45 protein-coding genes (1 of these 45 only partly in view) are annotated in these 57,671 nt (G+C 34.5%); 30 read left to right on the forward strand and 15 right to left on the reverse strand.

Annotation, left to right across the window (positions count from 1 at the left end; translation table 11 throughout):
* The 3 genes in view from BKH42_RS00260 to BKH42_RS00270 are tightly spaced (each overlapping or abutting the next) and all read left to right on the forward strand, a layout consistent with a single transcriptional unit that may run on beyond the window.
* Positions 1-2,607: the 3' portion of a molybdopterin-dependent oxidoreductase gene (locus BKH42_RS00260; protein WP_095293606.1), read on the forward strand. The gene continues 414 nt to the left of window position 1, outside the view; 2,607 of the gene's 3,021 nt are visible here — the last part of the coding sequence; the start codon falls outside the window, past its left edge; the stop codon is at positions 2,605-2,607.
* Positions 2,607-3,290, forward strand: coding sequence for a response regulator transcription factor (locus BKH42_RS00265; protein ID WP_095293607.1), 684 nt, complete (start codon positions 2,607-2,609; stop codon positions 3,288-3,290). Before BKH42_RS00260 ends, BKH42_RS00265 begins: the two co-directional genes overlap by 1 nt.
* Positions 3,271-5,088 carry a cache domain-containing protein gene (locus BKH42_RS00270; RefSeq protein ID WP_180673851.1) on the forward strand — a complete coding sequence of 606 codons (1,818 nt, stop codon included), beginning with the start codon at positions 3,271-3,273 and terminating at the stop codon, positions 5,086-5,088. Before BKH42_RS00265 ends, BKH42_RS00270 begins: the two co-directional genes overlap by 20 nt.
* Positions 5,089-5,183: 95 nt before the next feature.
* On the opposite strand, the gene BKH42_RS00275 is transcribed toward BKH42_RS00270, so the two are convergent.
* From BKH42_RS00275 to fliI, 3 genes are all read right to left on the reverse strand, one after another.
* Complete coding sequence (locus BKH42_RS00275) at positions 5,184-6,164, reverse strand: iron-sulfur cluster assembly scaffold protein (protein WP_095293609.1); 981 nt, start codon at positions 6,162-6,164, stop codon at positions 5,184-5,186.
* Positions 6,165-6,203: 39 nt separating this feature from the next.
* The gene (locus tag BKH42_RS00280) at positions 6,204-7,370 is read right to left on the reverse strand and encodes a NifS family cysteine desulfurase (protein ID WP_095293610.1); all 1,167 of its coding nucleotides are present in this window, start codon (positions 7,368-7,370) and stop codon (positions 6,204-6,206) included.
* Positions 7,371-7,492: 122 nt separating this feature from the next.
* Entirely contained in the window at positions 7,493-8,806 is a 1,314-nt protein-coding gene (gene fliI, locus BKH42_RS00285) for a flagellar protein export ATPase FliI (protein WP_095293611.1), read from the reverse strand.
* A gap of 82 nt (positions 8,807-8,888) precedes the next feature.
* On the opposite strand from fliI, the gene tig reads away from it, so the two are divergent.
* From tig to BKH42_RS00390, 20 genes are all read left to right on the forward strand, one after another.
* Entirely contained in the window at positions 8,889-10,250 is a 1,362-nt protein-coding gene (gene tig / locus BKH42_RS00290) for a trigger factor (RefSeq protein WP_095293612.1), read from the forward strand.
* Entirely contained in the window at positions 10,250-10,837 is a 588-nt protein-coding gene (gene clpP, locus BKH42_RS00295; protein WP_095293613.1) for an ATP-dependent Clp endopeptidase proteolytic subunit ClpP, read from the forward strand. Before tig ends, clpP begins: the two co-directional genes overlap by 1 nt.
* A gap of 15 nt (positions 10,838-10,852) precedes the next feature.
* On the forward strand, positions 10,853-11,923 hold the full coding sequence (locus BKH42_RS00300; protein WP_095293614.1) for a diguanylate cyclase: 1,071 nt from the start codon (positions 10,853-10,855) through the stop codon (positions 11,921-11,923).
* Positions 11,923-12,444 carry a peptide deformylase gene (gene def, locus BKH42_RS00305; RefSeq protein WP_095293616.1) on the forward strand — a complete coding sequence of 174 codons (522 nt, stop codon included), beginning with the start codon at positions 11,923-11,925 and terminating at the stop codon, positions 12,442-12,444. The genes BKH42_RS00300 and def overlap by 1 nt, the downstream gene beginning before the upstream one ends.
* 22 nt (positions 12,445-12,466) lie before the next feature.
* A complete protein-coding gene (locus BKH42_RS00310) occupies positions 12,467-13,978 on the forward strand; it encodes a YifB family Mg chelatase-like AAA ATPase (RefSeq protein WP_095293619.1) in 1,512 nt (503 codons plus the stop codon).
* Between the two features lie 57 nt (positions 13,979-14,035).
* On the forward strand, positions 14,036-16,087 hold the full coding sequence (locus BKH42_RS00315; protein WP_095293621.1) for a heavy metal translocating P-type ATPase: 2,052 nt from the start codon (positions 14,036-14,038) through the stop codon (positions 16,085-16,087).
* Between the two features lie 138 nt (positions 16,088-16,225).
* Positions 16,226-17,824, forward strand: coding sequence for a 4Fe-4S binding protein (locus BKH42_RS00320; protein ID WP_095293623.1), 1,599 nt, complete (start codon positions 16,226-16,228; stop codon positions 17,822-17,824).
* Positions 17,821-18,438, forward strand: a complete 618-nt coding sequence (locus BKH42_RS00325; RefSeq protein WP_095293625.1) for a molecular chaperone TorD family protein — start codon at positions 17,821-17,823, stop codon at positions 18,436-18,438. Before BKH42_RS00320 ends, BKH42_RS00325 begins: the two co-directional genes overlap by 4 nt.
* Positions 18,439-18,503: 65 nt before the next feature.
* The gene (locus BKH42_RS00330) at positions 18,504-18,707 is read left to right on the forward strand and encodes a twin-arginine translocation signal domain-containing protein (protein ID WP_095293627.1); all 204 of its coding nucleotides are present in this window, start codon (positions 18,504-18,506) and stop codon (positions 18,705-18,707) included.
* A 16-nt stretch (positions 18,708-18,723) separates the two neighbouring features.
* On the forward strand, positions 18,724-21,543 hold the full coding sequence (locus tag BKH42_RS00340) for a molybdopterin-dependent oxidoreductase (RefSeq protein WP_257874206.1): 2,820 nt from the start codon (positions 18,724-18,726) through the stop codon (positions 21,541-21,543).
* Positions 21,544-21,552: 9 nt separating this feature from the next.
* Entirely contained in the window at positions 21,553-22,206 is a 654-nt protein-coding gene (gene fdh3B, locus BKH42_RS00345) for a formate dehydrogenase FDH3 subunit beta (protein WP_095293633.1), read from the forward strand.
* A gap of 1 nt (position 22,207) precedes the next feature.
* On the forward strand, positions 22,208-23,263 hold the full coding sequence (locus tag BKH42_RS00350) for a formate dehydrogenase subunit gamma (RefSeq protein WP_095293635.1): 1,056 nt from the start codon (positions 22,208-22,210) through the stop codon (positions 23,261-23,263).
* Complete coding sequence (gene fdhD / locus BKH42_RS00355) at positions 23,260-24,054, forward strand: formate dehydrogenase accessory sulfurtransferase FdhD (RefSeq protein ID WP_343286862.1); 795 nt, start codon at positions 23,260-23,262, stop codon at positions 24,052-24,054. Before BKH42_RS00350 ends, fdhD begins: the two co-directional genes overlap by 4 nt.
* A gap of 3 nt (positions 24,055-24,057) precedes the next feature.
* Positions 24,058-24,954, forward strand: coding sequence for a tRNA (adenosine(37)-N6)-dimethylallyltransferase MiaA (gene miaA, locus BKH42_RS00360; protein ID WP_095293637.1), 897 nt, complete (start codon positions 24,058-24,060; stop codon positions 24,952-24,954).
* Positions 24,955-24,992: 38 nt separating this feature from the next.
* On the forward strand, positions 24,993-26,261 hold the full coding sequence (locus tag BKH42_RS00365; protein ID WP_095293639.1) for a hypothetical protein: 1,269 nt from the start codon (positions 24,993-24,995) through the stop codon (positions 26,259-26,261).
* A 302-nt stretch (positions 26,262-26,563) separates the two neighbouring features.
* Positions 26,564-28,096 (forward strand): bifunctional phosphoribosylaminoimidazolecarboxamide formyltransferase/IMP cyclohydrolase, encoded by a 1,533-nt coding sequence (purH, locus tag BKH42_RS00370; protein ID WP_095293641.1) that lies wholly within the window; start codon positions 26,564-26,566, stop codon positions 28,094-28,096.
* Between the two features lie 80 nt (positions 28,097-28,176).
* Positions 28,177-28,737: a YceI family protein gene (locus tag BKH42_RS00375; RefSeq protein ID WP_095293643.1), complete on the forward strand. Its 561-nt coding sequence runs from the start codon at positions 28,177-28,179 to the stop codon at positions 28,735-28,737.
* Positions 28,738-28,845: 108 nt separating this feature from the next.
* On the forward strand, positions 28,846-30,141 hold the full coding sequence (gene hemL, locus BKH42_RS00380; protein ID WP_095293645.1) for a glutamate-1-semialdehyde 2,1-aminomutase: 1,296 nt from the start codon (positions 28,846-28,848) through the stop codon (positions 30,139-30,141).
* Positions 30,141-30,422 carry an AtpZ/AtpI family protein gene (locus BKH42_RS00385; protein WP_095293647.1) on the forward strand — a complete coding sequence of 94 codons (282 nt, stop codon included), beginning with the start codon at positions 30,141-30,143 and terminating at the stop codon, positions 30,420-30,422. Before hemL ends, BKH42_RS00385 begins: the two co-directional genes overlap by 1 nt.
* Positions 30,419-30,886, forward strand: coding sequence for a hypothetical protein (locus BKH42_RS00390; RefSeq protein WP_095293649.1), 468 nt, complete (start codon positions 30,419-30,421; stop codon positions 30,884-30,886). The genes BKH42_RS00385 and BKH42_RS00390 overlap by 4 nt, the downstream gene beginning before the upstream one ends.
* On the opposite strand, the gene BKH42_RS00395 is transcribed toward BKH42_RS00390, so the two are convergent.
* From BKH42_RS00395 to htpG, 9 genes are all read right to left on the reverse strand, one after another.
* Positions 30,875-33,454, reverse strand: coding sequence for a DEAD/DEAH box helicase family protein (locus tag BKH42_RS00395; protein WP_095293651.1), 2,580 nt, complete (start codon positions 33,452-33,454; stop codon positions 30,875-30,877). The genes BKH42_RS00390 and BKH42_RS00395 overlap by 12 nt on opposite strands.
* Complete coding sequence (locus BKH42_RS09835; protein ID WP_095293653.1) at positions 33,451-34,905, reverse strand: site-specific DNA-methyltransferase; 1,455 nt, start codon at positions 34,903-34,905, stop codon at positions 33,451-33,453. Before BKH42_RS09835 ends, BKH42_RS00395 begins: the two co-directional genes overlap by 4 nt.
* Complete coding sequence (locus BKH42_RS00405) at positions 34,838-35,410, reverse strand: site-specific DNA-methyltransferase (protein ID WP_095293655.1); 573 nt, start codon at positions 35,408-35,410, stop codon at positions 34,838-34,840. Before BKH42_RS00405 ends, BKH42_RS09835 begins: the two co-directional genes overlap by 68 nt.
* Positions 35,411-36,682 (reverse strand): exodeoxyribonuclease VII large subunit, encoded by a 1,272-nt coding sequence (gene xseA, locus BKH42_RS00410; protein WP_095293657.1) that lies wholly within the window; start codon positions 36,680-36,682, stop codon positions 35,411-35,413.
* Between the two features lie 2 nt (positions 36,683-36,684).
* Positions 36,685-37,746: an RIP metalloprotease RseP gene (gene rseP, locus BKH42_RS00415; RefSeq protein ID WP_343286863.1), complete on the reverse strand. Its 1,062-nt coding sequence runs from the start codon at positions 37,744-37,746 to the stop codon at positions 36,685-36,687.
* Positions 37,743-38,285, reverse strand: a complete 543-nt coding sequence (pgsA, locus tag BKH42_RS00420; RefSeq protein WP_095293982.1) for a CDP-diacylglycerol--glycerol-3-phosphate 3-phosphatidyltransferase — start codon at positions 38,283-38,285, stop codon at positions 37,743-37,745. The genes rseP and pgsA overlap by 4 nt, the downstream gene beginning before the upstream one ends.
* A gap of 47 nt (positions 38,286-38,332) precedes the next feature.
* Positions 38,333-38,917 (reverse strand): hypothetical protein, encoded by a 585-nt coding sequence (locus BKH42_RS00425; RefSeq protein WP_095293659.1) that lies wholly within the window; start codon positions 38,915-38,917, stop codon positions 38,333-38,335.
* Positions 38,918-39,009: 92 nt separating this feature from the next.
* Positions 39,010-39,990, reverse strand: coding sequence for an asparaginase (locus tag BKH42_RS00430; RefSeq protein WP_095293661.1), 981 nt, complete (start codon positions 39,988-39,990; stop codon positions 39,010-39,012).
* Positions 39,991-40,434: 444 nt separating this feature from the next.
* A complete protein-coding gene (gene htpG, locus BKH42_RS00435) occupies positions 40,435-42,297 on the reverse strand; it encodes a molecular chaperone HtpG (RefSeq protein WP_095293663.1) in 1,863 nt (620 codons plus the stop codon).
* Positions 42,298-42,620: 323 nt separating this feature from the next.
* Between htpG and ureA the strand changes: the two genes are divergently transcribed.
* The 7 genes from ureA to BKH42_RS00470 are packed head-to-tail and all read left to right on the forward strand — an operon-like array spanning position 42,621 to position 48,205.
* Positions 42,621-43,298 carry an urease subunit alpha gene (gene ureA / locus BKH42_RS00440; protein WP_095293665.1) on the forward strand — a complete coding sequence of 226 codons (678 nt, stop codon included), beginning with the start codon at positions 42,621-42,623 and terminating at the stop codon, positions 43,296-43,298.
* A 10-nt stretch (positions 43,299-43,308) separates the two neighbouring features.
* Positions 43,309-45,018 (forward strand): urease subunit beta, encoded by a 1,710-nt coding sequence (gene ureB, locus BKH42_RS00445; RefSeq protein WP_095293667.1) that lies wholly within the window; start codon positions 43,309-43,311, stop codon positions 45,016-45,018.
* A 52-nt stretch (positions 45,019-45,070) separates the two neighbouring features.
* On the forward strand, positions 45,071-45,583 hold the full coding sequence (locus BKH42_RS00450; protein WP_095293669.1) for an AmiS/UreI family transporter: 513 nt from the start codon (positions 45,071-45,073) through the stop codon (positions 45,581-45,583).
* A gap of 19 nt (positions 45,584-45,602) precedes the next feature.
* A complete protein-coding gene (gene ureE / locus BKH42_RS00455; protein ID WP_095293671.1) occupies positions 45,603-46,136 on the forward strand; it encodes an urease accessory protein UreE in 534 nt (177 codons plus the stop codon).
* Complete coding sequence (locus BKH42_RS00460) at positions 46,123-46,806, forward strand: urease accessory protein UreF (protein WP_095293673.1); 684 nt, start codon at positions 46,123-46,125, stop codon at positions 46,804-46,806. Before ureE ends, BKH42_RS00460 begins: the two co-directional genes overlap by 14 nt.
* Before the next feature lie 21 nt (positions 46,807-46,827).
* A complete protein-coding gene (gene ureG / locus BKH42_RS00465; protein WP_095293675.1) occupies positions 46,828-47,427 on the forward strand; it encodes an urease accessory protein UreG in 600 nt (199 codons plus the stop codon).
* 1 nt (position 47,428) lies between these two features.
* Entirely contained in the window at positions 47,429-48,205 is a 777-nt protein-coding gene (locus BKH42_RS00470; RefSeq protein WP_095293677.1) for an urease accessory protein UreD, read from the forward strand.
* 24 nt (positions 48,206-48,229) lie between these two features.
* Here the strand turns inward: BKH42_RS00470 and BKH42_RS00475 are convergent, their stop codons facing one another.
* From BKH42_RS00475 to BKH42_RS00485, 3 genes are all read right to left on the reverse strand, one after another.
* Positions 48,230-54,580: an autotransporter outer membrane beta-barrel domain-containing protein gene (locus tag BKH42_RS00475; RefSeq protein WP_095293679.1), complete on the reverse strand. Its 6,351-nt coding sequence runs from the start codon at positions 54,578-54,580 to the stop codon at positions 48,230-48,232.
* Positions 54,581-54,921: 341 nt separating this feature from the next.
* Positions 54,922-56,040, reverse strand: coding sequence for an alanine dehydrogenase (locus BKH42_RS00480; RefSeq protein WP_095293681.1), 1,119 nt, complete (start codon positions 56,038-56,040; stop codon positions 54,922-54,924).
* Positions 56,041-56,064: 24 nt separating this feature from the next.
* Positions 56,065-57,399, reverse strand: a complete 1,335-nt coding sequence (locus tag BKH42_RS00485) for an amidohydrolase family protein (RefSeq protein ID WP_095293683.1) — start codon at positions 57,397-57,399, stop codon at positions 56,065-56,067.
* Positions 57,400-57,671: the final 272 nt, after the last annotated feature.

The following is a 57,671-nucleotide window of genomic DNA, read 5'->3' on the forward strand; positions in this document are numbered from 1 at the left end:
TGTGCAAGAGGAAACATCATATATGACAAAATCAATAGCGATTTTAGAATCACAAAACCTCTCAAAAGAGTTGGGAAAAGAGGCGAAAATAAATGGGTAGAAATATCCATAGAAGATCTCATCAAAGAAATTATAGAAGGTGGGGATCTTTTTGGGGAGGGCAAAGTAAAAGGTCTTAAAGATATTAGAAATTTGCAAACTCCTATTGATAAAGATAATCCAGAGTATGGATCAATGGCAAACAAACTTTGCGTTGTAGGGACCACTGATGAAGGCAGACAAAAGGCAATGATGCAAAGATTCACTAAAAGCTTTGGAACAGTTAATTTTATGGGACATACTGGAACTTGTGGGCTTTCAATGAGATCTGGAGAAGCTGCATATTTAGGAGATTTTAAGGCTTATCCGCATCTAAAACCTGATTTTGAAAATACAAAATTTCTCTTAAACATTGGGACAGCACCAGCACAAGCAGGAAATCCATTTAAAAGACAGGCCAAACTTCTAGCTAAAGCTAGAACTGATGGCGAATGTAAGTATGTGACTATTACACCTATCCTTACAAATAGCGATACAATTTCTGCTGGAGATAGATCTAAATGGTTACCAATAAAACCTGGTGGGGATCTAGCTTTTGTGATGGCGATGCTACGTGTGATCATGCAAGAGAATTTATACAATGAATCCTATCTATCTATCCCAAGCGAAGAATCTAAAAATACTCTCAAAGAAGTAAGCTATACCAATGCTTCACATCTAGTAATAGTAGATGGAAAGCAATCAGGTCATATACTATCTGATGAAAATGGAAACTACGTTATAGATAAAAAAGATGGGAAACTCAAAAATGCAAAAAATGTCCTAGAAGCAAATATTGATTTTGATGGACAAATAAGCTTTCAAGGCAAAAAAATACGAGTTAAAACAGCTTTTAAACTATTAAAAGAAAGTGCATTTTTATATTCTATTGAGGAATATTCAAATCTTAGTGGAGTGAGTGTAAAAGATATAGAAAATCTAGCAAAGGAATGGACAAGCTATGGAAGAGAAGTCGCTGTAGATTGTCACGGTGGCACAATGCAGACAAATGGATTTTATACTACTTATGCCATTATGATGCTAGGTGCGATGGTTGGAAATCTTAACCACAAAGGAGGTATGAGTATTGGAGGAGGCAGATACCCTGATTTTGATGGGATAAAATACAATCTTTTTGCAATCCCTAATAAACCAGAGGCAAAAGGAGTGAGGATTGATAGAGCTAAGATGAAATATGAGAATACTACCGAGTACAAAAATAAGGTAGCAAATGGAAAGAATCCTTACCCTTCAAAATATATGTGGTACCCCCTCAGCAACGCTCTTGAAAATGAAGTTATCAGCAATAGTGCTTTGAGTTATCCTTACAAGCTTGATGTGCTCATCACTTGGGCAGCAAATCTTATTTATGAACAACCTGGATCGCCTTTCATTGAAGATCTTTTAAAAGATCCTAAGAAAGCTATCCCTCTTTATATAGCCATTGATCCATTTATCAATGATACAAGTAAATATGCAGATTATGTAGTACCTGATAGTGTGATGTATGAAACTTGGGGGATTGTATCGCCTTGGGCAGCCACACAAACCAAAGCAAATCATCTGCGTTTCCCTATCATTAAAAGCAAAAATGCAACCTTCAAAAATGGTGAACCTATCACGATGGATAGTTTTGTTATTGAACTTGCTAAGGCAATGAATTTACCAGGTTTTGGGAAAAATGCTCTTGTTGGAAAAGATGGTTCAAAATATGACCTGAACAAACCTGCTGATTTGTATTTGCGTTCTTTTGAGAATCTTGCATTGCTTGATGAAAATCCGCCTGAAGCAACTCAAGAAGAAATGACAATCAGTGGAGTAGATGAATATGAAGATGAACTCAAGAGGGTTTGCGGGGCAAATTGGAAAAAAACTGCCTATGTGATGTGTCGTGGAGGAAAATTTGCTTCCAAAGAAGAATCTTATAGTGACAATCAGATAAAAAAATCCTATAGCAAACCCATTCAGATTTATAATGAAATTTTAGCAACAACAAAACATTCCATCACAGGAGAAAAGCTAAGTGGTGTGCCAAAATACTATCCTCAACGATTCAATAATGGCAAAGAACTATATAATAATCAAAACAAAGAGTATCCTCTTTTAGTCTTTGGTTATAAATCTAATGTATTATCACCGCTTAGTGGGGCTAGTAATGCACTTAGAGACATACGTTATAGCACCTATTTTGATATGAATTTAAAAACCGCTCAGCATTATGGAATCAAACACGGAGATATCATTCGTGTCATCTCTCCTAGTGGAGAAGCTGAGGGGATGTGTCGCATCAAAGAAGGGATTATGCCATTTAGCATTGGTATTGAACATGGCGGAAGCAGAAGAGGTGAGGGAGGTGTTGATATTATCATCGGAGAAAAAATGATAAAAGCAAACCCTGCTATCAAAACTGGAGTTAATATTAATTTGATAGGATTAGTCGATAAAGACAGAGGAGGAACATTGAGCGATTTCGTGATCGGATCTTGTGCTAGAAATGCCCTACCTGTAAAAGTGCAAAAGGTTCTTTGATGGGATTTGAGATACAGATTTTTAAAACCAAAAGTATCTTGTATGTCGAAGATGAAAAAGGTCTTCGTGAGAATATTGGAGAAATATTAAATCTGTATTTTGAAGAAGTTTTTTTAGCAAGTGATGGAGAAGAAGCACTCGATCTTTTCTATCAACATCATATTGATGTTCTGATGGTGGATGTCTGTATGCCAAAAATGGATGGCCTAACCCTTATTAAAACCATCAGAGAAACCAATAAAAAAATCCCTGTTATAGTTCTCACAGCTCATAATGAGCAAGAATATCTCAAACGTGCAGTAGAGTTAAATATCACGCGTTATCTTTCTAAGCCATTTTCCAAATCCTCTTTGCAAGATGCACTGATATCTTGCTCTGATTGGATAACTTGTATATTGGGTGGGCTTGTGGTGAATGCAGGAAAAGGAGTGGCCTATGACACACTCAATAAAGCTTTTGTGATTGAAGATAAAAAAGTTTATCTGAGCAAAAAAGAATACCAACTTTTAGAGTTTTTTCTCATCAATCGTGAAAGAGTTTTTGAATTTAATGATATTCTTAATGAAGTCTATGATAAAGATGTGAGCAAAGAAGCCTTAAAATCAACTATTAAAACTCTACGCAAAAAAGCACCTGGCCTTAAAATCCAAAATGTATTTGGCAATGGCTATATTTTCCACTGATTCTTCTATCTCAACAAAAACCAAAACGATGGTCTTGGTATTAGGGCTTTTTGTATTTATTCTTGGCATCTTTTTTTATTTTCGCTATCAAGACATTCAGACAGAAGATCAAAAAAATCAACGTATTTATAAAAAACAGATCCAAAATATTTTTAATATTTCCCTTAGAGACATCACTTCTTTTTTTATCAATCGAGCATTTGGAAACATAGATTCTTATGGTATTACAAATGCCTTGAAAACAAAAAATGTTGCTTTATTGAAATCTTTATCTTTGAATAGATTTGAGGTGTTAAAAAATGAAAATCCTTATCTTAAAGATATGATTTTTTATGATAGTAAACTAAATAGACTTGTTAAAATGGGGGATTCAAACTTAAGAAATAAAAAAATCAAATTTCTAGATTTCAAAGACAAAAAACCAAAATATGGTTTTTTTATCAATGATAATTGTGTCACCTATAATGTTTTGGTTCCTATTTATGAAAGTGAATTTTTAGGAGTATTGGAATTTGTATTTTCGATAGAATTTTTTTCTAAAAAAATTTCTGAATATGGATATGGAAAAGGATTTACATTCATATTAAAAGAAAAAATTCCTCAAAATAGCAAAATAATAAATAAAAATTATATTTTACAATCAAATGAAAAATTCACTCCATCCCAACAAAGATTTCTAAAAACTGCTCCTTTAGAAGAAAATAAAAAATATATTTTTGATAATCATCTCTTTATCTCCCATTCATTTGATCTACGCTCATATGATGGTAAAAATATCGGGAAGTTTGTTCTTTATCAAGATATTAGTTCTTCTTACAACAAGATCAAGTACACTTTTTATCAAACTATATTTTTTGCGGTTATTACTTTTATATTGCTTTTTTTTATTCTCAATTATGGTTTTGATGTTCTCTTTGATCGTTTAGAAAAATCCAATCGAGAGCTCAAACTCAAACAAGAAGAACTTAAAAATTTCAATGCAAACCTAGAAACTAGAGTCTCTGAAGAAATAAGACGCAGAATGCACAAAGAAGAAGAAGTAAGGCTTAAAGAGGGAATTTTATTGCATCAAAGCAAAATGGCCTCTATGGGCGAAATGATTGGAAACATAGCCCATCAATGGAGACAACCTCTATCTGAACTTGGATCCATCCTTGCAAATATAGGCTTATATCAAGAAATGGGCAAACTTGATGAAAAAAAACTTGTCCAAAAAATTTCTGAAGGAGAAAATCTTATTTTGCATATGAGTAACACGATTGATGATTTTAGAAATTTTTTTAGTGCCGATAAACAAAGGAGTGTCTATAGTGTGAATCAAATGTGTCATAACACATTAGCACTGATTGATTCTGCACTCAAAAACCACTTTATACAACTAGAAATAATAGCTGAGCGAGAAATTTTTACCGATGGTTACCCTCAAGAATTCTCTCAAGCTCTTTTGAATATCTTAGGAAATGCAAAAGATGTATTACTAGAAAAAGGAGTGAAGAAGCCCAAAATAACCCTTCAGATTGAGGCCATAGAAGATAAAATAAAAATATCTATCAAAGACAATGGAGGAGGAATCAAACTATCCCCGATTGAAAAAATCTTTGAACCCTATATATCGACCAAACAGGGAATGAATGGCACAGGAATTGGTCTATATATGAGTAAGATTATTATAGAGAAAAATGTGAATGGAAAATTGATCGCATACAATGACAAGTCTGGTGCGATATTTGAAATTTGGCTAAAACTTGCCAATCATATAAATGAAACAAAACAAGATCAATCTCTTAAAAACTTATAAAGCAAATGATATACAAAAATTCTTCATATAAAGAGGAGATTAATTATATTTGATATAAAAACACTCTTTAACCAAAGAGTGTTTTTTAGAAAAAATTAAATAGGCATCACACGGATATTTTTATCAAGATTTTGTTGCAAGACATCCTCTATAGCAAAAAGAGTTCCTGTAGTAGCACTACTGCAACCATTACAATTGCCCATATAACGAATGTAAATATCAATATATCCATCACTAGTGTCTTTGATATCAATGATCTCCATGTCGCCTCCATCCATCATCAACATAGGCCGAACGGTATCATCAATTGTTTTTTCTACCGCCCTCACTTTTTGCACAGTTGTCATATCCTTGAAAGATAATTGTCCATTTGCAGACTTCTGCAGACTTTCTTTAAGTTTTTCAGCCTCCATCTCAGCCCTGACGCCCTCTAAAATATCTACGAGATAATATTTTCTCTCTTCATGGCCACCAGGCTTGATACAACTCTTGCAAAAAGCTCCTGCCTTTGTATAATTAGTGATCTCTTCAACGCTCTTAAGATCATTAATTTGAATTACCTCCCTGATGGTGCTAAGACTCACTCTAGCACACTCACAAACAATAATTTCATCTTCAAAGTCTTCTGCATTTTTACCCAAATAAATCCCTGCAGCTTTCTTGATAACATCATATGCCATCACCGAACAGTGCATCTTTTGACCAGGCACAGCAGGAGTATCAGGATCGTCCCTAAGTGCTCTTTCAACATCAATATTTGTGATTTTTACAGCTTCTTGTACGGTTTTTCCAAGACAAAGCTCAACCATCATATCAGAACTAGCAATAGCAGTTCCGCAACCAAAACTCTTGAATCTAGCATCAACAATAACATCATTTTTATCCACAAGCCAATAAAGCCTAACTGCATCTCCACAAGCCTCAGCTCCATAATCAGCGACTACAAGCTTAGCTTCTTTGGTTTTAGCATCATCTTCTGTAAGAACCCCTAAATGTGTAGGGTTATCCATCCTATCGCTAACATTTTTTGAATATGCATCCCAAAGGGCGCCTCCTATCAAATCATTTTTTGCCATTTTTCTTCCTTAATTTGTATCTATTTTGTTGTTCGATTATCATCTATAAGAACTAGAAATTTTTCTCAAACGTTCAATCGCTTTCTTAAACACCTCAATAGTGTAATCAATCTCTTCCTCAGTATTAAAGCGACTCAAAGAAAGCCTTATTGCGGTATGTGCAAGTTCTTTATCTGCCCCTATAGCTACCATCACAGGATTGGCCTCAAGATCTTCACTTGCACAAGCACTTCCTGTTGAGGCAGCTATACCTGCTTTGTTTAAATCCCAAAGCATCGCTTCTCCTTCAATCCCTCTAACGCTTATAAGAGTAGTGTTTGGAACTCTGTGAGATCTATCCCCAATAATAAATACATCATCAATCTTGATCAATGCATCTTCTAGCTTATCGCGTAATTTTGCTACAACCCTGTATTCATAATCCAATCCTTGCACAGCCAGTTTCATCGCTTCGCCCATTCCTATGATATAAGGGACATTAAGCGTACCACTACGCCGTCCACGCATATGTTCTCCTCCGTGCAATAGGGGTGTTAGTTCAACATCTTTTTTGATATACAATCCCCCTATTCCTTTAGGTCCATGAAATTTATGAGCAGAAAAAGACAGAAAGTCTATATTTGCCTTCAGAACATCTATAGGAATCTTACCAATTGCCTGTACTGCATCTGTGTGGAACAAAACTCCAGCTTCTTTACAAATAGCCCCAATTTCTTCAATAGGGAAAATGAGACCCGTTTCATTGTTTGCCCACATAATGCTAACTAGTGCAGTTTTTGATGTGATGGCCTCTCTTACTTGTTGAGATGAAATAGTGCCTTCTTTGTTGATGGGAAGATAAGTTACCTTAACTCCTAAAGTTTCCAAAAATTTACAAGTTGCTCTAACTGCAGGATGTTCAACCTCTGTAGTAATAATATGATCTTTTTGGCCAGTGTAGATCTTGTCAAAATACACACCCTTTAAAACCCAATTATTGCTTTCAGTAGCACAAGAAGTAATAATAATATCATCTTCATTTTGTGCGTTAATCCCCTCATAGAGCTTATTAAAAGCATCGCTTATAGCGGGGTGAATTTCTGTGCCAAATTTGTGCAATGAATTTGGATTTCCGTAATGATCACAAAAAAATGGTTGCATTAATTCTTTTACTTTGGGATCAACCATAGTTGTTGCGTTGTTGTCTAGATATATTCGTTTTTGCATTTCTTCTCCTAATTAAAACAATTTTCATTTGACAAAACTAAAATATTTGTAAAGTGTTAATAGTGGTGTTTTGTCAAGCGAAATGTACAATAAAAAACTTATAAAAGGTTTAAATTTTAAAATTAGAAGGAATTGTACATCACATTTATTAATCTTTCCACACTCTCCTTATATGGAAACTTTTCGTCCTCGCCTTGCTTAAGAAATTCTTCCATAGCAGATTTTTTTTCAATTGCTTCATCAAGCTCACTGTCATTTCCTTTCTGATATGAGCCAATCCTTATTAATATTTCATTTTCTTTGAGTAATGCATAAAGTCTTCGGAACTTTCTTGCAGCTTCTTTGTGCTCAGGAGTGATGATTTCATTGCTAAGCCTAGAAGCGGAGTTTAATATCCCAACAGGGGGGAAAATCCCATAATCAGTCATCTCACGATTAAGAACAATATGCCCATCAAGTATACTACGAGTCTGATCAGCAATAGGATCTGAAAGATCGTCGCCTTCAACCAATACAGTAAAAAAAGCTGTGATTGAACCCTTTCCATCCTCTTTCCCAGCCCTTTCCATTAGTTGGGGCAACAAAGATAATACTGATGGTGGATAACCTTTACTTGTTGGTGGCTCTCCAAGCGCTAGACCAATTTCTCTTTGTGCCATTGCAAAACGTGTCACAGAATCCATCATAAATAGAACATCTTTACCTTGATTTTTAAAATACTCTGCCACCGCCATAGCTGAAAACGCTCCATATTTTCTCATCAATGCAGAATCATCGCTTGTAGCTACAATCAAAACAGTATCACTCAAATCTCCATTGAGATTTTTCTGAATAAATTCAGGAACCTCTCTGCCACGTTCCCCAATAAGTGCAATCACCTTTATGGGTGCTGAACACCCCTTCACAATCATTCCCATTAATGTCGATTTACCCACTCCACTCCCAGCAAAAATACCCATCTTTTGACCCTTGCCACAAGTAAGAAGCCCATCGATGCTCTTCACGCCAACACTAAAAACCTCATCGATAATTCCCCTTCTCATTGCTTTAATCGGAGGTGTGATGGTAGGGGCAAAGGATATATTTTCTAAAGCCCCTTTCTCATCCATAGGGTTACCCAAAGGATCAAGCACTCTACCTAAAACTCCCTCACCCACGGGAAACATCAAACCACTTGTTTCTAGCAAAACCTTATCTCCAGTTTTGTAGCCTTCTATAAAAGAAAATGGACTGAAAGCAAACTTATCATCTTCGCTTACTGTGACCATCCCTAAAGATTCAAAATCATCTGCCCGTCTTATTCTGACAATATCTCCAACTGAAGGAGTGATACCATCTGCATATACAATATTTGAAGAGATTTTTCTTATTGTTCCATATTGAGGCGAAAGATTGATATTTTGTTGGAGTTTGACCTTAAGCTCTTTAAGCGACATTAGGTAACCTTGTAATTTTGCTTTTATTAAAGATTTTTTTGTTAGAATACGAAATTATACTTTAATATTGCTAAGGAATTCTATGAATTTACAGACAAAAAGAATCAATAGTGCAAATGCATCCGTGAGTGGGGAAATCCTCCTTAAAGATCTCGAAAATAAACTAAATAAGATAGCTACCAAGATAAGCAAAACCGTAAAAATGGATGGTTTTAGAAAAGGGAAAGTTCCTCTAAATGTCGTAAAATCTAGATATAAAGAGAATATTGAACAGGACGCACAAAAAGAAGCGGTTGAAGAAATGTTACAACTTGGATTAAAAGAACTCCAAATTGAACCCAAAGATGTGATTGGAGATCCCATCATCACACAATTTGACAAAAAAGACGACTTCATTTTAACCACAATTAAAATCAGCCTAAAACCAAGCTTTAAACTTGAAGATGTGAATGCTTATGTTCCAGATGTAAAGCTCAAGCAAATCACAGATAAAGAAATTGAAAATAGACTCAATGATATTGCTAAAAATAAGGCTCCTTTGATTGAAGCAAAAAAAGATAAAAAACTCGCCAAAGGAGATGTTGCGAATATAGACTTTGAAGGCTTCATAAATGACAAATCATTTGAAGGTGGGAAGGCTGAAGGTTTTGATCTAACTATCGGAAGTGGTCAGTTTATACCAGGGTTTGAAGATGCTCTTATTGGACTAAAAATAGGAGAAAGCAAAGACATCAATGTGAATTTTCCAGAAAACTATCAAGCCTCAGATCTTGCTGGTAAGGATGCTGTTTTTAAAGTCAAATTGAATAAAATTCAAATCAAAGATGAACCAAAGGTTGATGATGAACTAGCAAAATCTCTCCTACCTGAAGAAAAAACTCCCTCTTTGGCTACATTAAAGGAAAAAATAAAAGAACAACTTGAACTTGAAGCCAAAACAAAACTCTACAACGAAGAATTAAAAGAAAAACTGATTGAGAATTTCAACCAAAAAATTGATTTTGATCTTCCTGATCTCATTGTAGAACAAGAGATGGACTTGCTTTTTAGAAATTCTTTAAATACGCTTGATCCCAAAGAACTAAAAGAACTTCAATCTGATCCAAAAAAAGCTCAAGAAAAACGCAATAGTTTCAAAGAGGAAGCACAAAAAAGTGTGAAAATAACTTTCATCGTAGATTTTTTATCCAAGCAAGAAAACATATCTGTAGAGGATAATGAAGTCCTTCAAACTGTGTATTATGAATCAATGATGAGTGGTCAAAATCCAAAAGATATGATTGATTATTACAAAAAAAATAATCTCTTCCCCGCTCTTAAAATGGCGATGATAGAAGATAAAATCCTAGCGTATTTATTGGATAAAAAACTTGCCAAAGAGCCAAAATCCCTGAAATCAAAAGAAGAAAAACCCACTAAAAAATCAAAAACTGAGGCAAAATAATGAATTACATTCCCTATGTCATAGAAAAGACAGGAAGAGGTGAGCGAAGTTATGATATTTATTCTAGGTTGCTTAAAGATCGCATTATCCTTTTAAGTGGTGAGATTAACGACTCTGTTGCTTCTTCTATCGTTGCACAGTTATTATTTTTGGAAGCTGAAGATCCCGAAAAAGATATCAATCTTTATATCAACTCTCCTGGGGGGGTTATCACTAGTGCTTTTAGTATTTATGACACAATGAATTATATCCGTCCTGATATCTGCACTATTTGTATCGGACAGGCTGCTTCAGCTGGAGCATTTTTGCTTAGCTGTGGAACCAAAGGAAAGAGATACTCTCTTCCAAACTCTAGAATCATGATCCATCAACCACTTGGAGGTGCTCAAGGACAAGCCACTGATATTGAAATCCAAGCTAAAGAAATACTCCGTCTTAAGAGTATTTTAAATGCCATTATGGCAAAAAATACCTCTCAAACACTCAAAAAAATATCTCAAGATACAGAAAGAGATTTTTTTATGAGTGCAAAAGAAGCTAAAGATTATGGTATCATTGATAAAATACTCGAAAGAAGTTTAAAGTAGCAAAAAGGCACTAAGATGGGAAACAAAGAAGAAGAAATATCTGATTTTGGTAGTAATATATTTTTTGGGAAATTAGATCCAGAAATCCCTAATCCTGACAAGAATGATGAATTCATTTTAGAAGATCAGGTTGCAGGCAAAATCAGCACGGTTGCACAAAATACAGTAAAAAAACTTGAAGAAGAAGGTCTTCCTGCATTTCCTGCAAACTATCAGCTTTATTTTGAAAGACTTCTTGAACAAGAAGAAACTTCATTTAAACAAAAGATTCAGAGTGTTATGGATCTCCAATCTATGGGAGAAGACAGAGCTGTGGCTTTTGAAAAAAGTGTTAAAGAGGGATTTAAGAATATCAAGCAAATCTTAGATTTTATAGCCGTACTTTACAAAAATCTTCAACTCGTGCAATCAGTTACAGAAAAGCACATGAAAAGTATGGAAAAAATCGATAACAAGATCGTATTATCAAATGCAATTTCTGTATTTTTAAAAGATATTGACAAAGTCAATGATGTAACTTCAGCTCAGCTCAATCAAATCAAAGAACTCTATCAAAAAACCGCTCAAGTCATCTCTGATATCAATAAAAATACTATTTATGATTCTCGCTTTGGAATCTACAATAAGCGTTATTTTATGACTTTGCTTGAAAAAGAAAATAAACTGATGGAAGAATTCACACATTCATCAAGTATTCTCACTATGCAATTAACTAAAGATATTCAAGATAGCATTCAGGACAAATCAACTTTGATGGTTTTACTCAAGAACATTGCCAAGCTTTTACTAAAAACTTCTAGGAGAAGTGATATCATAGGATATATAGGCGATGGCGTGTTTGGAATTGGACTCAAGTATTCTGATATACCCAGTGCAACAAAAGCCGCAGAGAGATTTGTTCATTCTGTCAAAACAACCAATATCTTCTTGGGAGAACGAGATATTTCGCTCAATGTTTCTGTAGGTATCGCAAAAATAATTCCCGAAAGAACCGCCGAAGATTCTTTGGAAGCAGCACTTTCTGCCTTACAGGTAGCACTTAAAGAAGGTTTAGAACTCAATATTTATGCACAAGATCAATCATAATGGCTATCTTAGAGATTTTAAAATATCCTAACAAGGCACTTAGAAAAATCTCAAAAGATGTCCAAGCTTTTGATGAGGCTCTTCATAAGCTTTTAGATGACATGTATGAGACAATGTCAGAGAGACAAGGTGTCGGGATTGCTGCTATTCAGGTAGGTATTGATCAACGTATTGTGCTTGTAAATGTCCCTTCAGAAGAAGACAATGAACAACATAGAGAAAATTTGCTAGAAATCATCAATCCCGTTTTTTTGAAAAAAGAAGGCAACATCAAATGGAATGAAGGCTGTTTGTCTGTACCTGAGTTTTACGAAGAAGTTGATCGATTTGAACAGGTCACAATTGCTTATTGCGATCGCTTTGGTGAGAAAAAAATCCTTCAGGCAAATGGACTTCTAGCCATTGCAATCCAGCACGAAATTGATCATCTCAATGGTATTTTATTTGTAGATAAACTTCCGATCTTAAAACGTAAAAAATTTGAAAAAGAACTCAAAAGAAATCAAAAACAAAATATTTAAAACTTAGGAGATGTTTTAAACAATGGTGAATAAGATATTTTGTGCAACCAGATCGGGAACCTCTGCAAAAATCGTTGAAGTAGAAGTCACCTTCGCCCGTGCCCTACCCGCATTTATTATCTCAGGACTTGCAAATAACTCCATACAAGAAGCCAAGCAAAGGGTACATTCCGCACTCCAAAATAATAATTTCACTTTTCCTCCACTAAAGATCGTAGTCAATCTATCTCCATCAGATCTTCCAAAAAGCGGAAGTCATTTCGACTTGCCTATCGCCCTTTTAATCGCACTACAAAAAGAAAATTTTATTCCTCAAAAATGGTTTGCGTTTGGAGAACTTGGTCTTGATGGCAAAATACGCCACAATGATAAAATATATCCATTATTATTAGATGTAGCACTACTTTGCCCCCAAGCAAATATTATTGTTCCCAAAGGAGGAAAAGAACTCTTTAGTCTGATTCCAAATCTAAATTTTTTTTATGCTGATCACATCAATGAAGCTTTAGAATTCATTAAACAAGAATCTCCTGTCCCTGAAAACTGTGCCAAAGAACTCGGATTTCCCTGTTTTAAGATTAACGATGAAACCTATTATTATCATAATAGTTTTGAACTTGATTTTTCTGAGGTCAAAGGTCAAAGTATTGCCAAACGTGCCGCTCTAATCGCTGCAAGTGGATTTCATAATCTCATTCTTGAAGGAAGCCCAGGTTGTGGAAAAACTATGATTGCCAAACGGCTTAAATACATCTTGCCACCTTTAAGTTTAAAAGAAATGATAGAAACTGTAAAGATCCAAACACTTGGAAGCCATAATGCATTTTATACGCCATTAAGAAGCTTTAGAAATCCTCATCAAAGTGCCTCAAAAGCAAGTATTTTAGGCTCTGTTTCGCAAAATGAGGCTAAACCTGGTGAGATCGCCCTAGCACATAATGGTATTTTGTTTTTTGATGAATTGCCACTTTTTAAAAAAGATATTTTGGAATCTTTGCGCGAACCATTAGAAAATAATCAATTAGTAGTCTCAAGAGTTCAGAGTAAAATAGAATACGATACTTCTTTTTTATTTGTTGGAGCACAAAATCCTTGTCCTTGTGGGAATCTTCTGAGTGTGAGTAAAACTTGCCGTTGTCAAGATAAAGAAATAGCGACTTACAAAAATAAACTTAGTGAGCCTTTTATGGATAGAATCGATCTTTTTGTGCAAATGAACGAAACCAAAGAAGATTCAAAATCAGATATAAGTTCAAAACAAATGCAAGAAGAGGTTTTCAAGGCCTTTAGAATGCAAATCTTAAGGGGTCAAACCCACCTGAATGGAAAATTAACCGAAAAAGAAATTGATCAGTTTTGCATCCTAGATGAAGATACCCAAAAATTATTACTTCAAGCTACTAGTAGATTTTCCCTCTCAGAACGCTCCATCAACAAAATCAAAAAAATTTCACGCACAATTGCTGATCTACAAGAAAGTGAATGCATTAAAAAATCACATTTGTTGGAAGCTTTAAACTATCGCAAAATCTAAGCTTATTTTTATAGTATAGTATTATAATAACCACTATCATCATAAAAGAGTCAAAAGATGCAGAAGTATAATATCCAAAACTTAGAATGTGCCGACTGTGCCAATAAACTACAAGAAGCCCTTTGTCAAATTGATGGTTTCGCTGAATGTAAAGTCTCTTTTGCAACCAACACTCTCTATGCTACAAATGCTGATATTGAAAAACTCCAAGAAATTATTAAAGGTATAAATCCTAGAATTAAAATCAGCAAAGATTTTGAAAATCAAGAAAAAAAACCTAGATGGTTTATCATCGCTGGCCTGATTATAATCTTTTTTATTTCTTTATTGTTATTGCATTTTTTTGAATCTCAATACACAAAAATCATCAGTTATATTTTATTGGGATTGGTTTATTTTATATCTGGTAAAAATGTTTTTTTAGGAGCTTATGAGAATTTTAAAAAGAAGCAATTTTTTGATGAAAATGTCTTGATGCTCACTGCTACCATCGCTGCAGTTTTTATAGGAGCATATGAAGAAGCTGTCTCTGTAATGCTATTTTTTGCAACTGGAGAATTTCTGCAAGAATTAGCCGTATCTAAATCCAAATCTTCTATCAAGTCACTTTTTGATCTCACGCCCAATATAGCCTATATTAAAAAAAATAATCAAATCATTAAGACCACTCCTCAAGAACTATGTATGGGTGATATTATGATCATAAAACCAGGTGAAAAAATCCCCACTGATGGCACCATTATGAAAGGTGAGAGTAGCATTGATCAAAGAGCACTCACAGGTGAATCTATCCCTATTAGCGTAAAAATTGGGAAAAAAGTACTTGGAGGGAGCATCAATCTAGAAGGTGCTTTAGAGGTGCAAGTTGATAAACTTTATGAAGACTCTTCTGTTGCCAAAATCATTGACTTAGTCCAAAATGCAACAAACAACAAATCAAAAACTGAAAAATTCATCACTGTATTTGCTAAATATTATACGCCTATTGTGTTTTTTATCGCTCTTTGTGTGGCATTAGTACCTCCAATGATGGGATGGGGAAGTTTTGAGGATTGGATATATAGAGGATTAGTAGCCCTAATGGTGAGTTGTCCTTGTGCACTTGTGATTTCAATCCCACTAGGATATTTTGGAGGGATCGGGGCTGCAAGTAAAAATGGTATTCTTATCAAAGGAGCGAATGATCTTGAAACCTTAAGTCTTGTAAAAAATATTGCTTTTGATAAAACTGGCACACTCACAAAAGGTGTTTTTAAGGTAACTGAAGTAATTGCCTACAATGGTTATAGCAAAAACGATGTCCTCAAATACGCTTGTTGTGCTCAAAACCTTTCCAATCATCCAATAGCAATCTCTATCAAACAAGCTTATAGTGATAAAAACCATGAGCATCAAATTGATGAGTTTGAAGAGATTAGTGGGTATGGCGTACGGGTGGTTTGTGATTCAAATCTCATACTCGCAGGGAATGATAAGATTCTACACAAATATAATATCCCTCACGATAATTGCAACATAAAGGGTACAGTTGCACACATCGCAAAAAATGGAGAGTATATCGGTTATATCATAATATCTGATGAACTCAAAACTGATACAAAAGATGGAATCAAAGAACTCAGATCCTTAGGCATAGAAAACATTACTATTTTAAGTGGGGATAATACATATGCCACACAACAAGTGGCAGATATTTTGGAATGCAAATATTTTGCAAATCTTTTACCTGAGGAAAAATTAGAAATCTTTGAGGAACTCAAAAGCAATATAAATGCTAAAAGTGCCTTTATCGGGGATGGAATCAATGATGCTCCAACTCTAGCGAGTGCAGATGTTGGGATAAGTATGGGAGGAGCGAGCGATCTGAGTAAAGAAAGCGCTGATATTATCATTACAAATAATTCCATTCTCTCAATCTCCAAAGCCTTTAAGATCGCAAAAAAAACAAAGGTGATTATTTGGCAAAATATTATCTTTGCTCTCCTTGTCAAAGGAGTATTTATTGTGTTAGGATTATTGGGGGTTGCGACCTTATGGGAAGCAGTTTTTGGAGATGTTGGAGTTGCACTTATTGCATTGGCCAATGCAATGCGAACATTACGCACTTAAGGAAAGCTTGAGAAAAATTTTATTACTAAATTACCTATTTCTATTAAAAATCTCAAAAAATACACACTTATTAAGCCTACTTTTTAAGCTTTTAAACTAAAATCCCACTATCAAACAACAATAATTTTAGGAAGAACGATGAGTAGGAATGTGCAAAAAATTTCTGTCACAAAAACACTCTCAACTGAATTTAGGTCACATAACCTTACCAAGGAAGCAAGATCTATCATTTCTCATAGTATTGAAATTTCAAAAGATTATTCAGATTTCTTGAATTATTACTCCGTGCAGGTCTCCCCCACGTTGCTTCTGATTGGAGAAGGGGAAGAGGCTAGAGATTTTCTCAAACTTGTCCAATCATATCCAAAAACTTCCTATCAAGTCGCCCTCTTAAATGCAAAAGATATTATCTCTATTTCAGGTGGTTTGGGAGGATTTGAAGCCAAAATAAAAATTTCTAATTCGGATAAAAATTCAAAGGAAGAAACCCTTAAAGTTGAATTCTCCCAAGCAGTTATTTTTTATGAAGATGACTATCTGACTCGATTTATGGGAATAGAAACAGTAAGCGATTATGATGATGGTTTTGAGTTATTAAAGACGCTAGATTCTCGCATTGGAGAATACGTTTATCAGAGAAAAATCAATTATGATCCTGATCATTGTCAGTACTTCCATAGAAGACCAAACAAAAATCAAGAAGGATACTGTCATAGATGTGCAGATGTATGTCCGACTTTTGGAGTGGGAAAAGATGACTCATTGATGGAGCTTATTTTTTCTAAAATCGACTGCATTGGTTGTGGAAATTGCGTGAATGTTTGCCCAAGTGGCTCACTCCAAAGAGATGGCTATGATAAAGAAGCTATAGTAGAAATAGCTAAACTTTATAAAAATAAAACTCCCGTTGTAATGGACTTTGATACTTTTGAAACTCTTGAGGAGTTTGATTTTTATAGCTGTATTCCATTGTTACTTCCTCAGGTAAATCTTTTGAATGAAATGTATCTGATGACTCTCATTCAAGAAAGCGGTTCAGAAATAATTATTTTTACAAAAAATCCTTCTGAAAATCTACTTGAAAGCATCAAGCTAGTTAATAATATCTATGATTGTATCCATAACATAAAACCCATTCATATTACAGAAGAAATAAAAGCACTGAGTGATCTGTGTGATACCCTTAAGCCCAATAAAAATTTATCCTACACCTATGCACAAAATCAAAGAGAAGCTTTAAGAGATATCTTCGCACAACGCTTAATGTTTTTAATTAAAAATAATGATTATGGAATAGTTAAAAATACTCAAACGAGCCATTATGGAGAAATTATAATCAATCAAAATACTTGCACTTTATGTATGAGCTGTGTTGGTGCTTGTAATGTTAAAAGTTTGAGTAGCAATGCTTCAAATTTTTCCTTGCAATTTAACCCATCTAGTTGCACTACTTGTGGATACTGTGTTGATTCTTGCCCTGAAAATGCAATATCTTTAGACCTTTATGGCATTTCACTAAGTCCAAGTTGGTTTGAAAATAAAACGATGGCACAAGATAAAATGTTTGAATGCATAGAATGCTCTAAACCCTTTGCCACAACCAAATCGATAGAAAAAATCAAATCCATTATGTTGCCCATTTTCAAAGACGATACCGCCAAAATCAGATCTTTAGAGTGCTGTCCTGATTGTAAAGTAAAGGTGATGTTTGAAAAAAATATTGAGGCTTTCATATGATAGAGCACAAAAAAAATATTGGAGAGGAAATCATTCAAGCTAGAGTATTATATTATGATTTTTTTGCTGGTTTGTTCTTATTTGAGCTTTTAAAAAATCGATCTGATGTTTTAAAAAAACAAATCAATATTCTTAAAAATTTTGCCTTTAGTGACATTAATGTTGAGGATTTTGATATTCTTGAAAAAGAACTACACAAAAATGGAATTGGAGCCTTCAAAGAGGAATTCACCGTATTATTTTCACTTCCCTTCACGCCAAATAATATACCATCAGGATCTCCTATTTATCTGTATTTATCATATTATCTAGAAGGCTGTATTGGAGGAAAAAGCTTATCGATGACAAAAGATATTTTTAAATCATCAAATTTTTATTTGGATTATGAGCATATCAAAGAAACTGAAGAAAATTTTGGTGTGCTTTTGCTCACAATGGAATATTTTTTACAAAATCAAAATATGAAGAGTAAAGAACTTTTCAATCAATGTATCAACCCTATGATAACCCCTATCACAGAGGGCATTTCAAAACGAAAGGATTGTTTATTATATGGGCACATCAATAATATATTGATAGAATTTTTAGAGTTAGAGAAAAAAATACTGATGTGATAATCGCATAAAGATGCTAGATGGCATTTTTATGGGATTATCCCAAAAATATTTAAGGAGGCACAATGAAAAAAAACTCTCGTCGTGAATTCCTCAAAAATACCACAAAAGTAGGTGCCATAGCTGCTGTGGGAGGATTGATGATCAATAGCTGTAGCGATAATGAAGTGAAACAAAATGAAGTTGTCGTGGGCAAATCAAATAAGGAAGAGATCCTTTATCAAGGCAATACAAAATACTGGAAAACATACTATTTGGTAGCAAAATAAACAAAAAGGAAGATAGATGAGTGAAATCAACAACAGAACACAATCGCGTCGGACTTTTATGAAAATGTCCGCCTTAGCTGGTGTAGCTGGTTTGTCTCAAGCATTAGGAAATGATACAAAAGACATAATCAAACAAGCTAAGAAACAAGAACTCAAAGAAGCATATCCAGGATCAGTGAAAATAAAAACTATCTGTACGCATTGCTCTGTAGGATGCGGGATTATTGCGGAAGTAAAAGATGGGGTATGGATCAGACAAGAAGTCGCTCAAGATCATCCCATTTCTCAAGGTGGTCACTGCTGCAAAGGTGCGGATATGATAGATCGAGCTAGAAGTGAAACTCGTTTGCGTTACCCTATCGAAAAAGTGAATGGAAAATGGGAAAGAACGACTTGGGATAGTGCAATGGATAAAATCGCTAACAAACTCAGTGATATTAGAGAAAAAAATGGTCCTGATAGCGTTATGTTCATAGGATCTGCAAAAGTTAGCAACGAACAAAGTTATTACATTCGCAAATTTGCTGCATTTTTTGGAACTAACAATATCGATCACCAAGCTAGAATCTGACACAGCCCAACAGTCGCCGGTGTGGCGAATACATTCGGGTATGGTGGGATGACAAATCACTTAGGAGATATGCAATTTTCAAAATTTATCCTAGTTATTGGTGCAAATCCTGCCGTAAATCACCCTGTGGGAATGGTTCATATATTACGAGCAAAAGAAGCGGGAGCACACATCGTATGTGTCGATCCACATTTTAGCAAAACAGCTGCAAAAGCCGATGAATATGTTCGAATAAGAAGTGGTACGGATGTGGCATTTGTATATGGAATGTTAAATCATATTTATACTCAAAAACTCTATGATGAAAAATATCTCAAAGAGCGAGTTTATGGATATGAAGAAATCTTTAAAGAAGCTCAAAAATATCCTTTGGATGAAGTAGCAAATATTACTGGCATACCTGTGGATACTATTAAAAGAGTAGCAACACAAATGGCAAAAGCCAAACCTGCCTCTTTAATATGGAATCAAGGGCTCACACAACACACCGTAGGAACAAACAACACCCGTATAATGCCAATTTTGCAACTGATGTTAGGCAATATTGGCAAAAATGGAGGTGGGGTGAATATTTTAAGAGGACACGATAATGTTCAAGGTGCTTCAGATATGGGAAATTTATCTGATAGTCTTCCAGGTTATTATGGATTAGCACAGGGGTCTTGGAAACATTTCTGTGCCCATTGGGATGTGGATTATGAGTGGATGCAAAAACGATTTGCTTCTAAGGAAATGATGGAAAAAACAGGTTATGCACTATCAACTTGGAGATTTGGAGTCTTAGATGAAGAAAACTTTGCCAACAATAACAATACTCCTATAAAAGCACTCGTGGTTATCGGTAATGGAATTTCAACAACCTCATTACTTGATAAAACAAAAGCCGCACTTGATAAACTCGATCTAGTAGTTTTTATCGATCCTTATGTGAATGATGTGGCGGTCATCACAGATAGAAAAGACAATCTATTTTTGCTCCCTGCAGCATCTCAAATGGAATCAAGTGGATCTGTTGCAGCTACAAATAGAGGATATCAGTGGCGTTATCAAGTGATGAAGCCTATGTTTGAATGCAGAGAAGACCACGAAATTTTATTTGATCTTGCTCAAAGACTTGGATTCAAAGAAGAATTCCAAAAGTCCTTATACAATATCGCAAAAAAAGAAGGACGAAAAGATTTCATATGGCCTGATGATGCAACAACTGAAATGGCACAGAGCATTCGTAGCATAGGATTGCAAGGCATGAGTGCAAAACGCTTGAAAGAACATTGCGATAATTGGCATATGTTTGATAAAGTAACCCTAGCAGGTATGGGACCTATGAAAAATCAATACTATGGATTGCCTTGGCCTTGTTGGAGTGAAAAGCATCCAGGTACTCCTGTGATGTACAATGACTCTATTCCTGTAATGCAAGGAGGAATGGGCTTTAGAGTAAATTGGGGAATCAAAGCCCCTGATGGCACAAATCTCTTAAGTCCTAGAAGGTTACCAGGATCTAAAATCACAGGTCACCCCGCAATAACAGCTGAAAATATAGAAAGTGTTCTGGGTATCAAACTCACAGAAAAAGAAAAAACAAGCGTGAAGGGAACTTCTTTCTCAACTGGAACAACAAATATTCTAGTAGAAAAAGCCCTTCAAGCTGGATTATGCCCTTATGGAAATGGTAAAGCTAGGATGATTGTGTGGGATTGGTATGACAAAATACCTATCCACCGAGAACCATTACACAGCTACCGTCCTGATTTAACACAAAAATATCCAACCTTCCCTGATAAGAAAAATAACTTCAGGGCGAATCTAAAATACATCTCAAGACAAAAAGAAAAGGATTGGAAACAAGAATACCCACTTAATATGCTCACAGGAAGACTTGTAGCACATATGGGAACAGGAACAGAAACAAGAAGTGCAAAATATCTAGCGGAAATCTATAATGAGATGTTTGTAGAGATCCACCCAAATACTGCTCTTAGCCTGAATGTGAATGATGGAGATGATGTCTGGGTATATGGCACAAGTGGCACTAAAATACTAGTAAAGGCAAAATATTCTTACAGAGTGGATGAAGGAAGTGTCTTCTTGCCACAAAATTTCTCTGGTATTTATGAAGGAAAGAATCTTATTGATAGATACCCTCAAGGAACAAAGCCTTATGCAGTAGGTGAGGCCGCTTCTATGGTAACAAGCTATGGTTTTGATTATAACACTGCTTGTCCTGAAACCAAATGCGGTTTATGCCGCATAGAAAAAGCATAAGGAGAGAATATGAGCGTTACGAACACAAACAATCCAAACATAGATTCTGGAGGTTTTAACTTGCAAGATCACTCTAGAATCAAATTTTATTGCGATGATAATCGCTGTATTGATTGTCATGGCTGTGATGTTGCCTGTAAAGAGGCTCATCATCTTCCAGTAGGCGTGAATCGACGAAGAGTAGTCACTATCAATGAAGGCATTGTAGGTAAAGAAAGATCTTTATCTATCGCCTGTATGCATTGTTCAGATGCTCCTTGCGCAAAGGTATGTCCTGTAGATTGTTTTTATATTAGAGCTGATGGAATTGTGTTACACAACAAAGAGACTTGTATTGGTTGTGGATATTGCCTATATGCCTGTCCTTTTGGAGCTCCACAATTCCCTACTAGCGATGTTTTTGGCTCTAGAGGTTCAATGGATAAATGCACCTTTTGTGCTGGAGGTCCTGCACCAACACATAGCGAAAAAGAATACAAGCTATATGGACAAAATAGGATTGCAGAAGGAAAAGTCCCTGCTTGTGCGGCAATGTGTTCTACTAAAGCACTTTTAGCTGGAAGCTCCAAAGAAGTTAGTTCAATTATCAGGACACGAACTTTTGCACGTGGAAATGAAACGGCTCAAGTTCCATATATTTGGAGCAAGGCATATGGAGAATAAAATGATCAAAACACCATCTCCACTAAAAAATACATCTAGTAAATTTTATTGTTTTATCGGTAGCTATCAAAGTATTTTTCTTGCATTAGTGCTTTTATTTTTCCCTATAAAAAACATATTAGCTACCGAAATTTCGCACAATAACGCTGAAAAATCTGTGGATTTTAGTTATAACAAAAAGATTTATGGCACCAACCAAATTGAAGCTATCAAAAATTGGGGACTCCATTCTAGCACAGCTGGAGTTGTGAATGGACCACTCACACAAATGAATGGCACAAATATCAGTGTGCTAAATAATGGAGATAAAATCACAGGAATTCGAGGAATCAAAGGACTTGGTGAAGGTTTTACAATTTTACAACACAAATTTTTTGCCCCGATTTTTTTAGCGGTGATTATTTTGACTATTGCTGTATTTTTTGGACATCACAAAATCATAGGAGCTTTGAAGTTCAACCATCACGCTAGAAAATTCAAAGTCTTCTCAAAATACAACATCATCATACATTGGGGAAGTGCTGTGCCCTTTGTTGTGATTTGTCTCACGGGTCTAGCTATGATTTTTGGAGATAAGCTTGGTGGGGGAATGCCCATAAGAATTGCCAAAAATATTCATTTTTTTGCTACTTTTATTTTTATTGTGTTTGGAATTTTGATGTTTTTAATGTGGGCTAAAGTCTCTATGTTCAAACTCTATGATATACAATGGTTCAAAATCATGGGGGGATATCTATCTAAAGATAGAATTACAATTCCTGCTGGGAAATTTAATGCAGGTCAAAAGATGTGGTTTTGGATAGCCACTATTGGTGGTTTTGTGATGGCAGGAACAGGTCTTATTATGCATTATTTTTATGGTGATATTAATTTTTTGCGTTTGAGTGCTATCATTCATAATGTCCTTGGATTTGGTGTGATTGCGATGCTCATCACTCACATTTATATGTCTGTATTTGCTATTGAGGGAGCTTTGGAATCCATTTTGAATGGAGAAATGGGGGAAGAAGAACTAGCCATAATGCATAGTTTTTATTACAAGGAACTCACCGAGTGAAAGCCAAGACTTTCCTTGCAGAAATTCCGTGTATTGTGGCATATAAAGACTCAAACACATTTGACACAAAAAAAGATATTATCATCACAGAAGAACGCATCGCTTTATATCTTAATGGCACAAAGATAATTTCAACAATGAGTATCCCTATAGATCAGGATGCTCACGCAGTGGGTTTTTTGCTCTCTGAAGGGGTGATTGAAAAAATAGAGGATATCACAAACATTCATGTATCTGATGATGGCTTGAGTGTGTTTATTGATTCAAAAATCAATGAAGATAATATTTCAAATCTCTATCACGAGAAGACTCTAACTTCTGGCTGTTGTGTTGGGGTTACGGGGAATTTTGAAGGCAAAATAACAGAAAAATTTATTTCTTCACAAATGAAAATCTCTATCAATAAAATCTGGAAACTTATTGAAGAGTTTGACTCTAGCAATGAACTTTTTAAGCTTACAGGTTGCGTTCATCAAGCCGTTTTGTGTTTAGAAAATAATAAATACGTAAAATCTGAAGATGTAGGACGACACAATGCTATTGATAAAGTGGTTGGAAAAGCAAAACTAAATAATCTAGATACTTCAAGTGCGATTCTATTAGTAAGTGGGCGTTTATCAATGGAAATGATTATGAAAGCAGGTATGCATGATATTCCTATTATTATCTCACGAGCTGCAACCACGCAACTTGGAATCAAAACTGCCCAGATGCTAGGTATCACCCTGATAGGATTTGCTAGAGATGATAAGCTCAATATCTACACCCATCCTGCTAGAATTGTATTGTGATAAATGAAGAATACCAAACTCATCGCTATTTTAGGCCCTAGTGCTAGTGGGAAATCTGCCCTTGCTATAAAAATAGCTAAAACCATAGATGCGGAGATTTTTTCACTTGATTCTTTGAGTATCTACAAAGAAATAGACATCGCCTCAGCAAAACCAAAAAAAGCAGATCTCGAGGCAATCAGACACTATGCAATCGATGAATTAAACATCACAGAACCCAATAATGCAATCATCTTCAAAAACCTGCTAGAAAATGCCATCAATTTCACAAAAAAACAAACTCTCCTTATAGTGGGGGGCAGTAGCTTTTATCTGAAATCCATATTGGAAGGCTTGAGCCCTATACCTGATATTTCTCCTAAAGAAAAAGAAAAAATCAACACTCAAATCAACTCCATACCAAATCCCTATAGCTTTCTTTTACAAATTGACCCACTCTATTCAAAATCTATCAAGGAAAATGACACTTACCGCATACATAAAGCTTTGGAAATATTTTTTAGCACACAAACCAAACCGAGCGAGTATTTTGTCACTCACCCTAAAACTCCCTTTCCCTGTCCTGTAAAACTCTATGAAATAAAAACCGATAGAGAGAATTTAAGAAGTAAAATCACTCAAAGAACACAACAAATGATAGAAGAAGGGCTCATTGAAGAAATAACCACTCTCTTGCAAAAATACCCTAAAAATTCGCAACCCTTCAAAGCAATTGGGGTCAAAGAATGCATTTCTTATCTAGAAGGTCATATCACTTATGAAGAACTCACTCCCCTTATTTCTACACACACCGCACAATTAGCCAAACGTCAGAGCACCTTTAATAAAACGCAATTCCAAAACATCTCTCAATTACCTCCAGAAGAAATCTATAGCAATATATTGAATTCTTTAAGTTAATAATCATTATAATTGCATTTATTTTTGGAGATAAATAAATGGATGTAAAAGATATTCTTGAGAGTAAAGATAGGCTTATTGCTCAATGTGACTATCATATCGAACTTTTAACAAAAGAATATAGTGATGTAAAATATTGTAATGAATTAAAAAAATTATTGCAATCTAAAAAAAAATTACTCAGTTCCATAAAAACAAAAAACTGTGAATGCAGTATTCATAGAATTGAAAATATTGATAAAAAAATTTATATATGTTATCATATTATTGATAATAATTTAAAATATTATAATAAAATTAAATTTCGTACAAATTTTATTAATATATTAATAAAAAATAATGAGTTTAATTTTTATAATATTATAAAAATTGGAATTAATTATAAATTTATTGCTACTTTAATATTTTTTACTATTGGAATATTCATATTTGGTAAATATTTTATCGAAATAGACTATTTTCCAAATCTAAATAGGGAAAATTTTATATATTATATCATTCTTTTTAGTATAAATATAATTTTATTTAGTATTCTATTTATGATATATCCTATTATTTTATATATAGTAATAGCTCCACTATTTAAAAATAAATGGATAAGCGAAAAAAAAATATTTTCTGTTGCACTAATTTTTATACTTCCATCAATAGTATATCTTTTATCTTTAAAGATTGATAATTGGATTGGAATTTCATTATTTATACTTACAAGCATACTTGCTGGATTATATATATCTACTAATACTTTTAATATTAAAAATATTAAGATTATTATATGTTATATATTTTATATATTTATTATTTTTATTTTAATTATTGTACCTATTTTTTGTATGAATCAAATTTTAATTTTAATTAATATAGAATTTTATAAAATACTTCTACTAAATTTTCTTGTGCTATTGATTTTTTATACTACAATTAGCGCTGCTATTAATTCAATATTGATTGAAAAAGTATTGGTACTTGTATTAATTACAATACCTAGTCTAATTGCAAGTGTGTCATCTTTTCCATTAATCATACACTTACTCCACTTTGGTAACTACACTCCTGATGCTCTTATCTTAGATCCAAAAGCAAAAGCTATCATTCCAGCTAACTTTCTAGATGCAAACAACACACTCAAAAAACCAAAAGTTCTATCGAATATGGGAGATGAATACTATATTGAATTAAAAATCTCAGATAAAAAGACTCTTCACCTCAGCATTCCAAAAAATCTGATCTTGAGCGAACAAACACAAAAAGAGGAAGAATCAGATGAATCAAAAGATATGAAAAACCAAACTGCTGCAATAAAATGATCTCTGAAATCACAAAAGGCAGTCCATTATAGATCGCAATCTAATTCCCAACCAATAACCAAACCACTGAGCCCCATCACATTTCCAAACAAACTCATAGGCACATAACTGAAAATTCCTTTTTGTTGCATCTTATTCTTGATACTTTTAGAATTTGATCATATTTTTAAATGTCATACAGCAAATCCATAACTTTTCAATCAATTCTAATAATTCCAAAATACCACAAGCTAAAAGGATTACAAATTTATATACTGCTTTTGCTATACTTTAACAACTCTTCTAAAACATAAAGGAATACTATGCAAGCATTACTAAGCGTGAGCAACAAAGAAGGTATTGTAGATTTTGCAAAGACACTTCACTCTTTGGGTTATGAAATTTTAAGCACAGGCGGGACGCTTAAAATCTTACGAGCAAACTCTATCCCTGCTATTGATGTGGGTAGCTATACACAAAGTCCTGAGCTTTTTGATGGTAGGGTCAAAACACTTCATCCTAGAATTCACGGCGGCATTTTGCATCGCAGAAACAACTCAAAAGATCTAAATGATGCCAAAATCCACAATATCAAATCAATTGATATTGTGTGTGTAAATCTCTATCCTTTTAAAGCCACAACGCAAAAAACTCAAAATTTTGAAGAAATCATAGAAAACATCGACATCGGAGGCCCATCAATGATAAGAGCGGGGGCAAAAAACTTTCAAGATGTGCTTGTGATAACAGAACCTCAAGATTATCCAATCATAATAGATAAACTAAAAAACAATTCCAACACGCTTGAATTTCGACGTGAAATGATGATAAAAGCATTTGAACACACTGCTGAATATGACTGTTTTATCGCTAATTATATGAATAGAGTTTTTCATAATGGAATGGGAGAGAAGGTTTTCATTTCAGGTGCAAAAGTTTCTCAAACTCGCTATGGCGAAAATCCTCATCAAAAAGGAGCTCTTTATGAGTTTGAAGATTTTTACAAAAATACATTTCAAACAATCAAAGGAGAAGCAAGTTTTAATAATTTCACCGATATGAACGCTGCTATAAAAATCGCTACAAGCTTTAAAAACTCTCCTGCTGTTTGTATCGTTAAACACGGGAATCCTTGTGGATTTGCAATAAAAGAAAATCTACTTGATAGCTACAAAGAGGCACTCAAATGCGATCCTGTGAGTGCCTATGGTGGTGTTTTGGCTGTGAATGGAATCGTTGATGAAGCTCTAGCGATAGAAATCAATCAAACCTTTATTGAGGTTTTAATCGCAGGTAGTTTAACTCCAGATGCTTTAAAAATTTTCTCAAATAAAAAAAGGATGAAAATTTTCAGTTCTGGTGGGATAAAGTTAGATTTTCCTAGAGATAAAATCGATTTTAAACACATAGAAGGTGGATTTGTCTATCAAGAAGCAGATTTCATCACAGAAGAAGAGATTAAAAATGCCAAACTAATGAGTGTGCTAAAAGCAACCCAAAGCCAATATAACGATCTGCATATAGCATATAAAATAGCTGCTCTTACAAAATCAAATTGTGTGACTTATGTCAAAGATTCCACACTCATTGCTATTGGAATGGGGATGACAAGTCGCGTAGATGCCTCAAAAGCGGCCTTAGCAAAAGCAAAAGATATGGGATTATCTACACAAGGAGCCGTTCTAGCTTCTGAAGCATTTTTCCCTTTTAAAGATAGCATTGAGATGGCTGCTAGTGCTGGAATCAAAGCGATTATTCAACCTGGGGGAAGTATCAGAGATGAAGAAGTCATACAAAGTGCAAATAAACACAATATTGCATTATATTTCACAGGCACAAGACATTTTTTGCATTAAAAAATATTAGATAAATTCTTGTTTATTAATTTTAATATAGTACAGTAGTAGTTTAATTCAAATATAAAAAGGAGTTCAGAATGAAAAAGTCAATTGCAGGTATTTTGGCAATCGCTTTATTTGGAATTGTTGCGAACGCAACTACTATTGATACAAGCAAGGCTCAAACCTCTTGGACAGCTTACAAAACCCCTACAAAAGTGGCTGTAGCCGGAACATTTAATGATATTGCTTATAAATTCGGAAAAAAATCTGATAGCATCGCTTCAACCTTAGAAGGTGCAACAGCTAGTATTGATCCGATGAAAGTAGATCTAAAAGATGCCACAAAAAATAAAAATATGAAAAATTTCTTTTTCTCTGGTTTTAAAAAAGGTGGCATTAAAGTTACTTTTAAAAATGTAATGGAAGGAAAAGATCAAGGAACTATCTTGGCGATGGTTAGAATGAATGAAAAAACTGTTAAAGTTCCTATGACTTATACTATCACTGATGGTAAATTTGTTGCAACGGGCTTGATTGATGTTATGGAGTTTGGCCTTAATGATGCTTTCAAAAAACTAGCTACAGGATGCCACGATTTACATGAGGGAATGACCTGGTCTCAAGTAAATATCAGCTTTTCTGCACCAATTAAATAAACTACTCAAGACTACGGATAATCCGTAGTCCTTCTCTTTGCATTTCAAATCAAACTTAACTTAATTCTAGCTATAATACCCCCAAAAACAAAAAGACAGGAGAATATATTGAACCTATTGTGCAGTATCAATGATTTTAATGAGGCCAAACAAGTCATTCCTGGTGGTGTTAATTCACCTGTTAGAGCATTTAAAAGCGTTGCTGGAACACCTCCTTTTATTTCAAAAGGAAAAGGCTGTCATATTTTTGATGTGGATGGGAATACTTACATTGATTTTGTTCAAAGTTGGGGGCCACTTATATTTGGGCATTGCGATAGCGATATCTCAGAAAATGTGAATGAGGCAATCAAAAATGGTTTGAGTTTTGGTGCTCCCACAGAACTAGAAACTTCATTATGTAAAGAAATTATTAGCCTTTATGAAGGAATAGAAAAAATTCGCCTCGTAAATAGTGGCACAGAGGCGACAATGAGTGCTATAAGACTTGCTAGAGGTTATAGCAAAAAAGATGACATCATCAAATTTGAAGGCAACTATCACGGGCATAGTGATTCACTCCTAGTGAGTGCAGGAAGCGGTTGTGCGACTTTTGGATCTCCATCTTCTTGGGGTGTTCCCCAAGATTTTAGCAAACACACTTTAGTAGCTAGATATAATGATATAGAATCTGTAAAGTCTTGTTTTGAAACTAGCAAGAATGTGGGCTGTGTCATCATTGAACCTATTGCGGGGAATATGGGGCTAGTTCCAGCAAGAATAGAATTTCTTAAAGAACTTAGAAAGCTCTGCGATCAATATGAAGCTGTGTTAATATTTGATGAGGTGATGAGTGGTTTTCGTGCCTCCATACGTGGTGTTCAAGGATATTGTGATGTCATTCCTGATATGGTGACATTTGGCAAGGTTATCGGTGGGGGTATGCCATTAGCTGCTTTTAGCGGAAAAGATGAAATAATGAATCTGCTCTCTCCAACAGGAGGAGTATATCAAGCTGGAACTCTTAGTGGTAACCCTATCGCTGTGAGTGCAGGACTAACTTCTATCTGTAAAATCAAAAAAAATCCTCAAATCTATCCTGCCCTTGAAGCTTTGGCAAAAAGATTAATGGAGGGATTTTTAAAAAATGCACAAAAATACTCTATTCCCCTACAGACTTGTGTAAGAGGGAGTATGTTTGGCTTCTTTTTTAACACAAGTGAGGTGCATAATTTTGAAGATGCTCAAAAAAGCGATACGCAAATGTTTGCAAAATTCCACCAAAAAATGCTCTCAAAAGGTGTTTATCTAGCTTGTTCTCAGTTTGAAACAGGCTTTATTTGCACTCCTATGAATGAAAGTATCATTGATGAAGTCATAGAGGCTTGCAGAGTATCCTTTGATGAAATCACAAGAGGCATATAGTGGAGAAAGAACCAAAATTCAAAAAACTCATCATAGGGGCAAATGATCTGAGTTTAGGCATATCTATTGTTGTGGCTATTTTATTAGGCGTGGGACTTGGATGGGTGTTGCAAAAATTCACTAACATCACTTGGCTATTTTGGTTAGGAGTTGCTTGGGGTATAGGGGCAGCTTTGCTCAATATCTACAAAGCTTATAAAAGAGTAAAAAAGGGATTGGATGATTTAACAAAAGATCCAAAATATGCTTACAAATCTGAAACATCTGAAGGCAAAAAATGAACTGTAAATATCGCTGTTTGATTATTTTTATCATTGTCAATATTGCTTTTAGCATTGTTTGCTCTGTTCTATGGAAGGCAAATGGACTGATAAATTTTCAAATTGGATTCTTTAGCTTTTTACTCGTTATCTTCAGCACTTATATCAGTTTGCAAAAAAAACTAAAAAAAGAACTCAAAGAAAATCAGTTGGAGACATCAAGTGATGACACAATCCAAGAAAATGATAATAAAAAAAAACCAAAAACACGCTTTAATTTTTCTACTCTCTTGCTTGGAATGCAACTCTCTATGGGGATTTTCAGGATATTGGCTTATCTCATATTGATTTTTGGAATCACCATGTTAATGAACAAGAATATTTTTCTAGCTATTCCCTATATCATGGGCATTATGATTTCTTTAGTTGGTGTTGTGGGATTAAAACTCCTCTTAGAAAAAACAAAAAACAAATCAAATCTGTAGGATCTTCATAAAACTATCATTGAATTCATTTGATTTGCTTTGATTAAAAAATGGCATTCCCATCACCTTCACTTTTTGCCTAAAATAGCCTTTATCGTCATTTTCTACTAGCATAGGTACTTCAAGGAGCTTTTTTAAGAATTCTTCCTTCCACTTATCAGATTCTTCTAGATGTTGCCCCTTTGGCTCTATGAAGCACTGCAAGATTTCAAAATTATTCTTTTGCTTTGGTTTGCCAAAAAAATAAAAATCTGGCTCAAAACGCTTGGTATTATCCTCATCACTGTTAATATAGATCGCCATTTGTGCATTGCGTTCATTTCTCACAAGCCACCATTGTGAAAATTTCTCATCTAATTTTTTAACATTATTCTCAAGAAAAATAAAATTAATAAATTCGCATTCTGTATCTGTACCTACAAAATTTTTGAATGCAAATGATTTTTTATCGCCCGTATCAATAATATTGACTCCTTTTGTTCTTGTGATATATTTATCCCCTATAAGTCTAAGAGGCGTTAAATGCCATGCTTTCATCTCTAGAGACTGAAGTTTTTTCTGCATTTCATTTTTAAATCTTTCACAAACTAAAATGGCTATTTTTAATTTTATCTCGGGCTTAGAAATGATTTGTTCTTTATGAAGTGAAAGTTTAATAGGACTAAAGTATTTTTTGATGAAATCTCGCCTAGTGCTAATACCGCCAAATAAAAGCTTTAGATTTTCAAATGTATAAAATTCCCCACTTTTATTCATCGCTTTTAAAATAATCACTTCTTCCAAGCTTAAAACAAATTCAAGCATTTTTCGATCTTGCAATGTTTGCATTTCTGAGGCCTGATCTAAAGCTTCAAGCATATTTTCTTCTTCAATATTGGTTCCACCAATGAGTTTTATTTTAATAAGTTCTTGAGAAATAGGAAGTTTTTTAATGCTATCAAGCTCAAAATAGCCACTCTTAGAATTTTTAACCTCGTCTTTGACTCTCATCACGCTATTAGTAGCAAAATAAGCATTTTGATAAATATCGCTATTTTTAAATTCATCTTTAAGGCTAAGAAGTATGCTCTCTTTATCATCATCTTTTAGGCCAATAGCTACAAGCTCTTTTTGAAGTCTTGTGATAAACTCATTTTCACTTGCACTATGATAAGTAAGTGTCTCTAGTGCTTTTAAAGGCTCTTTTGGATTGTCAAATTTTCGCTTATTTCTCTCTCCTGCAACGCTATTTTCCACCACTACTTCAAAAGGAAAATATCTCGCTCCTCTCCCAATGAGTTGTGCTTCTTTTGGAGTGTCATTGATCGCTCCTTCAATTAAACGCACAATATCAAAGAGATTAAGCACATCCCAACCTTCATTGAGTTTATCAACTGCAAAAACAACACGGATTTTATTGTTATACTCTTCTAGGGTATTGATAAGGATTTGATTATTTTTCAATTCATTTTCATCATTGATGTTGATGATGAAATCCTTATGAAACTCTCTTTTAATCTCATCTAATAAATCACTTTTAATCCTAGTTTGAAAATGCATCTTAGCATCATATAAAATCCCTGAATCTTCTTTGATATTTTCAAAAAACCCTTCTAATTTTTCTATCCTAAGATCATGCAGCCATTTCAAAAAAAGCTTTTCATTTTCCTTGCTCTCTTTGATGGTCTTGCTTTTATACAAAATCACTGGTTTTAGATAAATATTATTTTTTGCCGCTAGATTCTGGCGATATAATGAACAGATCACCGATCCAAATATTCGCTCAACTCGCTCCAATCCTTCATATTTTAATAATTTAATATCTTTAGAATATTTATCATCTTTGAAATTTTTGAGTGTGTATTTGAAGATAATTTTGTCTTCATATTTTTGCTCCACATTTTTATCTTTTGGCAATGTCGCACTGAATTCAAACATCAAATTATCTTTATTGGCTCTATAGATAGCTTTAACCACTCCTTCCCAGCTTCTAAGATCTTGATCTTCTGATTTGGTTTTAGATTTTTTGGTTTCAGCGTTGATATGATGAGCTTCATCAGCCAACATCACGATTTTTTTACCTTCAAAGTCCGCTATCGTGAGGGCGTTTTCACGCTCTAAATTTAGCAAAGAAAATAGACTCTGAACAGTAGTGAAAATGATATTTATCTGACCTTTTTTACAAGTATTGAGATTTTCACAAATATTGATAGAAATATTTTTAGAATCTATCACGATGTTTTGAGCAAACAGATATTTGGAACTTTTAGGATTAGAGAAATTTTGCCTCGTTTTCTCTACTATCGCAGTAGAATTAACAAAAAATATAAAATTCTCATACCCCCTAGCAAAACAATCTAATATCAAAGATGCCATGATCACTGTCTTTCCACTCCCTGTTGCCATATGAAACATCAAGTGAGATTGCTTACGTTTTTCAAAATTCGCAATATAATATTTCAATGCCATTATTTGGTATTCTCTGAGTTCAATCTTAGGATGCAAGTTTTCTATTATATGAGAAGGAATCTGCAGTTCTCCTAATTTAGGAGTTCCAAAATATTCTTTTATCTCCTGACATAATTTCATTTCTTCCCTCCATAGAAAATTTTATTTGCCTTTATTAGGGTTTCTGGAATTTCAAACTCGCTATCTTCCATCTCAGAAAGTGGCACATAAGAGAGATTCATATCTAAGCAATTTAAAAGAATATGTTTTTTATCTTCTAGACTTAGAGCCTCAAAATCACTATCCTTTGTAGTTTTCACAAAATCGATTCGATAGTTTAAAAAGGCATTTTTTTGCATTTTTGAAATAATCTCAGTGATGTTTTGCTCAGTTGCTTCTATGATGAGATTTTTGTAAGCTTCATTTAGTGGCATCAATTCAGCATATAAAAAACTATTAGGCAAAGCATCTCCTAAGAGGTTCTTAGGATCCCAACCTACTAGCTTACTCACGCCACCTTGTTCTCCTAGCACAACCTTAGAGAGCCTTTGCTTAGTGATATTTTCTATATAATCCATCTGCTCTATCCCTACCCATCTACGCCCCATCTTATGGGCCACTGCCAATGTAGTCCCACTTCCAGCAAAGAAATCCATCACGAGGTCGCCTTTTTGGGTTGAGACTTCGATGATTCGCTTCAGAAGAGCTTCAGGTTTGGGGTATCTAAACAGATCTACGATTTCTAAAGAAATGGCTTCTTTTGTAGCAACTTGATTCATATATTCATTGGTAGTAAATTCTAAAGAATCAAAGGTTCTTAGATTTGTTTTTAAATCCTTTAAATATCGTTTATAAATAAAACCTCTTTCGTTTTCTTTATGTTCCTTTTTGAAACAAATCCGTCCCTCATCAATATGTCTTTGAATGGTATTTTGAGAAAAATTCCAAAACCTCCCTACTGGAGGATAATCCTCTTTACCTGTATAGGGATTTTTGACTGCAAAATATCCTGTATGCGGATTTCCGCTTTTCGCACTTGGATCAGCACCCACCCAATCCCCATTGGGGTCATTATCAGGATTTTTATATTTACTTAGATCTTTTTCTCCACCCAAAAAAGAAATATTATTCTTATCTTTTGCAAAACACAAACAATTTTCGTGTTGAATATTCACCCCTATTTTCGCATCATTTGTAGTACTTTTGGTCTTGCGAATGAAATCGCCCACAAAATTCTCTCTGCCAAAGATCTCATCGCACAGTACTTTAAGATAGGCTTGTTCGTTGTCATCACACTGGATAAATATCACGCCATCATCACGCAGAAACTCTCGTGCTATCTCTAGGCGGTTCTTCATAAACACTAGCCAAGAAGAATGATTGAAATTGTCATTATAGTTGAAACTATCATTGCCTGTATTATAGGGGGGATCGATATAGATGAGTTTGACATTGCCATAAATGGAAGATACAGATTTGAGAGTATGCAGGGCTAAAAGATTATTGCCTTTTAGCAGTAAGTTATTAAAATCTGAGGGGGGGGGGGGTAAGGATAGAATTTTCCCTTGATGTTGGGATTTTAGTAATATCATTTTGTTCTGATAATTTTCCACTCTCTTCACTGATATAACTAAAATGATGCAATACTTTAGGTGAAAAAAGTCTATCTATGTCTTCACTTGCTAGGGTTTGATTGAAAAAGATTTCTTTTTTCTTATCGCTATCTTTAGATGCCCCTCCTTCCAAAACACAATCTTTAAAAGGAAAATTCAACACCACCTCTGTTTTTTGAGCTATGGAATCTCCTAGCGTATCACAGAGCGAAATTTTATTACTAAAGGCCGTATAAGAATCACTCAAGAAATTTTTCGAACTGATATAATCTAAAAATCTCTCCTTATCAAATACCCACACGCCATCTTTTAGCATTTTGAAATATTCATTTTTAAACTCAGAAAATAAAAACTCCAAAAGTTCGCTATCTAGATTTCTAGCATCGTATTTCACAAGATTGGAATTGACTTTTGCCTCTCCATCTTTTTGTAAAATATATTTTTTTATATTTTTTTCTAGTATCTTTTCTTCGACTTTATTCACCTACTTCTCCTCATTTGTTATTTCTAAAATTCTCGCTTTGAGTTCTGTATCTGTATCTATGAGATCTATTTCATCATCTTTTTGAAGTGTTTTTAAAGAGATAATCTTCCCTTCTTTTAGCACCTGAGCATAACCTGATTGAATAAAACTTTTGGGATTTTTCCCTTCAAGTTTTATCTGTAATTCCTGTATTTGTTTGAATTTATCAAACAAAAAATACTCCATAACAGGATCTAGATTTATCGAGGATAACTCTATTGCTTTGCTATGGAGAAGATTTTCAAAGGCTTTGTTTAAATAATTAGTGAGTTCATAGATTTCATTAGCATCTCGCTTAAATCTTGCTTCTACGCTCACTTGCCTTAAATCCTGATTAAGAGAAATGACCCTTTGCTCTTTTGCATTCAAAAGGTTTTCAAATGTCATATCATAACAAGCCCTTGTCTCATCAAGTCTTAATAGCCATTCTTGCTTATCAGGAAGTATCATTTCCATACAAGCTGAAGGTGTTGGGGCCCTTAGATCTGCCACAAAGTCACTGATAAGAAAATCTATCTCGTGTCCTACGGCGGAGACTATAGGGGTTTTGGCTTCAAAAATGCTATTTGCTACTATCTCTTCATTGAATGCCCATAAATCCTCTCTACTTCCCCCACCTCTTCCTATCACGATGATATCAAAAGCATCTTTGGTACCAAAAAAACTATCGGCATATTGTATATTTTTCACAATATCAAACTTTGCCCCTTCTCCTTGAACAAGCGTATTGATGAGAACTATATTAGTAAGATTCCATCTTTTTTCTGCCACCCTTAACATATCTTGGAGGGCTGCTCCTGTACTTGAAGTGAGTAAGGCTATTTTTTTAGGAAAGAGGGGAATATTTTTCTTCATGTTTGAATCAAAATAACCCTTTGTTTGAAGCTTTATTTTTAACTGCTCATATGCCAAACTCAAAGCCCCCTCACCGCTTGGCTCTATACTTTTACAGATAATCTGATATTCTCCCCTTGGAACATATACGCTAAGCCCACCATAAATCACTACATTTTGACCACTAGAGAGCTCAAATCTAAGATTCACGCTATTGCCTTTGAACATCACACATCTAATAGATGAGCTTTCATCTTTGATGCTAAAATAAATATGCCCACTGCTATGCTTGGTAAGATTGCTTATCTCGCCCTGAACACTCACATTCAAAAAAGTAGTCTCAACAAGAGATTTTATTTGAGTGTTTATTTGAGTGACCGATAATATCTGCGGATTCATTTTTATCTTTGAAAAATCAAACGATGAATGTCATTATACATCCCAAGCCCCATCAGAGCTATCAACAATATCCATCCACAAATTGTGAGATAATACAAGCTATTTTCTGACATTTTTCTGCGTGAAATTATCTCATAGAGATTAAATAGTATCTGCCCACCATCAAGAGCAGGAATAGGCAAAAGATTGATGACACCCAAATTCACAGATATAAGAGCTATTAAGGTAAGCAAAACAACCAATCCACTCTGTGTAGCAACGGAGATAAAATCCACAATAGAGATAACCCCACCCACTTCACTCATAGGCACAACGCCTGAAACCATCTTCTGTATCCCTTGAAAAATCATCTTACTAGTTTCAAAAGTCTGCCTATAAGCATAAAATATCGAATCCAAAAATCCGTACTTGGCTATCCCTATTTCACCCTTTGGGACAATCCCAATAAAATTTCTCTGTATTTTTTCTCCAAAAATATTTTTAGATTCCATTACCCTAGGAACAATGGCAGTTTGCTTTAATACGCCATTTCTTTGGAAAACAACCTCCACATCGCCTTTTGAATACATAATCGCTTCGCTTAATTCTTTCCAACTCTTGATTTTCTTGCCATTGATAGACTTCACATAATCCCCACTCACAAGACCACTATTAAAAGCGGGCATACCAGGTTGAAGTTCTCCAACCACAGGCAAAATCACCTTCTGTCCCATCAAACCAACAACCACATAGATAAAAAACGCTAAGATGAAATTAAAAAACGGCCCTGCAAGTAAAATAGAGATTTTTTGAAAATGGTTTTTGTTGCTATAGCTATCAACATCATCGCTTGATGCCAAAGGATCTGCATCGTTTTGACCCTTTAGCTTTACATAGCCCCCAAGAGGAATCAGAGAAATCGCGTATTGGGTTCCATTGTAGGTTTTTTTGCATATTTTCTTTCCAAAACCAATGCTAAAAACCTCCACCTTTACACCGAAAAATTTTGCTACCAAAAAATGTCCTAACTCATGAAAAAATACTAGGAACGATAAAATCAAAAGTGCTAGAAGTATCCACATCATTTCATACTCTTATAATACGAAATAGCATAATCACACCCTGAATACAGGGTAGCAAAAGTTGCTATCCAAAGTAATATATTCCCACCAGGGAAAAAATCTGCTAGTAAAAATGCGATAGCAAGTATCTGAAAACCTGTTTTATATTTTCCTAACATATTCGCAGCGATTTTTTTTCCACTGCCTGCAACTATGACTCGAAGTCCTGTGATAAAAAACTCTCGACTCAAGATAATATACACTGCCCACGCATTTGCTCTCCCAGCAACCAAAAGCCCCACAAAAGCCGATAATATCAACATCTTATCAGCTAATGGATCAAACACTTCACCAAAAATAGATTTGGAATTATAATTTCTAGCGATATAACCATCAAAAAAATCTGTTAAGGAAGCCAAACAAAAAATCAGGCAAGAAAAATAATTTACCCAACTTCTATCCACCCAATGAGGCAAAAGAACATCTCCGTATAAAATAAACACTAATAAGAATATCGACAAAAAGATTCTAGAAATAGTCAAAAGATTTGGCAAATTTTTCAAAACACAGCCTTGCTCATAAGCTAAAAGCATCAGATAATAACAAAATATCAACCCTCATAATAAACAATCTTCTTTATCTTGAAGATTCCTATGACAAATAAAATTCCACTTATTGAGATAATAATCAAAGAAGCTATGCTGATAAAATAAAACACTTCTCCCATTGATAAAAACAAACAACCAATCAAAAAAACAACGATCCCAACAATCATTCCTTTAAATGCAAGGGTAAAAAAATCAATAGTTGTTATTTTTGTAAGCTCAAGACATATTCTATAAAAAAAATAAAAATAAAACACCGCACAAATCAAAACGACAAAAGCACCAATAGAAAATCCTGTTTTGAGCGTTTCATTTGTATTGATGATACCCGCAATAATACCCATCAAGACTCCATCAAGCACCAAAAACGTATAGTATTTAAATAAAATTTGGCTTCTAGCTAGTTTTGAAAGCTTATAAAATCCTCCTGTACTGAATGCAAAGCTAATAATCGAAAGAATGAGTGAAAGAATAGGCAATGAAAAAAAAAGAAGTACTAAGGCATTGATGAGCAATCCTAAAATCAGGAAATTTCTCGCTATTTTTAACTCTGGAGTATCTTGAATATGCAGGGTAGCAGGTTCAGGCATCAATGTCCTTTTTAAAATTCAAATTGAGACTGATTCTAACCAAAATTCACTTAACTTTTCTTGATTTGATATGATTGAATTTAAAGTTATGATTAAAAAATCATTGTGTCTAAATAATCTTGAAAACATTGCATATCCAATCCGTTATTGACAATCGCCCATAACAAAATCCTCGCTTTTTTTGCACTCAAACAGCCACTCATTAAAGCACCTTGCTTGATACAATCAATTTCAGATCCCATATATCCATAGGTTTTATAAGCAGTTGATCCCTCTGTGGTTCTAGTGGCTATAACCACAGGCATACATTCAATCATCTCATTCAAGCGCTCTCTTGTCTGCAAACTAATATGCCCCGCACCAAACCCTGAGATCACAAGAGCATCCATAGAAGATTTCACCCAATCTAAAACACCCACATCCCCATCTAAAGTTTGTTCCCATAAAAATACCTTTTTGGACACACTAGAAGGAATAGGCAGAGTCATTCTTTTAAGAGGCAAACAGAAATAACCCACTCTATCCTCTGCTATAAATCCATAATCTTTGCCATCTGAACAAAAAGTCTCTAGAGCAAAACTATGGGATTTTCTCACCCATCTAGGAGCATGAATCATATCATTCATTACAACCATCACTCCCCTATTTTTGCTATTAGGGCTTAAAGCACATAGAATTGAACTATATAGATTCCTAACCCCATCTGCACCGATTGCCTCTGGGGTTCTCATCGCACCCATCAAAATCAAAGGCTCAGGCCTATCCCAAAACAAATCACAAAAAAAAGCACTTTCTTCAAGTGTATCTGTTCCTTGTGTGAGTATCACTCCATTTGCACCAGAATCTACTTGTATTTTTGCCCACCTCAACGCCTCTAATAACATTTCAAACTTCAAGTGCCCACTAGGCAAACTAAATAAACTCTGTGCATCAATACTAGCAATATCTTTAATACCTGGAAGCAAATCAATCAAGTCTTTCGCACAAAGCTTTGGAACAACTCCTTGATTTTTTTTCTCTGAAGTCATTGATATGGTTCCACCCAAAGAACCAATAGATATTTTTGGTTTCATTTTTATCCCTTAAGATTTTCTGATTTTCAAGTAACATACACAAGCAATCAAACTTATTAAACATATCATTATAGCTATTTAGACTCACTAAAACTCATCATAAGAACGCAAATTGGTGTGTTGAATATGATGACATTGAACGTATTTAACAAAAACAAAAAATAACTTCCAATAATCCTTATCTTGGCTATTTTTCTCCATCAGTGTCCCGTTCTTTATTTTTGATACATCACCTCACGCCAATATCTTAAGGTAAAAAATTCACTACAAAAGACCTTTTTATTTTGCTTTAGTATTTGTATTTAATAACCAAGCATAGCAAAAGCACAAGAATATAAAAGGGAATTGGATTTGTTGATTTGAGAAATATTGAATAAATTTTTCAGTTTATATCAAAACATCCACAATAAATAAAGTATGGATGTTTTGATAATTACGAAGACTTTAAAGAGTTTTTAAAATCGTGTTATTGAGCCTATTTGTGAAATCTTTTGCATTCTCAATACTCCCAGATTCTAGAAGCTTTGCACAGTTAAAGAGCAAATGAGCTGTATCTATGCAGACATTTTTATCTTTATTGTCTTTGAGTTTTTTCAAAATAGGATGGTTGATATTGAGCTCCATTGTCTTTTTTTGTGGAGGCATTTCTTGTCCCATTTGTCGCATCAAATTAGCCATCATTGCATTTTGTTCCTCTCCTATTAATGCTACAGGCGAGGATAAAGAGGTTGAGAGAGTGATGTCTTTTATTTCATCTCCAAGTGCATCTTTAAAAGATTTGATAATCCCCTCAAATGATTTTTTAACTTCTTCTGATATTTCTTCTTCACCTAATTCTTTAAGTGTTTCATTTGAAGTAGCATCTTTAAGTGGGGTTTTATCATATTCTCCCACACTAGGAATCACAAAAGAATCCACTTCATCTCCCATCAATAAAACTTCATAACCTTTTTGGGTGTATTTTTCCAAAATCGGAGAAGCCTTTAAAATATCTAGATTATCACCTATCATATAGTAGATGCTCTTTTGATCTTTTGGCATTTTTTCTTTATATTCTTTCAAAGAAATCCCTTCTTCGCTTTTAGAAGAAGTAAATCTTAAGAGCTCTAATATCTTATCTTTATTTTCAAAATCTCCATAAAGACCTTCTTTTAGAACCTTTCCAAATTGCTTATAAAATTTATCGTAGGCCTCTTTATCTTTAGCGATATTTTCAATCTCACTCAAAATCTTCTTAGTGGAAGCTGACTTGATGTTTGCTAAAATTTTATTTTGTTGCAATATCTCTCTGCTAACATTCAATGGTAAATCTTCGCTATCAATCACACCTTTGACAAAACGCAAATACTGAGGCAAGAGTTCTTTGTCATCATCAGTAATAAAAACTCGCTTCACATAAAGTTTCACTCCAGATTTATAATCCACCCTATAGAGATCAAAAGGTGCCACTTGAGGTATAAAAAACAAAGTAGAGTACTCTAACGTTCCCTCTACTTTGGTATGAACCCATCTCATAGGTTCGCTATTATCGTGGGCAAAACTTTTATAAAATTCTTTATAATCCTCATCTTTGAGTTCGTTTTTGCTCATTTTCCAGATAGCTTTGGCGGTATTGATTTGCTCTTTTTTGTCTTCCTTGATTTCTTTTTTATCATCTCCCTCACCCTCAAACTTGCTCTCAGTGTAATTCAGATAAATGGGGAATGGAATATGTTCAGAATATTTTTTAACAATATTCTCTATTTCCCATTTACTAGCAAAACTTTTATCCTCATCTTTAAGGTACAGAGTGATTTGAGTCCCTTGCGAATCTTTCGTGCAAACAGATATTTCATATTCTCCCTTGCCATCACTCATCCAAGCAAAAGCCTTATTTTCTCCTGCTTTCTTGCTTGTGACAATAACCTTATCAGCCACCATAAACGCTGAATAAAATCCAACTCCAAACTGCCCAATGAGTGCGGAGTCTTTTTTCTTATCCCCGCTTAAAGAAGATAGAAAGCTTTTGGTACCTGATTTTGCTATCGTTCCTAAATTGGCTATGAGCTCCTCTTCACTCATTCCAATTCCATTATCTTCTATAGTAAGTGTTTTTTTACTTTCATCAAAACTCAATTCAATACGTGGGTCAAATTTCAATCCTTTGAGTTTTTCATCGCTAAGTGCAAGATAATTAAGCTTATCTAAGGCATCTGAAGCATTTGAGATCAACTCTCGTAAAAAAATCTCCTTGTTGGAATATAAAGAATGTATCATCAAATCTAGCAACTGATTGATTTCAGTCTGAAAAGTGTGTTTTTTACTCATCGCAAACTCCTTAAGTATTTAATTTTTTAGCAATTATAGCATGATAATAGTGAATTTATAAAATATTTATAATGATGACATTAATATTATTTAGTGTATATCTATAAAGTTTCATTAGTGCCAAGATTATTAAATAGCAATTTGAAGACATCTTTTAACGATCAAAGCGATTGAGCATGTTACACTTCTATGTAATATAGTTAAATAATATTTTAATTATGCATATTTTATCAAGTTTATGATGAGTATTAACAAAATGGGTTTAGAATCTCAGCTGATGATATAGCAGGAAGCTAATTCACAAAATTCTATAAGGAGATATTATGAGACTCAATCCAAAAGAGCTAGAAAAGCTAATGCTTCACTATGCTGGAGAGTTGGCGAGAAAGCGTAAAGAAAAAGGAATCAAACTCAACTATGTTGAAGCGGTTGCTTTAATAAGTGCTGAGATTATGGAAGCTGCTAGAGAGGGCAAAAAATCCGTCGCTGAACTCATGAGCTATGGGAAACAAATTTTAAAGGCTACCGATGTGATGGATGGTGTAGCTAGTATGATACACGAAGTAGGTGTGGAAGTTGGATTCCCTGATGGAACCAAACTCGTTACAGTGCATACTCCTATTGAAGACAATGGCAAATTAACTCCAGGTGAATATATTCTCAAAAAAGAAGACATAGAGATCAATAAAGACAAAAAAGCAATAGAGCTTAAAATCACCAATAAAGGCGATAGGGCTGTTCAGGTTGGATCTCATTATCATTTCTTTGAAGTCAATAAACTATTAGAATTTGACAGAGAAAAAGCTTATGGCAAAAGACTAGATATTGCCTCTGGAACTTCTGTTCGTTTTGAACCTGGTGAAACCAAAACAGTTTCGCTTATTGAAATAGGTGGGAACAAAAGAGTGTTTGGATTCAATGATTTAGCAAACTCTCAAATCAATGAAGATAACAAAAAACAAGCTATGCAAAATGCTAAAGCCAAGGGCTTTTCTAAATAAGGAGTAATTTATGACAAAAATATCAAGAAAACAATATGCTTCAATGTTTGGGCCAACCGTTGGAGACAAGGTTCGTCTAGCAGACACTGAATTATTTGCAGAAATCGAAAAAGACTACACTATTTACGGTGAAGAAATCAAATTCGGCGGTGGAAAAACAATCCGTGATGGTATGGGTCAGTCCGTGAGTCATAGTGAAAACGAACTAGATCTTGTCATCACCAATGCGATGATTATTGATTATACTGGAATCTACAAGGCCGACATCGGTATTAAAAATGGCAAGATCGCAGGTATTGGAAAAGCAGGTAATAAAGATATGCAAGATGGCGTATGCGATAATATGATTGTGGGTGCTGGAACTGAAGCACTTGCTGGAGAAGGCCTTATAATCACTGCTGGGGGTATTGACACACACATACATTATATTTCCCCACAACAAATCCCTACAGCCTTATATAGCGGGGTGACTACAATGATTGGTGGAGGAACGGGCCCTGCTGATGGAACAAATGCAACTACTTGTACTCCAGGTAGATACAACCTTAAAGAAATGCTTCGAGCCGCAGAAGAATATACAATGAATCTAGGTTTTTTTGGGAAAGGAAACTGCTCAAATGAAGCCGCACTAGCTGATCAAATCAAAGCAGGGGCTTTGGGATTAAAAATTCACGAAGATTGGGGCTCTACTCCTGCTGTTATTAATCACGCTTTAAATGTGGCTGAAGAATATGACATTCAAATTGCTATCCATACAGACACACTCAATGAAGCAGGTTGCGTAGAAGACACTATCAATGCGATCAATGGAAGAACGATTCATACTTTCCATACCGAAGGTGCTGGAGGTGGTCACGCTCCTGATATTATTAAAATCGCAGGTGAATTGAATATCCTCCCAGCTTCAACAAATCCAACCATTCCTTTTACAAAAAACACCGCTGATGAACATCTTGATATGTTGATGGTCTGCCATCACTTGGATAAAAAAATCAAAGAAGATGTGGCTTTTGCTGACTCACGAATCAGACCTGAGACCATTGCCGCTGAAGATACGCTCCATGATATGGGAATTTTCTCAATCACAAGCTCTGATTCACAAGCTATGGGACGCGTTGGAGAAGTAATCACAAGAACTTGGCAAACAGCAGACAAAAATAAAAAAGAATTTGGAAAGCTCAAAGAAGAGAAAGGCGATAATGATAACTTCAGAATCAAACGCTATATCTCAAAATATACTATCAATCCAGCAATTGCACATGGGATTTCTGAGTATGTGGGATCAGTTGAAGTTGGGAAGTTTGCTGATCTTGTGATTTGGCAACCTGCTTTTTTTGGTATCAAACCTGAAATGATTTTAAAATGTGGCATGATAGTGGCTGCGAGAATGGGTGATCCAAATGCATCTATCCCTACACCTGAACCAGTGATTTATAGGGAAATGTTTGGTCATCATGGAAAAGCTAAATTTGATGTGAATATCACATTTGTATCAAAAGCTGCTTATGAGGACAATATCAAAGAAAAACTAGGTTTAGAGCGAGTGGTGCTTCCAGTGAAAAACTGCCGAAATATCACCAAAAAAGATATGAAAAATAATGACGTAACTGCTCACATTGAAGTTGATCCTGAAACTTATGCAGTCAAAGTTGATGGCAAAAAGGTCACTTCAAAACCAGCTGATAAGCTCAGTCTTGCTCAACTCTATAACTTGTTTTAATCTCAAGCTTCCCCTCAAAAGGAAGCCAATAAACTCATAAAAAGGATTTCGTATGTTAGGACTCGTATTGATGTATGTAGCGATTGTTTTGATGAATAATGGTTTATGCAGATTGATGAAAGCAGATGGAAAATCAACCGCTGTTATGAATATATTTGCAGGGCTTTTATCTGTGGCGGCAAATATCATTGTAATAGTGCATGGAGATTTTGAAAACAATGTACAAGACCTCTATGCTGCTGCAACAGGATTGCTATTTGGATTTACTTATCTATTTGTGGCTGTGAATAATATCTACAATTTGGACTGGAGACCTTATGGATGGTATAGCCTTTTTGTTGCTATTAACGCAATTCCTGCGGCTTATTTGAGTTATTCTCAAGAAACCAATGAAGGGTTTTGTTTTGCTGTGATTTGGTTATTATGGGGTGTTTTATGGTTTACTGGCTTTATTGAAACTGTCCTTAAAAAAAATCTCCCATTTGTTCCTTATCTAGCAATTTTTGAAGGAATCTTCACCGCTTGGATTCCTGCTTGGCTTATCATCACTGGCGTTTGGTATTGATTTAGCAAAAGCGGTCTTGATGCTAATTGAAAATCTACAAGGTAATTTAAAAGATAAAGATTTTTCCACATTCAAGATTGACTATGTTGATCTTGAATGGTATGATAGTAGAAAAAAAATCGCAAGATGGAAAACACGTGGTGGAAAAGAGATCAAATTAAAACTCTTAAATCCTCCAAAAATAGGATTATCACAAGGAGATATTTTATATCAAGACACAACAGATATTATTGCTATTAATATATTACCTACTCTAACGTTAATAATCACTGCAAGATCTCCTGCAGAAATAGCGAAGATTTGTTATGAGATAGGCAACCATCACGCGAGTTTATTTTTTGGAGAAAATGAATTTGAATTTAAGACACCATTTGAAAAACCACTCAAAGTTTTATTTGATAAACTAGATATAAAAAATGATGTCTTAAGTTCAAAGCTTGACGCAGCTTATAGAATTTCTGTGAGTATGGCTCACTCTGAACCCATTTTCAAAGTCAAGGCAAGTCCTGACCTTAAAATCACGATTTCAGGAAAAAAATTTGAGTCTCAATAAAGATTTTCTACTTTTACAAATCAACGACGCACTTTTCCCCATCGGGAGTTATACGCATTCTTTTGGATTAGAGAGTTATATCCAGATGGGTGAAGTCAAAGACAGTTCTAGTGCATTAGAATATCTTCGTTCTAATTTAACTAGCACATTTCTTTATAACGAACTGTTAGCCTTAAAACTCACTTATGAACATGCCTTGCAAGAAAATCTTGAAAAAATTCTTCAGATTGAAGAACTTATTTATATTTCAAGTTCGCCCATGGAATTGCGATCTGCAAATCAAAAACTTGGAGCAAGATTTCTTAAAACCATTAAAACAATAAAATTAAATCCAAAAAAATTTTTTGAACACTATTTGCAGTCTTGCCAAACTCCAACCCATTCAAGTAGTTATGGTGTATTTTGTGCTTGTATGGAGCTAGAAATATCTGCTAGTATCAAGCATTATCTATATGCTCAATCTTCAAACAGTGTGACAAACTGTGTCAAAACAATCCCCTTATCTCAAAACGATGGTCAAAGAATGCTCCTAGCACTTCAAGAAACATTTCAAGATATACTACAGACGCTAGAAGGTTTAGATGAATCTTATCTGTGTTCTTGCACTCTTCATAACGATATCAAGGCGATGCAACATGAAACTTTGTATTCTAGGCTTTATATGTCTTAACCTCAACAAAAAAGGAAAAAAATGGTAAAAATTGGAGTTTGTGGTCCAGTAGGAAGTGGAAAAACAGCCTTGATAGAAGCACTCACAAGAATGATGGCAGAAGAATATAGTATGGGTGTTATCACTAATGATATTTATACAAAAGAAGATGCAGAATTCATGAGTAAAAATTCAGTGATGCCAAAAGAAAGAATTATGGGCGTGGAAACAGGGGGTTGTCCTCACACAGCCATCAGAGAAGATGCTTCTATGAATCTTGAAGCAGTCGAAGAGATGTATAGAAGGTTTCCTGACATAGAAATAATGCTCATAGAAAGTGGAGGCGATAATCTCTCTGCGACTTTCAGCCCAGAATTAGCAGATTTTACTATTTTTGTTATTGACGTTGCAGAAGGGGATAAAATCCCACGAAAAGGTGGTCCTGGCATCACTCGATCTGATTTGCTCATCATCAATAAAATTGATTTAGCCCCTTATGTGGGAGCTGATCTTGGAGTAATGGAACAAGACTCCAAAAAAATGCGTGGAGAAAAACCCTTTATTTTTACCAATATCAGATCTAAAGAAGGCGTTGATAAAATTATCTCTTGGATCAAAAAGAATGCCTTATTAGAGGATTAAAATGACAAGCTACGCTCAAGAAACCATCCTCAAACTCAAAACAAAAGTTGGGCAAAATGGTAAAACCATTATTGAGGATACTTTTTTTACTCCTCCATTAAAGCTAATGTCGCCATTTTATGAGGAAGATGACATAGCAAACATTATGCTAATATCTGTGAGTGCGGGATTAATGAAAGGAGATTCTCAAAAACTAGATATACACATAGGAGAAGATTGCAAAGTAAAGCTAAGCTCTCAAAGTTTTGAAAAAATACACAATACTGAAGAGGGCTATGCCTCAAGAGATACAAAAATAATTATTGACAAAAATGCCGCTTTTGATTTCTCTCCACTTCCTATCATTCCTTTTGCAAACTCAAATTTTAAAGGTAATACAGAAATTCATATGCACTCTAGCTCCAAACTCATCTATGGCGAGATTATTTGTGCAGGAAGAATCAGTCGTGATGAGATATTTAACTTCAAGGCTTTCAACTCTACCCTTAAGATCTATGTAGAAAAACAAGCTATTTTTTTTGACAATACCATCTTACAACCAGAAAAATTAAACCTCAAAAATATGTGTATGTTTGATAAATTCACTCATTATATCAATCTTGTTGTTTTTGATTCCTCTATAAGTGTGGAATATCTCAGAGGATTGATAAACGAAATGGGACTTAATGGTGGAGTGAGCGAACTTTCAAGTACAGGAATATGTCTAAAAGCTCTATCTAATGGCTCTGAAGAACTCATCAAGCTAAGAGAAAAAATTCATTTGCAAATAACACAATAAGAGCTATGCCTTAGCTCATTTGTGTTATTTATTCTTTTTAGCTTCAGTGGATTTGCCCTGCTTTGAATTGTTTGCTTTCTCTGATTTTTCTTGTTCAATCTTTTGAGTTTCTTGCGATTTTTCTATGGCTTTTTTATCTTGTGCTTGGCGATTTTTTAATTCTATTTCCGCTCTTTTCCAATACGCCTCATTATCTTTTTCTTTTTTGATGATAGAGTCTTTTAATTCCTTACTCTCTTTGATCTGTTTTTCATTAAAATCTTTAAGTTCTTTGATCTCTTTGGCTTTGAATTCCTGCAAAGCTTTAGCTTGTTTAGTTTGCAACTCTTTAGCATCTTTTAACATTTTATCTTGCTGATCTTTTGCCTCTTTGTCGTGTTTAGCCTGTAGTTTAGCCTTTTGTTCAGGTTTTGCACTGGCTAATTCTTTTTCTTGATTGGCTATGAGTTTTTCTTTTTCTTGCTTTTGCTCATCGTATAAATCTTCTTTTTGTTGCTTCTGTTTATCTACAAATTCTTTTGTCTGCAAATCTTGCTTTTGTTTAAAATCTTTAAGTTCATCAGTTTGATACTGTTTTAACTCATCAATATTTTTAACTCCCCTAGAATGAATATCTTCGGTTATATTGAGCTTATGATTTTGAAACATTTTGGTTTGTCTCTCTTGGATTTTTTCAAATTCAGCACTTGAAATACCCTTCTTGATAGCATTTTGTATTTCTAAGGAAAGGGCTTTTTTCTGAGCTTGTGCCAAGGCTTTTTTATCCCTTATCTGCCTATTTTCTAAATCTTCTGAGATTTGTTTGAGATACGCCCTGCTATATGTTTGTTGCCTGAGAATAAAATCCTCCACATCTTTTGTTTCTCTTTCTTGTTTATTTTTCAAATCCTTTGCCTGTGCAATTTGAGCATTTTTTAGATCTTTTAAGGCCTTGTTTTGTTTAGCTTGTAATATCTTAATATCATGAGCTAATCTATCAGTAAAAATCTTCATATCTTTGTTTTGTTTGATCTGAAATTCTTTGGCATCTTGTGCTTGTTTGGCCTGTAATTTAGCCTTTTGTTCAGGTTTTGCACTGGCTAATTCTTTTTCTTGATTGGCTATGAGTTTTTCTTTTTCTTGCTTTTGCTTTTGCACAAAAGCCTCTTTGGCTTGAGCCTGTGAATCTAACATATCTTGCTTGTTTTTGGCTTGTTTGTCCTCAAGTTCTTTGTAATCTGCAGATTGTTTTGTTTGGAGATCTTTTGTTTCCTTTAGATGTTTTTGTTCATTATTTTTTCTATTCAAGTTTGCATCATTGTATATATTTTTACTCACTCTCTCTTTTGCATCTTCTAGTATTTTTAACTCCTGTGTTTGGAATCTTATTAACTCAGCATCAGGAAGTGCTTCATTTATAACCTTTGCAATAGCAAGTGAGAGGGTTTTGAACTTAGCACTATCAAGTTCACGTTCTTTTTTTCTAATGCTGATATTAGCTTCATACTGTGCTTTAGGTGTTCCAATGATGGCAGCTTTTTGTTTTTCAAAAAGTTCGTTTTGTCTGATTGTATCTTGTTTGAGTCTGACTCTAGCTATCTTTTCATCAAGCCTTTGTGTATGAAGTTTGATATTATTGATTCGTTTTTCCTCAGATAACTTCGCAGCTAATGGAGTTAGTGCGTGACCAAATTCATATCTAAGTCCTACAGAGACCAAATAATTTTGATTAAAATAAGATCCTAAAAATCCACTATCAATATCAGCATATACTCTCCAATTTTCAGAAACAACTGAATTCACGCCTAGATTTATCATCAATTGCTGATTGGGTTCAAGAATACTTTGAGCTGAAGAATAGTTCGTCTTATAATTGATAACTCCTCCATTTACAACATCAGCAACATAAAATGCTCCAATCCTGAAATCTGTTTGATTTTTATCACTCTTAAGAGAATAGCCAAAATTTGCCCCTACTTTGGCTCTGAAGTTAAAAACATAATTTAAATCGGTGTCAAGCACAGCGGTAAAATCATTATTCGTCATAAGGCCACTTTGAGAAACCTGATTGATAAAGCCTCCATTTATTAAACCCAAAATAACCTCGCCAGAAGGCTCAATATAGAATTTTTTGTTTTTATCTGCATAGTAGCGATAACCTAATTCTTGGCCAATACTAAAGCCATTAGAATTCAATGGCACATCATAAAGTGCATTATCTTTGATAGAAATTTTATTGCGGATATAGGTGTATTTCACGATCGTATCTGTATAAAACCCTTCATCTCCTACCCAAGAGTAATACCCTGCAAATTCAAACAGATTTGCACTTCCATTATAAGCATTTCCCTTGATAGTATCATATCCATAGGTAAAAGCACCGCCTAAAAATTGTTCTCCTGCATCTGTGCTCCACCCATAATCATAACCCAATTGAATATTATTAGAATAGATTTTAGATTCATCACCTCTAGTGCTACTATTAAGACCACTAAATATCCTTGACCAAGCGCCTTGAGCATAAGAGTTATCTCGGAGTTCGCCCAATCTTTTGTTAAGGTTATTGATATTAGCTAAAAAAATAGTATAGTTTGAAGTGATTGCATTGTTCGTATTAGCTAGAGCCTTGGGATCTACTTGTGTTGTTGCTGATTGAATAAAATATCCCATTGCATTTGGATTTGCTACATCTTTGGAAGAATCAATGGCTCCTGTCCCTTTTCCAGTGCTAGGATCTCTATCCACTCTCACAGGACGAGTACTCAAAATCGTCCTGACCTGATCATAGCCTTGTTGGACATTAGAAGCAGAGGTATCAAAAATCATAGAAGTATTTGGTTTAGGCGTATTTTCTACCACTGCTACCAAAATATTTTTGTCTCTCAAATCTCCCGTAATGAGATGATTGTAATCTTGATACACTTGTAAATAATTCCTTAAATTCTGTCCAGTGGCTACATCTGAAATAATAATGCGATCAGTGTTTGTTGGAATCTGGTTGATGTTATTTGTAGTGTCTTTTTTACTCGCATCAATACCAACCCTGAAAACAGCATCATTGAAATGATCTATCTCTAAAATGTGCATTGTAGAAAAGGTATCTTTTTTAAAAGCCCTAGTAACAAGCTCACCACTTGTAGCAAGGTCTATGATTGTATTTGTTTTTTGAGCTAAGGTAGCTTGAAACATTGTATTTGAATCAGCCTTAAAACCTTCATCTCCTGCCCCAGAGAGTTTAGAAATAACAGAATTAGAACCTCCATCTAAAACAAGTTTGCTTCCTTGCGAAAGAATGAAGTTTGTATTATCAGTTTTAGCGAACATCTCCCCTATAAAACCAGAGTTTTTAGCAAATGTAACTTCATATTCTTTATCAGAAGTTGAAGGTAGATTGTACTCACCTCCGACAATAATCCCATCAATCTTCATTCGATAAATACCATCCTTGCTCTCATCTATTGGAGAAATACCCGTTTTATCAATAGTAATAGAAACAAAATTCGTGTTATAAATATCCCTAAAAGGTTTTAAGATTGCATCAGCCTTTTTGGCATCTAAAGCGATCATAATCCCATCTTGATAGGTATAACCATTGACGCTAAATTTTTGATCTTTTGGAGAGATGATAGTAGCACCACTTTTGATACATTCATCAGTTATGCCTGAATTGCATCCAACTTTATTAGCAAAAAAATCATTAGTCTCATTTTTATCAAAACCATCAGCAAAGATAATATTAGCAGTACCGCCACTATAATCCACATGAGCACTACCACTCACAGGCCCTTCCACTGCAATATTAGCAGTCCCTCCATTATAATTACCGATATGAAAAATAGGATAGATTTTTTTACTTGTAAGCACAGCAGCAATCTCAGGGCTGATAGTGAGAGTCACGTTGCTCTCTCCATTGTAAGTGTTAATCCTAGATACTTCATCATAAGGGTTGGTATATAAAGACATATTTAAATCAACAAAGTTTTTGCCATTATAAGTATCCATTGATCCAGCAAACACAGACCCATTTTTAATCTGCGTGATATTGACTCCACCATTTGTGATAATATCTCCATAAATTTGAGAATTATCTAATGTGGTATAGCTAACACCATTAAAAGTTATGATATCCCCTATCATTCCTGAATTTAATAAAGTAGTTTGCGTAAGCATCCCAACCCCACTAGCTTTTATATCTCCAATAAACAAATTGCTACTCATATTGATAGTGCTCTGAACTTTTTTGATATTCTTCGCATTACCATTTTGAATGATAATATCTCCCAACACCGCTCCATTTTTAAAGGTGATGGTATTAGTAGTATCTGAAAGTGAGGACGAACCTATGGTGAGGCCACCTTCAAAAAGATCAGGTGTGATCGCATTAAGTGTTCGAATAAAATCAGGAGTCATTCCTCCAATAATCATTTTAAGTTTTAATTCTGTCATTTTAGTAGGATCAAAAGGATTGCTAGAACTTGCAGTACTCGTTGTAGTAGGAGAGATATAAGCTCCTGTACTTGAAGAGAGCTTGGTATTAATAAAACTAAGAGTATTGGACTTTCCTCCAGCAATCAGAACATCTTTGCCAATTTTTGGAGTATCTGTGAAATCAAGAACATTGATATCCCCTCCCAACAATCTGATGTCTATATTTTCAAAACTCGAACTAGTTACATTAAAGGTATTACTCTTGCCACCAATAAGTTCTATATAGCCATTTTTTAAACTACTATCAGTGATGGTAAAAAGATTGGTGGGATCTTGATAACAGATTGAATCATTACTATCGCAATTATTCCAATTACTCAAATCATCAGAAGATATATCAGATCTCTTTTTGATTAATCGAGAAATAGAAATGTTAAATCCATCAAAACTAGATTGATCAGAGATAGCGAAATTGTTATTGCCTCCAGAAATAGAAAGAGTGCCATTTTTAAATTTAGAGCTGTCTTTTGAAACGAAGTTATTGTTACCTCCAGCTAGAGTTATACTCCCTTCAAAAGAAGAGGTTTTATAAACTTTTGAAGCATTATCTTTATCATCAGCCTGAAGAGCTTGAAAGGTCAAATCCGCTCCAAGCACAATGGTTTGTTCCTTGTATATTGGCTTTGGAACATATCTTTCTACGTTACCTTTTATGAAATTACCATCTTTATCTTTTTTTTCGGGTTTTGTATTATCAGTATGTGGACTCCAGCATCCAGAGCTTCCATCTTTACATTTTACAGGATACTGATCTTCAAAAATAGGAATAAAATCTTTTTGATACTGAGGATCAGGATCGTAACCAGGATCACCTTTTTGAGCACTCTCGCTAGTAGAACCTGATTGAACTCTTTTTATCACAGTACCTGAACCATTAATGATAAGATCTGCTCTAATATTAGAACCTTGAACATCAAACTTAGCATGACCATTAGCATTGCCGAGCGAAAGATTTTTATTATTTAAAATAATAGTACCACCATTAAATACATTATTCTTTAATTGAAGAAAAGCTGAATCAAAAGCTGAGTTGAAAATAACATTATTGAAGGTATTATTATTCACAACCATCCATTGAGTAATATGAACATTATTATCAGGAACAAAACCTTTCTTAAAGCCTAAAGTTATTCTTGAGTTATTGAAAGTGTTGCCATTAAAATTGAAATTTTGAGTCACATCACGTTGATGCCCATAAAGCCAAGTTACATTACCATTGATAGTGGTATTAATGAGATCTATACCCGTATTAGTAGCTGAATCCACATATATATCACCATTCAAAGTAGAATTATTAAAAACAATTCCTTTTCCAGATGCATAGTTTGTATAATAATTGACTAGATTGATATTTCCATTGAAAGTGGTGTTCTGAAAATCTAGCTCTACATCAGGTGGAGAGATGTAATTAAACGACTTCACATCATCATAATCTCTTATAAAATTAATATTACCTGTGTAATTAGCGTTTCTAAAATCAACCTTAAGTTCTGATTTTTGTTTGCCCTTTGGAATATTCAGATAAATATCACCTGTTATATTGATACGATTAGCATTATCTTGACCATAACCTTGGAGATACATATTTTTGGTATCTCCTGGATTGCTAGGATTATAAATATCAAGCTTGATATTCTTGTGATCTGGAGTGGTATAAACACTCTTTGAAGTGTTAAAATTAACCTCAGAAGCACAAAAACTACCTGGTGTGCAAGTCGTAGTAGATACGGGATTTGAACCATAGGTGAGTCCAAAGGGCAAAAGTGCAAGTATTAAGGGTAAGGTTTTCAAAAGTGTCCCCCTCCCCCCAACTGTATTGAAATCAGGGTCACTAGAGTCTAGGGAAGATTTTTTGTCATACTTAATAATATTAGAATCAATACGAATTCTTAAAAATAACTTAAACATATATTTTCCTCATAGGATTAGATTGAGAACTGGTCATAATAATATGGGTATAAATATTAAAAAGAACTTAAAACTTAATACCTTATAAAAATTGAATTAAACTAAAATCGATTATCATCAATCTATACAAGTCCTAAATTCGTATTTTCCGACATTTTTAATAACATCACTTAAAATAAAACCTAGTATAAACATCTGTAAAATTTTTTATCTTGATGTTTTTGCTTTTGTGATCTTATTTGAGATGTTGTATGTGATATAAAAGTTATGTGATGTAAAAGTTAGGAAAATAACTTCTAGAAATTTTAGAAGTTATTTTTAAGTTCAAAGTATATTGGAAGTTATTTTATCAATGTAGCAGCATCAATATAAGGAAGTCTGAAAGCATCAGCTACAGTCTTCAGGCCGATTTTACCATCATAAGCATTTAGCCCCATCAAAGCACCAGGCATTTTGAGCATTTCTCTCCAGCCTTGATTGGCTATGGCTAGAACATAGGGCATTGATTCATTAGAATAAGAGATACTTGCCGTTTTTGCCACAACACCAGGCATATTAGGAACCCCATAATGCAAGATGCCATCCACATAATAAATAGGATCATCATGATTGGTTTGATGAATCGTCTCAATACATCCACCTAAGTCACAAGCGACATCTACAATAACGCCACCTTGATTCATTAATTTCAAATGTTCGCGCTTGATAACTTTTGGAGTTTGTGTGGCAGTTACTAATACTGCTCCTACGATTGCATCCGCACCTTTTAAAGCAGTTTGAATTCCTTCTTCTGTGGCATATAAAAGCTTGACTTTATTTTCTATCACAAGTGGATGTGTGGCTACTCTATGTACATCAATATCTAAAACCCACACATCAGCTCCCATCCCTACTAATGTCTTTGCAGCATTCATTCCTACAACACCACCGCCTACAACCACAACTCTAGCAGGAGGAACTCCCGCACAACCACCAATGAGTATGCCCCTACCACCACGATTAGTACAAAAATACTCCGCTACCAATTGTGCAGCAAGTTTTCCTGCAACTTCACTCATTGGGAAAAGTACAGGATAGTTTCCCTTAGGACCAGGAATAGTTTCTCCACAGATGGAAGTAATTTTTGAATCCACCAAAGCCTCAGCTAGTTCCTTTGAATATGCCAAATCAAGAAAACTATAAAGCACCATATCTTTACGCAAATACTTATATTCATCTTCTAAGGGTTCCTTGCATTTTACAAGCAATTCAGATTTTTCCCATACTTCACTTGCATTTGAAATAACTTCCGCTCCAGCTTGTACGTACATCTCATCGCTAAAACCTATTTCTTCACCAAGACCTTTTTGTACTAAAATCCGATGCTTTGGATTGGATTGTTTCAACCTACCAACATCTGAAGGAATAAGTCCTACCCTGTGTTCGTGATTCATTGTTTCTTTTGGAATGCCTATAATCATTTTAACTCCTTGTTTTATTTAAATTTATCCGATTGTATTTTTTATAATATCACCATCTTTGATGATAAGATTAAATTTATCCTCATATTGATAGATGAGTTTAAAATCTCTTAGGGGATTGCCATCTACTAAAACCACATCAGCCCAAGCTCCTGGTTTTATAACTCCTAATTCTGCTTGAATATAGGGATTTCTCTCTCCACTCATTGCCATTAATTTCGCATTTCCTGAAGTTGCGACCCTAAGTGCATTCAAAGGTCCTAATACTTCTGAAAACAAATAGAGCATGTAGTTCTGACCACTTGCAGAAAATGCATCAAATAGCAAATCTGTTCCAAAAGCATAATTGCATTTATTTTTCAATGCAAGTCCAAGCGTTTTTCTCCAAACGCCATCAAGAATAGCACCTTTTGAACCTGGAGGAGCCTTTGGAAAATATTGATTGGCTTCAAAGGGTTGGATACTTAACCAAATGCCCTCATCTGCCATTCTTTTGATAGTTTTTTCAGTAGCAAAATGACCGTGCTCAATAGATTTCACACCTCCATCAATAGCACGATTCACACCTGCATCACTATAGACGTGGGAACACACATAAGTCCCCCAATCTTTTGCTGCACTTGTGGCTGCTCTTATTTCTGGTAGAGTAAATTGCAATGAATCCATCGGATCAAAATGACTGATGACTCCCCCTCCTGCTCCAATCTTTATCTGAGAAGCACCTTTTTTAAGTTGCCATCTCACAGCAGTTAAGACTTCATCAACCCCATCGGCAAGAACAAAATCACCTGATTTTTCCATCACACTCTGAATGCCACCATATCTAGAAGGCGGATTGGTAATCTCTCGCATATCACCATGTCCTGCACTCTGAGAAACAAACGCTCCACTTGGGAATATTCTAGGACCTTTGATGATTTTTTTATCAATAGCCTTTTTGATACCAAAAACACCTCCTGCTACATCTCTAACAGTTGTGAATCCTCTTAAAACCGTTCTTTTTGCTTCTTCTATAGCAGTAGCTAAAACAAGACCTTGATCAGGCATATTAAAATCTTCAAAACTCGCTGCTGCAAATATCGTATGCCAATGTGCATCAGAGAGACCAGGCATTAGAAATTTTCCTTTTGCATCAATGATTTTCGTTTTTTCATCTGCCTTCAGATGAGGTCCTACTTTGGAAATTCTATTGTCTTTTATGAGTACATCTTGTGTTCCAGATAGCTCATCATGTCCATCAAAAACCGTTGCGTTTTTTATCAAAATACTACTAGATTGTTTTTGGGCTCCATTCACGCTCACAGTAAGTCCTAAACCCACTGCACCCATTGTAGCTATTGCTTTTCTTCTTGTTATCATTGTGTTTCCTTTTTGGATTATTTGCAAAAATATTTTTGGAATCCATTACTTAATATATCAAAATTTATGGATAATTCCATATTTACTTCATATTTCCAATCACAAATTTGACCTCTTATGTTCCAAAACTACTTACAAAAGGCAATTTTTTATAATATTGACACCCTGTAGTGATCAGATTGAATCGATCTTGATAGCAAATTCAATCTATCTAAAAATCAATCGTTTATGCGAAATATTGGTCTTGTAAAGCATTCAAATGTAACAAATCG

Source organism: Helicobacter sp. 13S00482-2, assembly GCF_002272795.1.
Classification (GTDB): domain Bacteria; phylum Campylobacterota; class Campylobacteria; order Campylobacterales; family Helicobacteraceae; genus Helicobacter_J.

Coding starts and splice junctions, on each gene's coding strand:
- BKH42_RS00390 (WP_095293649.1), top strand. CDS start 30,419: ATGAACTGTAAATATCGCTGTTTGATTATTTTTATCATTGTCAATATT.
- BKH42_RS00480 (WP_095293681.1), bottom strand. CDS start 56,040: ATGATTATAGGCATTCCAAAAGAAACAATGAATCACGAACACAGGGTA.
- ureA (WP_095293665.1), top strand. CDS start 42,621: ATGAGACTCAATCCAAAAGAGCTAGAAAAGCTAATGCTTCACTATGCT.
- BKH42_RS00475 (WP_095293679.1), bottom strand. CDS start 54,580: ATGTTTAAGTTATTTTTAAGAATTCGTATTGATTCTAATATTATTAAG.
- htpG (WP_095293663.1), bottom strand. CDS start 42,297: ATGAGTAAAAAACACACTTTTCAGACTGAAATCAATCAGTTGCTAGAT.
- xseA (WP_095293657.1), bottom strand. CDS start 36,682: ATGAATCCGCAGATATTATCGGTCACTCAAATAAACACTCAAATAAAA.
- BKH42_RS00485 (WP_095293683.1), bottom strand. CDS start 57,399: ATGATAACAAGAAGAAAAGCAATAGCTACAATGGGTGCAGTGGGTTTA.
- BKH42_RS00275 (WP_095293609.1), bottom strand. CDS start 6,164: ATGGCAAAAAATGATTTGATAGGAGGCGCCCTTTGGGATGCATATTCA.
- BKH42_RS00425 (WP_095293659.1), bottom strand. CDS start 38,917: ATGCCTGAACCTGCTACCCTGCATATTCAAGATACTCCAGAGTTAAAA.
- BKH42_RS00310 (WP_095293619.1), top strand. CDS start 12,467: ATGGTGAATAAGATATTTTGTGCAACCAGATCGGGAACCTCTGCAAAA.
- BKH42_RS00470 (WP_095293677.1), top strand. CDS start 47,429: ATGACAAGCTACGCTCAAGAAACCATCCTCAAACTCAAAACAAAAGTT.
- clpP (WP_095293613.1), top strand. CDS start 10,250: ATGAATTACATTCCCTATGTCATAGAAAAGACAGGAAGAGGTGAGCGA.
- miaA (WP_095293637.1), top strand. CDS start 24,058: ATGAAGAATACCAAACTCATCGCTATTTTAGGCCCTAGTGCTAGTGGG.
- BKH42_RS00265 (WP_095293607.1), top strand. CDS start 2,607: ATGGGATTTGAGATACAGATTTTTAAAACCAAAAGTATCTTGTATGTC.
- ureG (WP_095293675.1), top strand. CDS start 46,828: ATGGTAAAAATTGGAGTTTGTGGTCCAGTAGGAAGTGGAAAAACAGCC.
- rseP (WP_343286863.1), bottom strand. CDS start 37,746: ATGATGTGGATACTTCTAGCACTTTTGATTTTATCGTTCCTAGTATTT.
- BKH42_RS00450 (WP_095293669.1), top strand. CDS start 45,071: ATGTTAGGACTCGTATTGATGTATGTAGCGATTGTTTTGATGAATAAT.
- BKH42_RS00365 (WP_095293639.1), top strand. CDS start 24,993: ATGGATGTAAAAGATATTCTTGAGAGTAAAGATAGGCTTATTGCTCAA.
- BKH42_RS00315 (WP_095293621.1), top strand. CDS start 14,036: ATGCAGAAGTATAATATCCAAAACTTAGAATGTGCCGACTGTGCCAAT.
- tig (WP_095293612.1), top strand. CDS start 8,889: ATGAATTTACAGACAAAAAGAATCAATAGTGCAAATGCATCCGTGAGT.
- fdh3B (WP_095293633.1), top strand. CDS start 21,553: ATGAGCGTTACGAACACAAACAATCCAAACATAGATTCTGGAGGTTTT.
- BKH42_RS00375 (WP_095293643.1), top strand. CDS start 28,177: ATGAAAAAGTCAATTGCAGGTATTTTGGCAATCGCTTTATTTGGAATT.
- def (WP_095293616.1), top strand. CDS start 11,923: ATGGCTATCTTAGAGATTTTAAAATATCCTAACAAGGCACTTAGAAAA.
- ureE (WP_095293671.1), top strand. CDS start 45,603: ATGCTAATTGAAAATCTACAAGGTAATTTAAAAGATAAAGATTTTTCC.
- BKH42_RS00430 (WP_095293661.1), bottom strand. CDS start 39,990: ATGAAACCAAAAATATCTATTGGTTCTTTGGGTGGAACCATATCAATG.
- fliI (WP_095293611.1), bottom strand. CDS start 8,806: ATGTCGCTTAAAGAGCTTAAGGTCAAACTCCAACAAAATATCAATCTT.
- BKH42_RS00270 (WP_180673851.1), top strand. CDS start 3,271: ATGGCTATATTTTCCACTGATTCTTCTATCTCAACAAAAACCAAAACG.
- BKH42_RS00280 (WP_095293610.1), bottom strand. CDS start 7,370: ATGCAAAAACGAATATATCTAGACAACAACGCAACAACTATGGTTGAT.
- BKH42_RS09835 (WP_095293653.1), bottom strand. CDS start 34,905: ATGATATTACTAAAATCCCAACATCAAGGGAAAATTCTATCCTTACCC.
- BKH42_RS00320 (WP_095293623.1), top strand. CDS start 16,226: ATGAGTAGGAATGTGCAAAAAATTTCTGTCACAAAAACACTCTCAACT.
- BKH42_RS00395 (WP_095293651.1), bottom strand. CDS start 33,454: ATGAAATTATGTCAGGAGATAAAAGAATATTTTGGAACTCCTAAATTA.
- purH (WP_095293641.1), top strand. CDS start 26,564: ATGCAAGCATTACTAAGCGTGAGCAACAAAGAAGGTATTGTAGATTTT.
- BKH42_RS00350 (WP_095293635.1), top strand. CDS start 22,208: ATGATCAAAACACCATCTCCACTAAAAAATACATCTAGTAAATTTTAT.
- BKH42_RS00325 (WP_095293625.1), top strand. CDS start 17,821: ATGATAGAGCACAAAAAAAATATTGGAGAGGAAATCATTCAAGCTAGA.
- ureB (WP_095293667.1), top strand. CDS start 43,309: ATGACAAAAATATCAAGAAAACAATATGCTTCAATGTTTGGGCCAACC.
- BKH42_RS00330 (WP_095293627.1), top strand. CDS start 18,504: ATGAAAAAAAACTCTCGTCGTGAATTCCTCAAAAATACCACAAAAGTA.
- BKH42_RS00300 (WP_095293614.1), top strand. CDS start 10,853: ATGGGAAACAAAGAAGAAGAAATATCTGATTTTGGTAGTAATATATTT.